This window comes from Pseudomonas sp. 1L-B-1-E-C1, assembly GCF_057291835.1.
The window spans coordinates 1-46,955 of sequence record NZ_JBXAWN010000020.1; the positions used below are offsets into that span (position 1 = coordinate 1).

Here is a 46,955-nt window from a genome sequence, read left to right on the forward strand (position 1 = left end):
AATTTTGATATTGAAGACTTTGAAAACTGTGAACCCGGCGTTCTTCCTCAAAACACTCCGTACTCAACACCACTCATTACGCTGACTTGGCCTCTACCAAACGATCAAATAGTGACGAGAATTGCTGCTGGTGCGCCGAATACACTCCTGGAGTTGAGATCGAATGGGGACGTGCTTAGACAGATTAAAGTTCAAGTGGAACTTAACAACCACAGACCTTGCTCAATGATTCAAATGCAACATTCGACTGGCAGGGGATATGTTGATTTTTACAACTCCCAAGGGGTCCATCTGGGCAATATAAAGATAATCAATGTGGTCTTTTACGGTACGGATATAAAACGATTTGTAATGAGCATAGATTTGGAGAGAACTATTCGGATTGACAATATAAAAATGGGTTACTAAAACCGTAAAAAGCGGCGCCCGCTGATGGGCATTGCGCAGTTGATCATGCACGGGGAACTGGCGGGAAGTCGGGTGCTAGATAATCTGGAGTTGCCGCTTGAGGTTGGCGCGAACAGGCGCTGAGTTATTCGGACTCTGCTGCCCCATCGCGAGCAGGCTCGCTCCCACAGGGGATCGGTTTTTTTCGGGTGGTTTTCGCGGGAGCGGATTGGTCCACCTTCCCTCAATCATCGCGGGCAGAAAGATCAAAAGATCGCAGCCTTCGGCAGCTCATGCGGTTCAAATCCGAACCTGGAGCTGCCGAAGGCTGCGATCTTTTGCTGTAAACGCTGGCTACTTCGCGACCAGAATCTGCTTGGGCAAAATTTCGCCAAACTTGAGTTGTTCGCCGCTGAGGTACTGCGTCCCCCGCAGTAATTGCTCTCCCTCCACCTCGACGAAACCCTCATTCATATACATGAATACAACCTTGCTTTCTGGCGCACGGATTTCGGGACCTGCCAGATGACCTTCCAACAGATTGAGTGCCCAATGGAACTGGATGACCGGCAACTCATCGAGTTGAATCAGGTGATCATCTTGCAGCGAGCGAAAGTCCTTGCACGCTGTGATGCGTAACGTGCGACCGCTACTTTCAAACGTCGGCTTGCCAAAGCGCACTTCCAGATCAGGACCGGTCGCCCATTGATCCATGTAATACCGTGGCGAGGTGAAAAGTCCGAACAAGGCCTGGTTGTCGCGAATGTTGCCTGCCGCATCAAACAGGTAGTTATATGAATAGTGATAAGCCAGACCGTCCAGCTCGGGCCTGATGGCATTGACCGGATTGTCGAGATAACCCGGACTGTAAACATTGGCCATTTGCACAAAGTGGGTGAAGTCCAGACCCAGATCGAAGCTCGCCGTGTAACGAATGCTCCGCTCCTTCGGGTTCTCATCCAGTCGACCTGAAACAAAGTCCAGTGTCATGCCTTCAAGGTTTCTGTAGATAAGTTCCGCCATGATCATGCTCTCTGCGCCAAGGGACTATTCCCATGTCCATGGCACCTCAGCGGGAGGGGGGCGTCTACTGTAAGAACTAACAGGTGGAACGGGTTTTCAGACCGACGGTAAACCTGGACGCGAAACACTCGCTTCCAGTAAACAAAAAACCCGCTGCCACGTTGAGTCGGGGCGGCGGTTTTTGTCGTTTTGACAGAAGGTTTTCTTGACCACGCCACGCGCGACCACTCGTCGGATACCACACCAAACCTGTCAGACCTGACAGGTGTGCAAACCCGTCAACACGGGTTCAATCACTCCATCACCTGACACGGAGTGCACGCCCATGATCGCCAGACATCCCGCGCCTCAGAGCACCCCGCCTCTCGATGAATCCGACTGCCACACCACGCCTGCACGCACTTCAAGAGGACTTGCCTGATGCCTTCTCCCACACTCTTCCGCTTCCCTCCGCTGAGGGAAGGCAATCAAACGATGGCGCTGCGCCCACTGCTGATTCCGATGATGCTCGAACCGGTGGAAGACGGCGATGGTGGTATCAACATCTCGGGGGCCACTAGCGATCCCGAGGGTTTGCTTTGCGTGATCAATCCTTACCTGGAACCCATGAGAGAGAATGACAAGCTCGAAATCTTCTGGAACAACGAGAAAGTGCTCGAGCGACTCGTAACGGCCGACGAAGTCAATCAGCGGGTGTTCTTCCATGTGCCCACGCCCACCGAGTCGGGCTGGGCCGAGAATTGCCATTATGTGCTGACCCGGGTGGGCGAGACCCGGCCCGAGCCACCGTCGACGTCCTTGCGGATATTGATCAAGCTTTACAAGCCGGGCGATCGTGACACGGAGCCGCATTTGCCCGACGGGCATTCCCAGCTGAACATCGTGCAATTGCCGCCCGAGCTGGTTGAACAGGGCGTCATCGACGCCGAATGGGCGAAAAAGGGGGTGCCGGTCACAATCCCTCACTACGTATATTGCACGCGAAACGACAAGATCCGCCTCCGGGTGGGTGAGTATTCGCTACCCGCGCACCGCATCACCCAGGACCAGGCCGACGACAAGCAACCGATCGAAATCCGGATCGAACAGGAAGACATTCTCCGCGCGGGCGACGGTCTGAAACTGGAAATCAAGTACTTCGTCAATGATGAATTGTGGAACTGGGCCGACCGCCACTCCAAACGCACCTACATCGACGTGGACGCCGTCGGCAGGCGCCTGGAACCTCCAATCTTCAAGGAGGCGGTCAATGGCGTAATCACGATCAGGGATTTGAACAAGCAGCCGGTCACGGTGCAGATCCATGTCACCCCCTCGGACTTCAGTCTGGGCGACAGCTTGAAAATGACCTTCATCGGCACGCCGCGGGGTGACGTTGAACCTATCGTCTGCAGCGAAACCCGCGAGATCGACAACATTCCCACCGTGCTGGAAATCAAGGTGCCCTATGACTTGATCAGGGCCATCGCTCAGGGCCGCGCCGACGCCTCTTATATTCTCTACAAAAAGGACGGCGACCCGCTGTCTTCCCAGCGGATCGTTGCGGATGTAAAGGGCGACGTCAACATGTTGCCCGAGCCAACCATTCGCGAACTGATCGGCGACACCCTTGAAGCGGACGAGCCTTACGCCACCGTCGATGTGCGCTACGCCATGAAAAACGGCGACCTGATCTGCCTGAGATGGTATGGCACCCAGGCCAATGGCGACGAGTATCCGCATGAGATTCCGCATATCGTCACCGACAACGAAGCCAGGGAAGGCCTGGTCACGTTCTACATCAACGATGAGCACATCAGTGTGCTTGATAACGGCACGCTCGACCTTTCCTACGTCGTCGCGAACGATGAACCGAGTCTTCTCGCCATCTCGGAATCCGAGCGCTTGCTGGCCAAAGTCGAGAAGACCCGGGCAACGCTGCCCAAACCTGTCGTCGAAGAGGCCGAACCGCCGGGGGATGTGCTCGATCCATCGAAAGTGTTCGACAGCGTTCACGTGCTGATCGGCGAGGCGAAAACCGTCAGCGGTGATGTGCTGACGTACTACTGGCGAAGCCCCAATCCCTTCGGCAGTACCAGCGACTGGGTGCCGATCACCACGGTGAGTGAAGGCAAGCCTGTGCGCTTCCGGGTGAATGCGCCATTCGTCACGGCCAACATCGGGCAATACGTCAAAGTGCGTTATTCGCTGTTGCGCGCCTCGACCGGACGACATGAGTATTCCGCCATACTCAATCTGCTGATTGGCGAGTTGGTGGGTGACTTGCCGCCGCCCGAAGTGATCCAGGCGCCTGACGGAACACTGGATCCGATGAGCGGACTGAAGGGAGTGGATGTGAAGGTCAGTTATCCGAGCATGAAGCCTGATCAGGACCTTATCCGGTTGAAGTGGCTTGGCTCACCGGGAGCCGGAACATCCGAGGATTCTGAGTTGCCTGGGCATTCCAGTGGTACGGTTGTATTCCACCTGCCCTCCACAGTGGTCGGAGCGAATATCGATCGACGAGTCAGCGTCGAGTATGAGGTCACGCGCTATACCATCACCACGCCCTCACAAACGCTGGATCTATACGTTTCGGGTTTTTCCGATCCGGAGAATCAGCTACCCCGTCCTGTGGTTCCTCAAGCGCCGAGCGGTGTTCTGGATCTGATGACTTTCAGCGGGGATGCCAGAGCCCTTGTTGAAAAATGGGTCCACATCGGCCCCAAACAAATCATCTGGCTGCAATTGGTTGGAGAAACCACTGCCGGAGATCGTTACGTCATCAAAATTATCCATGGCGAAGAAATAACCGCTACCCAATTGAGCAGTGGGCTCAATGAAACATTGCTCAGAAGCGAGTTGATCAAACTGGGACACGCCACCGCCGCGACCGTGATTTGCAAGGTCGCCTTCGATGGCCGCACAGATGAGAACAGCGCTTATGTCTTTCCACTGCTGCCATTGACCATCAGAACCCGCTATGACTACATCCAGCCAGCTATCAGCAAAGTGGCGGATTCGCGCAGGGAAATCGAAGAAGGCGGCACCACCCGCGACAACGAAGTGACCATCTCCGGCACCGCCACACGAGGTGAAACCGTTGAGCTGTTCGAGGGTGAAACGACCTCGCTCGGGACAGCGGCAGTCGACGCGGGCAGTATGTGGAATCGCAAGATCGGCATCCTGACCGAAAAAAACTACAGCATCACCGCCAAGGCTCATTATGACGCCGTGCCGGTGTCCAGCCCCCCAGAACCTTTACCGTCAAATTTGCAGAAACACCCGAAGTCCTCGTCATCACCGATTCGCGAGGCCCCGTCGCGCAGGGCGCCACCACCTATGACAACAGCGTCTTTGTAGAAGGCAGCGCGACCCCCAACCTGCAAGTGCGCCTGCTGGGCGCCGATGCACCGTTTATCACCCTGGATGTCGACGAGCGGGGCACATGGAGCCACCGCCTTAATAACCTGACGGTCAAGACCTATAGCCTCACCGCCGAAGCGCAATACGAGATTGATCCGCCGGTGGGCAGCCCCAGAACCTTCGTGGTGGCTCAAGCCGTGACACCGACGATTTCACGGGTGAGCGATATTCGCAGTGACGTCCCCATGGACGGCACCACTTATTACCGAACCGTTACCCTGACCGGCAAAGCCAGCCCCAATGAGAAAATAACCCTGCTCGAAGTCGACAAGCCGATCACCGCCGTGGACGTCAAGGCCAGTGGGAATTGGGACTATGTGTTAAACAATCTGACCTTGAAGACTTACAGCCTGATCGCCAGGGCCGAATACGGCAGTAATCCGGAGTCGGCCCCGCCCCGGGTGTTTAGCGTGGATGCCTTTATTTCTCCGACGATCACGGCCGCTGTCGACTCTATCGGCCCGGTTGAGCACGGCGGAACCACGTATGACACGACGGTCACATTGCGTGGTGAAGCCACTCCGAGAGAACAGATACAGCTTCACAACAAAGGCGTGCCCGTTGGCGCACCGATCGACGTCGCGCCCGACAAAAAGTGGTCGGCGCCGCTCACCAGTCTGCCGACCACCTCACACAGCATGACCGCCAAAGCCTTGTATGGTGCTGTTCCGGTGGACAGTGAACCAAGGAACTTTACCGTCGCCGCCCACATCGCCCCCACACTGACATCGGTCCATGACGGCATCAGTGAAGTTCAACAGGGTGGCGAGACCAAACGTACTTCGGTGACCCTGCGAGGCACCGTCACACCCAACCGGCAGGTCCAGATTTTCGATAACAACAACCCCGCACATACGGTGACCGCTGTCGGAAGCAACTGGAGTACGACATTGTCGGTAGCCATTGGCCAACATGCGGTCAAGGTCAGAGCCGTCAGTACCGGACAGGAAACCGGGGTTCGCAGTTTCAGGGTCATTTCGCCGATTCCGCCGTTGACGATAAATCAGGGATTGATGACCCTGCATGCCTGGCACTTCAGGCATGACGATACGCCGACCAATCCGCCGACGGGCGCCTATGGCGACAGATCGGCCGAAGGCGGCGTTCTTCCCTACCGCTATCAATCCAGTAACAGCAATATCGCGGAAGTCAATGCGACAACGGGCAGAGTCATTTCCAAGGGAAACAGCAATGGAGGCACCGTCACCATCACCGTAACCGACTCTGCAAACCAGAGTGCCGGTTACCTGGTATCGACGGCGAATGTGGAGAAATTGTTCGGAACAGGTCACTTCAATACTTACACTGAATGCGCCAAGGCGGCAGCCAGTCAGGGAGGAAGAATTCCTTCCCTGGCAGAGTGGCGTGCATTTATCAGTACCTATCAGGGCAAACGCACCATTGAAAGATGGTGCTGGGCATCAGACTCTGCCGGCTTTGCCAAGAGATGGGTGATTTACCCTGCAGATGGGAGTACAGCGACTCGCCTCGACACCCCTATCGGCGGCGGGACTGCCGATGGTTTTGGCATCAAACGCGCTTGAGCTGCAAGAGCAAAAAGCCGCTTGTTCCTTTACGGACAAGCAGCTTTTTTACCCAAGGCTCAAGCTTGCATCCTGGACCGAATAATCAACCACTACCAGCGATACCTCACCCCGATATTCGCCCCCAAAGGCTGCTCGATATGCTCGCCTTTCGAGTAATCAAAATCGGCATGCACCTGCCATTGCGCCGACATGGCCACCGCCACCCCCGCACCAAACTCGGCGCGAGAACCCGACAAGTCGTTGTTGAACACATTGTTGTTGACCTTCACTTCGTTGTTCGACGCAAATTCGTGAGAAATGGCCGCACGCACATAAGGCTGAGCCACGGCGCCATGGCCGAAACCGAAGTTGCGCCCGAACGTGGCGCCGGCCTTGCCGAGCAGCGAACGCATGCTATCGCCGTCGGCTTCCATGTCGTTATTGAGCGTGTAGCGTTTGCCCTGGATCTGCACCGCCGACAGTTGCGTGAAAGGCTCGACGAAATAACCGTCCGCCAATTTGATATGCCGACCGAACTCCGCCGAACCGCCCACGCCCCAGTTGTCGTAATCACCCTTGGTGCGGCTGCCGTCGCTCAGGTTGATCTTGGACTCGTTGCGAAAGCGGTTGAACTTGAGCATCCCGTCGAAGTAGTAACCGGTGTCGCTGTCGAGCCAGGTGACATAGGGGCCGACGTAGTAGCTTTTCACCGTGCCAGAGGTGCCTCGGTTCAAATCAAGATCCGACTCGCTGGTGCCCGCCAGCACGCCCACCAGCACCTGACTTTCACCCACTCGGGCGTCCGCGCCAAGGGACAGGCCCTTCTGCGTCTGCTGGTAACCCACGCCCGAACCGTCGGCCACGTTGTATTTGTTGCCGTACGTGCGGATCCAGCCACCGGCCTGACCGCCATTGAAACGCAGCTCACCCATGCGGCTGCGCAACGACGACGACTCGCCGTACCACACGGTCGGCGCAGTATTGAACAAGGCCAGCACCGAGCGCGCGCCGGGGCTGATGACCTCAGTGGTCGGGTCGAGAAACCACTCCTTGGCTCCCCCTTCGATTTCCCGGCTGGCCAGACCGTAGGACCAGGTACCGACGTCAACCCTCTGCTCGCCGGCGAGGGCAAAATTCGCCGCGTCGGTGGTGCCGGTACGTACCAGCGTCAACTGCTGCGGCGAGACTGCGTCCAGACCAGAGGCCGCGACAGCCAGGGCAAAGTCGCCCGAGGAAGCGCCGGCGACATTGAGAAAATCATGCTCGCCGCTGGCAAAGTCGCCCTTCATCGTAAATGTCCCGTTGCCGGAGAGCGTGCCGATATTGAGGGTGTAATACGTGACGGGAGTGTCTGTTGTGGCGCCGAAGGTGACGGTGCCACCGTTCATGCCCAGGGCGCCAATCGAATCGTTGCCGGTGAGTGTCCAGTTGGAATTACTGTTGATGTTCAAGCTGTCGACATTGTCGAGGCGACCCGTCAACTGAGAACGGTTTTGCAGCGTGACGTTGGCGGTAGAACTGCCATCGACCAGCACGTCACCCGTTATTTCGCCTTGGTCGAAAAGGAGATTGGCCGTGCTGTTATCCGCCACATGGACGTTTCCATTCAAGGAGCTGTTGGCCACGGTCAGGCTCGCGCTCGATGTCCCTTGAACATCCAATAACCTGCCGTTGCCAGCAACAAGGCTGGAACCGTCGAGAACGTTTATCGTGGCCTCAGTACCACGATCCACCAGAATCGCAGAACCACCAATACCTTGCACCGTGGAATTATCCAGCGAAAGGGTACGGCTTCCGACATTGAGGGCGTCATTGACCATCCGCACCCCTGTCGCCTGGCCGGTGATGGTCGTACGCGCGGAAGCACTCACCTCTCCACCAAGGATATTCACACCAATGCCATCGCTGGCCGCGCCCATGACTTGCGTATTGATCAATGACAGGGAGCTCAGGCCCGTGACCTGCGAACCGATCAGTTGTCCACTGATCTGGCTGTCGGACACCGTCACGGTGGATCCACCCGCGGCGACACTGGAGCGATTGACCACCAGCCCGATTTCATCACTGGTCACCGTCGTTCGATCGATGCTTGCCCGACTGCTGGTCACGGCTACGCCATCACCACCGTCGTTGCCAACGATGGTGCTGCCGTTGATGCTTAGCGACGAACCGGATCGCGCCGTGATCGATCGGGTATTGGCATAGGAGGCATTCAGTGCGCCTTTGTTGCGCACCACGTAGTCGGTAGGCGCGGTAGACGAATCGATATTCAGCGTGGTGTTATCAACGATAGTGGCCGAATGGGCAAAGTCTGCGAAAAAAAAAACGGCCGGCAGGCATAGCATTATTCCTGACCGTGCTGGAAAAGCGCGAGCGTGTGATACATCCAACATTTTCATGATTGATTCACCTCGAAATTATTACGGGCCCGAGCAGCGCAATAGCATTGACGGAAGCGGACAATAACCTGACCTCTCCACAACAAAATGTAGGAATAGTCTTCAATGCACATAGAAACTTCCTACCACTTGGTAATCCTTCAAAAAAAGGGAGGCATAAATGCCTCCCTAACATCAACGATCAGATATCACAGACTGACCCTTCGCCTCTCCTCATGTGTACCCTGACCAAGTGTCTCTGAGCTGGTTCCAGGCGTCCGTCAATCATTGCCGAATAAGTGATATCGCCCCAAGCGCTCTCCGTAGCCAATAGTTTCTGATAGGGAATTTTTACGATAAACCCGCTATCCGCTTCGTCTGGTGTCGGCGTGTAAGAGACTTTTTCTTCAGTGCCGGGTTTTTCTACCGTACCGGCCGAATCGGTATAACCCTGATATATGAATTCCAGGGTTTGATTGGCCAATTGCGGCTCGCCACCGGAAACCAGCACTTCTGCACATTTGGTCAGGATCGGGTCCGGGCGCAGTGAGCCACAGTTAAGCCAGTCAACGTAGTTCGGATCAAGATGCTGAAACTTGACTTCGGGAACCACAGCCGGCCGAATGAGCACGTCGACCTCCGTAGGCCGTGAGCGCACTTCGTTTTTGTTGATGTCAGGGTTGGTAATCTTGTAGCTGACCAGCAGCGGCATACCATTGCCACCCGCGTCTGCGACCTCCCAAAGCACATTGAAAACCAAGTTCCCGGTTTCCGTCCCGTCCAAAACCTTTACACCACCTTGCGCCTCCGTAACCTCAACGCCTTTCCATATCAGTGCCACAACATCCTTGTCTTTGACACCGACGAAAACCGGAACAGTTACAGTTACATCTTGGTCTTTGTCTACCTCCCTCAGAGTATTCTCAGCAGTAGTAGCCGCACCTTGCACAATCGCATACGCCAGAGTTGGATCCGGATTCTCGCCGCCGTCGCCGTCTCCGGGCCGGCGCAAGTCAACGTCCACCTCTTTTGAAGGTGGCGTTGTGCCAAGTGGAAAGTACAGGCTATGGCGTTTGATCCGATAACTTACGGCTACCTTTTTTCCACCGAGGTTGCCATTAAATACATCCCGATAAGGAATGTTCACGTAGAACGGAAACGCATTGATCTTCTGCGCCGGTTGTAGGACCCCGTCGAAAGTCACTTCCAACTCGTCGACATCCGCCAGATAGTTTTTATACTCATCCAGAATACCGACCCCCAAAGGGGCCTGGGCGTCAGCCAGATCTACCAGTTTGGGGGTGGCATCGTCATCGAACAAGGGGATACTGGGTGCTATAAGCCCTTCAGGCGGTTCGGTCAGCGAGACATTGAGTTCCGTGTAGTACAGTGTTGTGCTTCGGTTACCTTTACGGTCGCTGATGTAATAAAAAATGGATTTTAAACCTTCTTCGGTACCGACCATTGCGGCGGTCAATTCAAATGTAATCAGAGCTGCCGGGTCAGTTATGATCATTGTTCCGACTGGCGTCGCATTTGGCAAACTCGTTCCGAAGTAACACTCAACGAGGTCACCAAGCTTCTTGCTTCCATAGGTTGGAACGGTAACCAATACAAATCCGTTATCGTCGAGGTATTTTTTTGTAATACCGTCTCTTTCCACTTCAGCAGGCACAGTTGCCTTACCGGAAGCTAATGGTGGTGTTGTATCAATATTGATTCGGAGCGGCGTTACTTCCGATGTATTACCGCCAAAATCCAGTACATAACTCAACTCATGAGGTCCTGAGGAAGTTGTGTAATCTTCGGGCAAAATCAGATCGAACTCGGTTATGGCTGAATCAACAGGAGTGGTGAAAGAAACTCGAGTAGAACGTATGGGGGTCTCATCCCACCTAAGCTCAAGAAATCCTTGAACAGCGTTTGGATCATCGGCTTCGGCGAATCGCGAGATCTGAACTTTCAGAGGAAAACCTTGAAAGCTCGAGTGCAATTGGTTTGGAGCATCATCCGCTTCATCAGGCATTAGCGGATTATCCGGATGTAGTCGCGGGGGTAATGCTGCAGCTTTCGGCCTGCGAAAACGAACACCTGAGAAACGTTCGCGATTCTGCTCCGGTGTCAACGAGTATAAACTTGTCATCTTTTATCATCCTCTGAGCAACTTTTTGCCTGGCACAGGGCGAACAGCTTCCTTGCCAGAGTTTTTTTTACACAATGACTGCATGGGTGAACAACTTTCGAATAATGCGTTTAATCAACTTCGACCGAACAGCGTCAATACACTTGGAAGCTACTCCTCACACAGGTCGTTATCCGGACCGCAAACTTCGCAACTCGGCCACGTTCGATTGATAATGACAAATGCTGCTTTTGAGTTGCCGATGCCACCGTTGGCTTTTTTCAGGTGATAACTGCACAGCGCCGAGCCATTTTTTACCATGGGCGCAATCAGACAGTCGTAGTCACTGACATGCACATCAAAACCTTCACGAGCCTGCACGGCGGTCAGCGTTGTTTCGAATGTTTCGTCCGTTCCGTCAATCGGATCGGTTCCATTCAGACCGGCACATCCCTGCCAGGACAATTCGACGATATCGTCTTTATCAAAGGCATCATTACCGGCGATATGTACGTAGACCCCTTTCCATAATCTGGGCTTGCTGCAGCAATGGAGTACGCCATCCCGGTTGGCATGAGGAAATGTCGGCTCCGGCAAGTTCTCGATCACGATGATCGCAACATCAACGGCCGTCACTTGCGCCTGCTGCAGGTTTACGCCATTACTGGTGATATACCAGGTCGGCAGCGACGGATTCACTTTGTCCTGCTCGATGGCCTTCCAAGGAACATTGAAAATGATCGGCTTGCCGGCAGTGTCACCGGGTTGAACTTCATATTCGGCAATTGGCGTGCTGATCGTGCCCCAATAGAGGAATAGCTTTTCACTCGGCAGTGGATTGTCATACAGCACCAGGTGTGCCTCGGCCGGCTCACCGAAATCGACGGTTGACAGTTTGTTCAGTTGCTTCGATCGGGCACCGTAAACTTCCAGCCTGGCCAGCGTCGGATTCAATAGCGCCGGGGCGTTGGCATGATCCTGCCCCGCGATCGTCAGGTTCACCAGCACCCGCGTATCGGCCGATGGCAGAGTCGGCGTACCGCCGCGCGCAATGCGGTAGTTCACGCGAACATTCAGCGGCCCTGGTCCGTCTGCTGTCAGGATTGTCCAGGGCACGGGAGCCTCTTGCGGGAACTTGCCGGGATCGACGTCAAGCGGGGCTAGCTCGTGACCGTTCCACCTGATCAAGATCTTGTCGGAAGGATCCGGGTTGTCGTAGACATCTATTTCAACAGTGACAGCCCGTTGGTTGACTGCGCCTTCACGGGCATGTTGCCGGTCGATGAAGCCACGCGCTGACAATGGCACCTTCGGCGGTTTGAGTTTGCCCGGGGCCGGATCCAGATTGACGAAAGCCGGCAGCAACGTTGAGCGCGGCCCGCGATTTCCAGACCAGTCGCGGAGCCGGTAGTAAATGAAGCGCTGACCGGGACCGCTATCACGAATATCTGCCTCAGTCATGGTGATGATCAGGCGGTTCTGGTCGATGTCCTCCTGACTGAATTCCTGCTCAGCTATTTCGCTTTCCGAATCCGGAGGATTCGGGTCGTCCGTCCAGTAATAAATCGCCCGATCCCTGGCCCTGACGTCGACGTAGAACGGTACCTGAAACCGTACTTCGCCATGCGCGGAGAGGTAGTCGTCAGTAATATCACCAGCCACATCCAGCAAAATCAGAGGGTCAGGTTCCTGATTATCGTTCGGCGGCGATCTGTCGACTGTGACTCGCTTGATCTCTGAGCACAGTGGGTTGCCGCCATAGTCGACTATGTACGAGAGCGAATAGGTGCCGTGATCGAAGTTCAACTTCCCCCGGGGGACAACCAGCGTCTTCTCCCCGGGATCGTCGTAAGATTCACGGTAGACTTCGGTGAACGCGCCGCCCTGTGCTACCCAACTGATGATAACGATAAATGGAATGGGATCTTCGAAGGGAGCGGTCCAATCCGGGACGATGACCGTCAGGTCTTCGGCCAAAGCCGTACGCGGTAACAGCCCATCGGGACTTTCCTTGCCTTCTTCATCTTTGAGGATGGCAGGGACTTGAGGCACCTCAAGCGGGTCATCATCCGTGTATTCAGAGCATTGCATTGAACGAACTCCCTCGCCTCATCCCAAGCAGGACATGCACAAATCACCAAGTGTGATGGGTCGCTGCTTGAGTTGATTTAACGACGTTGAAGACCTGCTGCCTACTGTCAGAAATTACAGGTATTGCTACCGTTTGTCGGAAGGCGATTTGCATGGGGGGCTAGATAATATGGGGTCGGGGCAGCGCGGCGGGATTATGCGCTGTTCAAGCCGCCCCCTTCGCGAGCAGGCTCGCTCCCACAGTTTGACCGCTCTCCCCTGTGGGAGCGAGCCTGCTCGCGAAGGCTGACTTAAAGACAACACGTCTCTACAGACAGACAAAACCCGCAGTCCCGAATCAACCGGGGCGGCGGGTTTTGTGGTTTCAGCCTTCGATCAAACCGTATCCACCTTCAACGAATGATCATTGAGCATGCCGCTGATGATCGTCGCCGTGTCGTGGCCGCTGGCAATCATGCCGCCTGCGCCCGGTGTCACGCCGTAGTGGCTGGCGAGGTTGACGCCAGCGAGGTCGATGGTCTGGTTCGGCGTGGCGCCGGCCATGGCGCTGACGTCGATGCTGGTCATCACCGAGGCGCCGCTGCCGCTGACGGTGAAGTGCAGGTAGTCGTCCAGCGAGGCGGTGCTGGCGTTTTCGCCTTGCAGCAGTTGCGACAGGTCGAGCTTGTCGGTGCCGGGGGTGAAGTCGGTAATCAGGTCGTGGCCACTGTTGCCCTTGAGCCACTGGAAGGTGTCGGCCCCTGCCCCGCCCGTCAGCGTATTGTTGCCCATGCCACCGATCAGCAAGTCATCGCCAGCGCCACCGTTGAGGAAGTCGTTGCCGAGGCCGCCGTTGATCACGTTGTTGTTGCCGTCGCCGATGAGGCTGTCGTTGAAGTTCGAGCCGAGCAGGTTGTCGATGCCGGTCAGCGTGTCGGTGCCAGCGCCGAGGGTGTTTTGCGCAGCGGGCAGGCCTAGGTTGACGGTGACCGCGGCCGTGGCGTGGGCGTAGCTGGCGGTGTCGCTGCCGGTGCCGCCGTCGAGCAGGTCATTGCCGGCGCCGCTGTAGAGCAAATCGTTGCCGGCGCCGCCGTGCATTTCGTTGTTGCCGGATCCGCCGCTGAGGACGTCGTTGCCATCGCCGGCATTGATCACGTTGTTGCCGCTGCCCGCCACCAAGACATCGTCGCCAGCCGTGCCGGTCAGGGTGTGGCCGTCCTGATAGCTGATGCTGACGTTGGCCGTGTCGCTGCCGCCGTGGTTGTCGTTGGCGGTGTAAGTGCCGTGATAGTCCGGCGTAATGTCATGGGCGCCGGCGTAGTTGAGGGTCATGGTCAGTTGGTAGCTTTCCGCGACATTCGGGTTGCCGGCGCCTGTAGGATTGGCAATGTTGGTGACGTGGATCTGATAGATACCGTCGGCCGACGCGGTCAGGCTTTGCCCGTCCGCCAGCGCGATCCAGGCGCCGCCGTTGAGCGAGTACTCCATGCCGACATGACCGGCCGCCAGATTGTGATCCAGATTGAGGGTTTCGCCCTGACGCAGGTGGACGGTGATGCGGTCCTCGTCGTTGGCATTGCTGTTGCTCACCATGCCGAGATAACCGCTGACCACCAGCACGGCGGTCATGGTCGCGGCATTGGCGCTGAAGGCGCTGCGCACGTTGGCCAGGTTCTGGTTGGCTGAGTTATTGGTCTGCCCGGTGAAACCGAGCAGGCCGCTGCCGGTGAAGTCCGCCGCTTTCGACACCCACCCGGTGTTGAAACTGGTTGGCGTGACGCTGAGGCTGTCGCCGTTCGGATCGGTGTCATTGGCCAGCAACAGCTCGCCCGGCACCACGATATTGCCCGACAGCACGTTGGTGATGACGTGATCGTCCATCGCCACCGGCGGCGTGTTGGGAATCACTTTCACCGTCAGCGTGGAACTGGCCAGATCGCCGTCGTTGTCGCTGACGGTGAAGCCGATGTTTTCGGTGATCACCACGGCGGTGGTTTTCTGCGAGGTGTAGCTGTATTCGCCGCTGTCGAGGTTGATTACCAGCGTGCCGCTGTTATTGGTAGCGATGCTGACGGTGTTGTTCGCCGTGTTGAAGGTGCCGTGGTTGGCGCCGCCGCTTGCGCTCAGCGAACCCTGGCCATTGAGAGCTTTTGGATCGTAGGTGTAGGTGGTGCCGTCGACCACGATGGACTTGATGAAACCGCCATCGGCGCCGAATGAACCGCCCTCGCCCAGCAGCGAACCGGTGACCGGTGCGCCCTGCACGGTGCCGGACAATACCGAGTTGAGCTGGTTGAGATCGGTGACCACTACCGCGTTGGTATTGGTGTGGTTGATACCGTCATAGGCCAGCGGATCGAGGCTGGCGTTGCTCACGCCACTGCCCAGGCCGATCGCATAGTTCTTGATGTTGTTGGCATCGAGGAAGTTTTTCAGCGCGGCTTCGTCAGCCGTGCCGATATCGCCCTCGTTGGGCTTGCCGTCAGAGAAGAAGTAGCCGACGTTCTGCGCCCCGGTGAGTTTGCCCGAAGTGTTGAACGCGTTCTGCATCACCGCCACGGCGGCATCGTAGTTGGTGCCGCCGCCGGCATTCAGACCCGCAAGAAGCGTCTTGGCTGTGGCGACATCGACCCACACGGTGGTGCGGTCGGCAGCATTGCTGCTGAACGTCACCAGCTGCACTTTCACATCGCCCAGATCATCGTACTTGTCGAGCAAGGCACCAATGGCCTGCTTGGCCAGATCCAGGCGCGACAGGCCCGGAACACCGGAGGCATCGGCCATGCTGCCGGAGATGTCGAGGACGATGAGCACGTTGGAATCGATCTCCACCGCCGTCACCGAACGATCCGAGGCAACGGCTTTCGGCACGTCGTCGACGATGTTCACCACGAGGGTGCTGGTGGTGCTGTTGCCCAGCGCATCGGTGGCTTTGTAGGTGAACGTTTCGCTGAGGGTGTTCGGCCCGTCGTTGGCGTTCGGCGCGGTTTTCGGTGCCGAGGTCAGCGTGTAGGTGTAGCTGCCGTCGGCGTTGAGCAGCAGTTGTCCGTAGCTGCCGGTGGCGTTGCCGACCAAGGTGTAAGTGATGGCGCCGCTGCCGCCGCTGACCGAACCGACCAGCGTGCCTGAGGCGGTTTCACCAGTACTGTTCGGATCGCTACCGACCACGCTGCCCGCCGCCAGATCCAGGCCATCCTTGCTCAGGTCGAGGGCTTTTTCGTAGACAGTGACGTCGGTGTCGCTGACGGCGGTCAGGCAGCTGTTGTGCACATCGATGGTGATGGTCGTGGTGCTTTCGTCGCCATCGGAATCGCGCACGGTGTAGGTGAACACATCCACCGCGCCCGGGCCGTTCACCACATTGGGATTGCTGTGATAGACCGCGTTGCCGTTGGCATCCAGAGTCAGGTAGCCGTAGGTGCCGTTGATCTGCGAATTCAAACCGCCGATGGCTGAAGTGGAGGTATCAGCCCCGGCACGTACGCCAACCACTGCGCCTGTGGCCGCCGGGCCGTCAGCACCGCCGATGTCGTTGTCGAGCACGTTGCCGCTGACGGTGCCGCCCTCCGCCACCGAAGCGGCATCTGCATGCGCTGTCGGGAGGTCATCGACAATATTGACGTTGATCTGACCGCTGGACGTGCTGCCATCGGTGTCAGTGGCGACCACGTCGAAGTTCTCGCTGAGGCTGTTGGCACCATTGGCGTTCGGATGGGCTTCGTTGTCGTTCAGGGTGTAGCTGTAACTGACCACGCCGGTGGCCGGGTCGTAACCAGTGATGGTGAAGGTGCTGCCCAGCGGCGAGATCACCGATTGCGGCAAACCGGCAGCGACGCCATTGCTGATCACCGCAATACCGCCAACCGTCAGGGTTTGCAGGCCATCGAGGGCGGTCACGGTGAAGCTGCCGCTCTGGGTCAGCGCCGAGGCATTGGGGTTGCTGCCGTCGCTGAGGTTTTTCTCGTAGACGCTGAGTTCGCCGCCCTTCACGGTGAGGCCGTCGAGACACACCGGATCGTCATTGTTGTGGATGTTCAGCACCAGGTTGGCGGTGCTGGTGTCGCCGTCCGAATCAGTAATCGTGTAGGCGAAGGTTTCGGTGCCATTGCCGCCGCCGTGAAGGTTTTTGAAGTCGGCGTCATTGGCGTCCAGCGTGTAGGTGTAAGTGCCGTTGGCATTGAGCACCAGCGTGCCGTAAGTGCCAGTGAAGGTACCGGCGGTGACCGGCCCACTGGCAACGCGGTCGGCGCCTTGCACATCGTTGTCGAGAACGTTGCCCGTCAGGGTCAACTGGTCTTCCGTCGCGTGGGTCGCGTTACTGTCATTCAGCGCTTTGGGGACGTCATCGACGATGCTCACAACGATTGTGCTGGTGACGACATTGCCCAGCGAATCGGTGGCCTGATAGGTGAAAGTTTCGGTCAGGCTGTTGGCGCCGTCGTCGGCATGCGGCATGGTCGTCGCGGGTGAAGTCAGGGTGTAGGTGTAAGTGCCATTGGTATTGAGAATGATCTGTCCGTAGTTGCCGGTGGCGCTGCCGACCAGCGCGTAGCTGATCGCGCCGACCGCGCCGGTGACCGAACCGACCAGCGTGCCGGAGGCGGTTTCAGCAGTGCTGTTCGGATCGCTGCCGACCGCGCTGCCGGCCGCCAGATCCTGGCCGTCCTTGTTCAGGTCGAGGGCTTTTTCGTAGACGGTGACGTCAGTGTCGCTGACCGCTTTCAGGCAGCTGTTGTAGACGTCGATGGTGATCGTCGTGGTGCTTTCATCACCGTCGGAGTCGCGCACGGTGTAGGTGAACACATCGACTGCGCCCGGACCGTTCACCACATTGGGGTTGCTGTGATAGACCGCGTTGCCGTTGGCATCCAGGGTCAGGTAACCGTAGGTGCCGTTGATCTGCGAATTGAGCCCGCCGATGGCCGACGTCGAGGTGTCGGCACCGGCGCGCACGCCGACCACTGCCCCGGTAACCGCCGGGCCATCCGCGCCGCCGATATCGTTGTTGAGTACGTTGCCGCTGACGGTGCCGCCCTCCACCACCGAAGCCGCGTCCGCATGCGCGGTCGGCAAATCATCGACGATGTTGACGTTGATCTGGCCGCTGGCGGTGCTGCCATCGGTGTCGGTCGCGACGACGTCGAAGTTTTCGGTGAGGCTATTGGCGCCGTTGGCGGTTGGATGGGCTTCGTTGTCGGCCAGACTGTAGCTGTAACTGACCACGCCGGTCGCCGGATCATAACCGGTGATGGTCAAGGTGCTGCCCAGCGGCGTGATCACCGATTGCGGGAAACCTGCGGCCACGCCATTAGTGATCACGGCGATGCCGCCGACCGTGAGGGTCTGCAGACCATCGAGGGCACTGACGGTGAAGGTGCCGTTCTGGGTCAGCGCGGGCGTGTTGGGGCTGGTGCCGTCGCCGAGATTTTTCTCGTAGACAGTGAGCTCGCCACCGTTGACGTCGAGGCCATTGAGCAGCACCGGGTCGTCGTTGTTATGGATGTTCAATACGAGATTGGCAGTGCTGGTATCGCCGTCGGCATCGGTGATGGTGTAGGCGAAAGTTTCCGTGCCGTTGCCGCCGCCGTGCAGGTTTTTGAAGTCGGCGTCGTTGGTGTTCAGGGTGTAGGTGTAGGTGCCGTCGGCGTTCAGAACCAAAGTGCCGTAAGTACCGGTGAAGGTGCCTGGCGTGACTGGTCCTGTGGTTACGCGATCAGCGCCTTGTATGTCGTTGGTCAGAACATTGCCGGTCAACGTCAGCTGGCTTTCTGACGCGGTTCCGTTGCTGTCATCGTTGGCTTTCGGCAGGTCGTCGACGATGTTGACGTCGAGGGTGCCGGTGGCCGTCGTGCCGTTGTCATCAACGACCGTGACCGCAAACTGCTCAGGCAGATTGTTGGCGCCGTTGGCATTCGGATGGGCTTCGTTGTCCGCCAGTGTGTAGCTGTAGCTGACCACGCCGGTTGCAGCGTTGAAACCGGTGATGGTCAGCGTGCTGCCCAGTGGCGTAGTGATCGATTGCGGAAAGCCTGCGGCCACGCCATTGGTGACCACGGCGATACCGCCGACGGTCAGCGTGGTGACACCATCTAGCGCGGTGATGGTGAACGTTCCGCTTTGTGTCAGCGCACCAGCCTCCGGGGCGCTGCCGTCGCTGAGGTTTTTCTCGTAAACCGTCAGCTCGCCGCCAGCGACGTTCAAGCCGTCGATGGTGACTGGATCGTCGTTATTGTGAATCTGCAGGACAAGGTTGGCAGTGCTGGTATCGCCGTCAGCATCGGTGATCGTGTAGGCGAAGGTCTCGGTGCCGTTGCCACCGCCGTGCAGATTTTTGAAATCGGCATCGCTGATATTGAGCGTATAGGTGTAGGTGCCGTCGGCGCTGAGAACCAAAGTGCCGAAAGTACCGGTGAATGTTCCGGGGGTGACCGGGCCGGTCGGTACGCGGTCGGCGCCTTGCACGTCGTTGGTCAGAACATTGCCGGTCAGGGTCAGCTGGGTTTCTGAAGCGGTGCCGTTGCTGTCGTCGATGGCTTTTGGCAGGTCATCGACGATGTTTACATCCAGCGTGCCGGTGGCCGTCGTGCCATTGTCATCAACCGCGGTCACCGCGAACTGCTCAGGCAGAGTATTCGCGCCATTGGCGTTCGGATGCGTTTCGCTGTCGGCCAGGGTGTAGCTGTAACTGACTACACCGGTTTCAGCGTTGAAACCAGTAATCGTCAGCGTGCTGCCCAGTGGCGTGGTGATCGACTGCGGAAAGCCTGCGGCCACGCCGTTGGTGACTACGGCGATGCCGCCGACGGTGAGCGTGGTGACGCCGTCCAGCGCGGTGATAGTGAAGGTGCCGTTTTGGGTGAGCGCACCAGCATTCGGCGCGCTGCCGTCGCTGAGGTTTTTCTCGTAAACCGTCAGCTCGCCGCCAGCCACGTTCAGGCCATCGATGGTCACAGGATCGTCGTTGTTGTGAATTTGCAGAACAAGATTGGCGCTGCTGGTATCGCCGTCGGCATCGGTGATGGTGTAGGCGAAGGTTTCCGTGCCGTTGCCGCCGCCGTGCAGGTTTTTGAAGTCGGCGTCGTTGGTATTCAGGGTATAGGTGTAGGTGCCATCGGCGTTGAGTACCAACGTGCCGTAGGTACCGGTGAAAGTGCCGGGCGTAACCGGGCCGGTGGGCACACGATCAGCGCCTTGGATATCGTTGGTAAGGACGTTGCCGGTCAGGGTCAGCAAGGTTTCCGAGGCAACGCCGTTGGCATCATCAAACGCTTTGGGCACATCGTCAGTGATGTTCACGTCCAGCGTGCCGGTGGCGCTGTCGCCATTGCTGTCGGTGGCGATCACGGTGAACTGTTCGCTGAGGTTGTTCACGCCATCGCCGGCCGCGTGGGTCTCGTTGCCGGTGAGGGTGTAGCTGTAGCTGACCGTGCCGGTCGCCGGGTTGTAGCCGGTGATGGTCAGGGTGTTGCCGAGTTGTGTGGTGATCGATTGCGGAAAGCCGATCGGCACGCCGCCAACGATCACGTTGATGCCGCCGATGCTCAGGCTGTTCAGACCGTCCGGCGCCGAAACGCTGAAGCTGCCGCTTTGCGTCAGCGCGCCTGGATTGGCCGCCGAACCGGTCGGCAGATTGGCTTCATTGAGGTTCAGCTCGCCGCCCGCCGCGTCGAGACCGTTGAGGATGACCGGGTTGTTGACCGGTGGCGGTGGCACCACGATTGGCGCTGGGGTGTCGTCGCCAGTGTCGTTGTCCGCGTCGCGGCGATAATCGGGAAATTCGGGGATGCCATTGAAACCGGCAGTTGGGAAACCGATCACTGGATCGACCCGGCCGCCGACTTCGGTCAGCAGAACGAAGCTGTGCCCGCCGCCCAGTTCACCGGGATTGCCGGTGGGCGCGTTGGGGCCGGCAGCGGTGGCTTCGGCGTTTTTGCTCGGGTCTTCACCGGCGGCGATGGCTTTCTGGATCTGCTCGACATCGGTGAGTTGCGCCTGGCTCGGGGTCTGCGCTTCGTCGACGATCACCGGCACCGCCTGATCGGCCAGCAGTTGCCCGGTCATGGTGATGCTACTGCCACGGCCGAGGGTCAACTCCTCGCCGTTTTGCAGTTTCACCGCCACCGCGCCTTCCGCGCCGGTGATCAGTTGATCGCCGGCGTACAAACGATCGCCTTCGAACAGCGGACGTTTGATGCCATCGCTCGCCTGAGCGAACACCTGACCAATGACTTTTGTGACCGTACCGATGAGCGTTGCCATGTGAAATCCTCCGCTGCCGACCACCGTCGGCACTGGTTCGCGAAGCAGCCCATGGCTCAATCGGGTTGCCGGGGGCGACGCTCGCACCCTCGACAGTTCGTTTCGCAGGCCTCTTCTGAAGAGAATTGTCAGCGCCATCAAGCACTTGCCAACCCTGTCCAATTCATCGACCCACTAGCGCTACGTAACAGCGTTGAATCACTCGAGTGACAAAAAACTGTCGCTCATTCGCCGCTACGCGTCCCTCCCCTTCAGCAATACTTCGCCGTGTCTCGCAAAGTGAATGGAACTTTCCTCAAGCCTTTTCGAGCTCCCTAAAGCGCATAAAACAAAGGCTTTCGAGCTGAACAATGTGCTGCTTTTTACAAACCGCATAAGTTTTTTTTGGCATAAGCCTTATGAAAATTTTTTCTTAGCTACGCTCTAGGATGTTCTTAGCTCTGTTGTTACAAGAGTGAAACGCTTACACCCTAAATTTACGTCAAATATTTGGCGACGGTAACACAACATTGAGATCCAGGGAGATGCACCCATGCGCGTTTTAACCCCCCTCTGCAGCGCGGTTTTGCTGGCCATGGCTTGCACTTCCCAAGCCCAGGCGATGAACCTCACCGAGGCGATCCAAAGCACCATCGCCACGCACCCGGAACTGGCCTCGCGCGTGGACGCTCGCCTGTCGGCAGATGAACAGGTGAAAGTGGCCAAGGGCGGGTTTTATCCGTCGGTCGATTTGAATGCTGCCTACGGTCGCGGCTACAGCGACAACACCAACACCCGCGCCTTCGGTAATCACAACACCGAAATCCTCAATTACACCCAATCGGAGCTGCGCTTGCGGCAGATGATCTTCGACGGCTTCAACACCGCCAACGAGGTCGAGCGCACCAAGGGCGTGTCCAACTCGCGGGCCTATTACGCGCAAGGCACCGCACAGGATCTGGCCCTGCGCACCATCGAGGTCTACCTCGAAGTGCTCAAGCGTCGCGAGCTGGTGACGCTGGCCAAGAACAATCTGCAGGCGCACTTGCGGGTCAACGATCAGATCGGCCTGCGCACCGAGCGCGGCATCGGCAGTACCGCCGACTCCGATCAATCGGTTGCCCGCCGTGCACTGGCGCAGAACAACCTCGACACCGCCGAAGTCGATCTGGCCGATGCCGAATCGAATTTCTACAGCGTGGTCGGACGCATGCCCGACGAGCTGGAAACCCCGGCCTCGACTCGCGGTGAGATGCCGCCGGACCTGCGTGAAGCGCAGCAGAGCATGGTCGACAACAACCCGTATCTGAAATCGGCCCAGGCTGACGTGCAGTCCGCCGAGAGCCAGTACGAAGTGGCCAAGTCGCCGTTCTACCCGCGCTTCGACGCGGAAGCGGCAGTGGGTGCGAACAACAACGTGCAGGGCGACGAAGGCCACGACAACGAATGGCGTGTCGGCGTGGTGATGAACTACAACCTGTTCCGTGGCGGCAGCGACAAGGCACGCTTGGCCGCCAACGCACACGACATCAATCAGGCGATGGACATCCGCAACAACGCCCTGCGTCAGCTCAACGAGAATATTCGTCTGGCCTGGAACGCCATGGAAAACGCGAGGAAACAAACGCCGACCGCTCGCGAATACGCTGAAACTTCCAGACGCGTCCGCGTCGCTTATCAGGACCAGTTCGGCCTCGGCCAACGTACCCTGCTCGACCTGCTCGACAGCGAAAACGAGCTGTACAACGCCAACCGTCGCTACACCGAAATCCGTTACACCGAGGAATACTCGATGTACCGCGTGCTGGCGAACATGGGCCAGTTGCTGAGCAAACAACGCGTGGTGCTGCCGGCTGATGCGATTGCCACGACTGAAGTGAAAAACCAGGCGCGCCTGCCCGAGTTGAAATAGATCCGTGTAGGAGCTGCCGAAGGCTGCGATCTTTTGATCCTGATCGTTCTCACGCTCCGCGTGGGAACGATCAGGATCGCAGCCTTCGGCAGCTCCTACAGGGACTGTGTTCACCTCGCATCACCGTTCAACAGAGGCAATCACTATGACCAGCATGGAACCCGGCGCCACCGGGGTCGATCCGCGCTTGAGCTTCGATGATCCGTTACTCGACGGTCTGCTGATCCTCTGCAAGCTGCACGGCGCCACGGTCAGTCGTGCCAGCCTGAGTGCCGGATTGCCATTGAACAAACAGCGCCTGAGCCTGGATCTGCTGCCCCGTGCAGCGGCGCGGGCCGGGTTACAGGCGCGACTGTTACGCCGTGACTTGAAAGACATCTCACCGCTGAACCTGCCGATCCTGCTGCTGCTCAACGACGGGCGCACCGCCGTGCTGCGGCGTTTTGCCGAGGACGGCAAAGCCCTGCTGCTGCCCAGCGAAGCCGATGGCGGCGAGCAATGGGTCAGTCGCGAAGAACTCAACGAGCACTACAGCGGCCAGGCCTTGTTCGCCCGCCCGCGCCACGAACTCGAAGACCTGCGCTCACCGCTGGTGCCCCGGGTGCATGCGTGGTTTCGCGACACCCTGAAACTGTCGAAATGGCTGTACAGCGATGCAATCCTCGCCAGTTTCCTGATCAACCTGCTCGGTCTGATGGTGCCGTTGTTCGTCATGCAGACCTACGACCGCGTGGTACCGAATCAGGCGACCTCGACCTTGTGGGTGCTGTCGATCGGCCTGCTGATCGGCACCGGTTTCGAATTGGTGCTGCGCGTGGTCCGTGCGCACTTGCTCGACACCGCCGGCAAAAAGACTGACGTGATCCTTTCGGCGACATTGTTCGAGCGCATCACCGGCATGTCGATGAAAGCGCGGCCAGCGACCATCGGCGGCTTCGCCCAGAGCATTCACGACTTTCAGGGCCTGCGTGAATTCCTCACCGCCGTGACCCTGACCAGCCTGATCGACTTGCCCTTCGTGGTGTTGATGCTGGTGGTGATCGGTCTGCTCGGTGGCTGGCTGGTGGTGATTCCGCTGCTGGCGTTTCCGATCACCATCATTTTCGCCATGGCGATTCAGGTGCGCCTGCGCGACACCGTGCAGAAAAGCCTGAGCCTCGGCGCCGAGCGTCAGGCGCTGCTGATCGAAACCCTCGGCGGCCTGGAAACCCTCAAGGCCTGCGGCGCGGAAAGCGAGCGCCAGCACAAATGGGAAAGCACCCACGGCGCCCTCACCCGCCTCGACAGCCATGCGCGCAACCTGTCGGCATTGGCCACCAACGGCACCCTGTTCATTCAGCAGTTTTCCGGAATGGCAACGATTGTCGCCGGGGTCTACAGCATCATCGCCGGCAACCTCAGTGTCGGCGCACTGGTCGCCACTTATATGCTCGGCAGCCGCGTGCTCGCCCCGCTCGGCCAGATCGCCGGGCTGATCACCCGCTACCAGCAAGCGCAACTGACCATGAAAAGCACCGACGCGCTAATGGCCCTGCCGCAGGAACGCGACGGCAAACAACGGCCCCTGGAGCGCACGCAGTTGCAGGGTGCGCTGGATGTCAGCGGCGTGACCTTTCATTACAACGGTCAGAATGCGCCAGCGCTGAGCGAGGTCAGCTTCAGCCTGAAGCCCGGCGAGCGGGTCGGCATCATCGGCCGCAGCGGCTCGGGCAAAAGTACTTTGGCGCGTCTGGTCATGGGTTTCTACGAAGCGGAGGAAGGCCAACTGCTGCTCGACGGCCTCGACCTCCGCCAACTGGACGTGGCTGACCTGCGCCAGCAGATCGGTTACGTCGCCCACGACCTGCCGCTGCTGGCCGGCAGCCTGCGCGACAACCTGACCCTGGGAGCGCGCTACATCAGCGACTCGCGCATGCTCGAAGTCGCCGAATTGACCGGCGTCACCGAACTGGCCCGGCAACATCCGCAAGGCTTCGACCGGCCGGTGGGCGAGCGCGGACAACTGCTTTCCGGCGGTCAGCGTCAGGCGGTATTACTGGCGCGGGCGCTGTTGCTCGATCCGCCGATCATGCTGCTCGACGAACCCACCAGCGCCATGGACAACAGCAGCGAAGATGCGCTGCGGCAGAAACTGCATGGCTGGGTGCAAGGCAAAACCCTGTTGCTGGTCACTCACCGCACCGCGATGTTGAGCCTGGTGGACCGGTTGCTGGTGCTGGACAACGGCCGGGTCGTCGCTGACGGCCCGAAAGAAGCGGTCATCGACGCACTGCGCAAGGGCCGTGTCGGCTCGGCGGCGGTCTAGGAGTTACGCCATGCCTGCTTCCTCCGATAGCAACAAGCGCGGCTATTTCGACAGTTTCGGCAAAAGCGCCGAAGCGGAATTCATGCCGGAAACCGCCGGCGCCGCGTTGCAGGATTCGCCGCGCAAATCGCGAATTACCGTGTGGCTGGCGGCAGCACTGCTGATCGCCGCGCTGGTCTGGGCCAAATTCGCCGTGCTCGAAGAAGTGACCATGGGTGAAGGCAAAGCGATTCCGTCGAGCAAGGTTCAGGTGATCCAGAACCTTGAGGGCGGCATCGTCACCGAGATTTTCGTTCGCGAAGGTCAGATGGTCGGCAAGGGCGACACCCTGCTGCGTCTGGATGACACGCGCTTTCGCTCGAACAAGGGCGAAAGCGAAGCCGACCGTTACGCCCTGACGGCGCAGGTCGAACGGCTATCAGCGGAGGCCGAAGGGCGACCTTTCAAGCTCTCCGCCGAAGTGATCGCCAAGGCACCGCAAGTCGCCGAGGACGAACGCTCGCTGTACGAACAGCGTCAGCGCCGCTTGGCCAGCGAACAGCGCACCCTCAGCGAACAGCTGCGGCAGAAAACCCAGGAGCTGGCCGAATTTCGCTCCAAGCAAGGCCAGTTCAGCTCCAGCCTTGCGCTGCTGCAACAAGAGATGAACATGTCCGAACCGCTGGTGAAAACCGGCGCCGTGTCACCGGTGGAAATCCTCCGGCTGCGGCGCAGCGCGGTGGAGATCCGTGGTTCGCTGAACGCCACCACGCTGGCGATTCCCCGCGCCGAATCGGCCATCGCCGAGATCCGCAGCAAGATCGACGAATCGGAACAGACCTTCCGCTCCGAAGCCGCCAAGGAGCTCAACGAGAAACGCACCGACCTGTCGAAAATCACCGCCTCGAGCATCGCCATCGACGACCGCGTCAGTCGCACTACGGTGACCTCACCGGTACGCGGGGTGATCAAGCAGATGAAGGTCAACACCATTGGCGGCGTGGTTCAGCCGGGCAGCGACATGGTCGAAATCGTGCCGCTGGAAGACAACCTGCTGATCGAAGCCAAGGTCCGCCCGCAAGACGTCGCGTTCCTGCATCCGGGCCAGAAAGCCATGGTCAAGTTCAGCGCCTACGACTACACGATTTACGGCGGGCTGAGCGCCAAACTCGAGCTGATCGGCGCCGATACGATTACCGATGACAAGGGCAACAGCTTTTATCTGATTCAGGTGCGCACTGATAAGAACCACCTGGGCGGCGACGTGAAACCGCTGCTGATCATCCCGGGAATGGTAGCGACGGTGGACATTATTACCGGCGAGAAAAGCGTCTTGGATTACCTGCTCAAACCGGTGCTGAAAGCGCGGACTGAGGCGATGCGTGAGCGCTAGTGATCTTTGAATTGCGGTGATTGATCTGGCGCTTTCGCGAGCAGGCTCGCTCCCACAATTGGAATGCATTCCCCTTTGTGAGCGAGCCTGCTCGCGAAGAAGCCCGCACAGACAATGATCATCTGTCGCCATGGTTACGCTGGAAGACCTCCTCACCCATCGCCGCAATCTGCCCTTCGATCAGCGCTTCAAACGGCTTCAGTAAAGGCGCAAACGTCGTCGGCGCTTCAAGGGTTTCCAGCGCCTGCGCGATCGCCTCGACAGTCGACAGCGCCCCCGGTCCCGGAGCCTTGCGCAAGCGATAGCGCGACGCACCGCCCTCGGCCAAGGTCACTCGTGGCAACGCCGCCAGCAGCGGATTGAGGTGCAGCATTTTGCGCGCTTTGCGCCAGGTGCCGTCCGGGACGACCAGCAACATTGGCTGATCATTTGGCGCGTAAGCCTGCAACGGCTGCGCATCGTCAGCCGGAAACAGCAAGCGCGCCTGATAACCCGGCCGGTTCAACAGTGCCGGCAAATCGTCGAACACCTCACCGACAATCAGCTCGGCATTGCTCAACCCCAACGCCGCCAGTCGCGCAGTATTGAGCGCGTGATTGACCTCGCTTGGATGCTGCAGCAGCAATACCCGGGTGCGGCTGTCGAGGTGCGGAATCAATGGGCACAGGCAGTGGGTTTGTGGGCGCAGGCAGCGCGGGCATTGGGGTCGGGACATGATGGGTTACGCCTGATTCAATTGCGCTTTGAGCAAATCGCGGAAGGTCTGGATCAGCGGCTCGCGACTGCGACCGCGGCGCATGATCATCGAAAACGGTGCCTGATAACCGAAGGTCGCCGGCAGCAGGACACGCAAATCGCCCTTGTCGGCCCAGGCCTGCGCGTAGTGTTCCGGCAGATATCCGATGTACGCGCCGGAGAGCACCAGAATCAGCTGCGCTTCCATGCTTTCCACGGTCGCGGCACTGTGTTTGAAACCGTGCCGAGCCAGTTCCGCCTGACTCCAGTAGCCACGCCCGACCATCCGTTGCTGGGTGATCACCTGCTCGGGGATGCGCCGCTCGTTGAACAACGGATGGCGACTGCTGCAATACAGCCAGTGCTGCTCGCGGTACAGCGGCATGTAGACCAGACCGCTCATGCGCGTGGAGAACGCGCCGATGGCCAAGTCGAGGCGATTGTCCTGCACGCCGAGCTGCAATTCGTAAGGGCTCATCACCGACAAATGCAAATGCACCGCCGGGTGTTCCTGACTGTAGGCGCCGATGGCTTCGGCGAATGGCAAAGCCTTGTCGCTGACCGTGGAATCGATCACCCCGAGGTTGAGCGTGCCGCGCAGTTCGCCCTTGAGCGCGGCGGCGTATTGCTCGAAGCCTTCAAGCTCGGCCAGCAGGCGCAGGGTTTCCTGATGGAACAGCTCGCCCTTGCTGGTCAGGCTGAAGCCACCGCGCCCGCGATGGCACAGCACCAGACCGAGCGCGGCTTCGAGCTGGCTCATGTAAGTGCTGATTGCCGAGGTCGACAGGTTGAGTTCCTGCTGCGCATTGGCAAAGCCCTGATGGCGCACGACGCTGACGAAGATGCGCAGGAGTTTCAGGTCGGGTAAAGCGTTGGCCATTTCTGCTCCGGGTTTTGCAGCTGTGTCTCTGTGGGAAAAGCCCCTCACCCCAGCCCTCTCCCCGAGGGAGAGGGAGCCTACCGAGTTGTTATGAGGATCTACGCCGACCTGCAATATCGAGTCGAACTCAGGATTCAGAAGCCATGAAGATCGGCCCCCTCTCCCTCTGGGAGAGGGCTGGGGTGAGGGCAACAATCCCCAGCCGAACACACCATTCGAACCCGCCAAAGTCTAATCCTACCTCGCCCATTAGTTTAGAAAAATCTGAACTAAGTTTTTGCCCGTAGCGATTCTTCCGCGTCACTACATTTCGCATCATCGGCCCCACAGCGGCGTCCGAACCTGTGCTCAACGGCGCGCCGGCATAAATAAAACAAAGACGATGAGGCCCTACCCGTGGACAAGATTCTTCACCAACCACTGGGCGGCAATGAAATGCCGCGCTTCGGCGGCATCGCCACCATGCTCCGACTTCCCCATGTACCGACCGCTGCCGGCCTGGATGCTGCCTTCGTTGGCGTGCCGCTGGACATCGGCACTTCGCTGCGCCCCGGCACACGCTTCGGGCCGCGCGACATCCGCACCGAATCGGTGATGATCCGCCCGTACAACATGGCCACCGGCGCCGCACCGTTCGACTCGCTGTCGGTGGCCGACATCGGTGACGTGGCGATCAACACCTTCAACCTTCTCGACGCCGTGCGCATCATCGAAGAAGCCTACGACAACATTCTCGAGCACAACGTCATCCCGATGACACTGGGTGGCGACCACACCATCACCCTGCCGATCCTGCGCGCGATCCATAAAAAGCACGGCAAGGTTGGCCTGGTGCACATCGATGCGCACGCTGACGTCAACGATCACATGTTCGGCGAGAAGATCGCCCACGGCACCACGTTCCGTCGTGCCGTCGAAGAAGGTCTGCTCGATTGCGACCGCGTGGTGCAGATCGGCTTGCGCGCCCAGGGTTACACCGCCGACGACTTCAACTGGAGCCGCGATCAGGGTTTCCGCGTGGTGCAGGCCGAAGAGTGCTGGCACAAGTCGCTGGCACCGCTGATGGCCGAAGTGCGCGAGAAAGTCGGTGGCGGTCCGGTGTATCTGAGTTTCGACATCGACGGCATCGACCCGGCCTGGGCGCCCGGCACCGGCACCCCGGAAATCGGCGGCCTGACGACCATTCAGGCGATTGAAATCGTCCGTGGCTGCCAGGGCCTCGACCTGATCGGTTGCGATCTGGTAGAAGTTTCGCCCGCTTACGACACCACCGGCAACACCTCGCTGCTGGCCGCCAACCTGCTGTACGAAATGCTCTGCGTACTGCCTGGCGTGGTTCATCGCTGAGGGGCGGGTCATGCACGCACGTGATCAGGTTTTGCAAGCGGCCGCCGATCTGGTGTCCGCCTTCGCCCGTAACGATCGCGAAGCTTATTTCGGCGCGTTCAGCGCCGATGCAAGTTTCGTTTTCTACACCCTCGAGCAGCCATTGCTGTCGCGCGATGCCTATCAGGCCTTGTGGGATAGCTGGCGTGCCGAGGACGGTTTCGAGGTGCTGTCGTGCACCTCGAGCAACGCCTTTGTCAGCCTGCAGGGTGACGTGGCGATTTTCATCCATGACGTGGCCACCGAGCTGCGCATGCAAGGGGAGCAACACTTCAGCCAGGAGCGCGAGACGATTGTTTTCCGCAAACAAGCGTCGAGCCTAGAACAACAAGGCCTATGGCTGGCCTGTCACGAACATTTGTCCGCAATGCCGGAAGGGCTGCCACCCCCTTAGCCAATGGTGACGCTCACGCACGATGAGCGCGCCTGATGATCGGAGCAGATCATGAATAACAACAACAACGAAAAAAGCCTTAGCAGCATTGAAACAAACGGGGTCGAACAGATCCCGGATCATGAGCGCGACGCCCGACCCAGCGACTTGTTTCGCTTGATCTTCGGCGGCGCCAATACCTTCGCCACCGCGGTGCTCGGCAGTTTCCCGGTGCTGTTCGGCCTGTCGTTTCAGGCCGGTGTCTGGGCGATTGTCCTGGGTGTGCTGGTCGGTGCGCTGATCCTCGCGCCGATGGGCCTGTTCGGCCCGCTCAACGGCACCAACAACGCCGTGTCTTCCGGTGCGCACTTCGGCGTGCACGGGCGGATCGTCGGCTCGTTCCTGTCGTTGCTGACGGCGATCGCGTTCTTTTCGCTGTCAGTGTGGAGCTCGGGTGATGCGCTGGTCGGCGGCGCCAAACGCCTCGTCGACCTGCCGGAAACCGACCTGACTCTCGGCCTGGCCTATGGCCTCTTCGCGCTGCTGGTGCTGACCGTGTGCATCTACGGTTTTCGCTTCATGCTGTGGGTCAACCGCATTGCGGTGTGGGCCGCGAGCCTGTTGTTCCTGCTCGGCATCTTCGCCTTCGCCCCTGCTTTCGACAGCCAGTACGCCGGCAGCGTGGCGCTGGGTCAGGGCGGATTCTGGGCGGCATTCATCGGCGCGGCGCTGGTGGCGATGAGCAATCCGATTTCCTTCGGTGCGTTCCTTGGCGACTGGTCGCGCTACATCCCGCGTGCAACGCCGAAGGGTCGGATCATGCTGGCGGTGATCGCCGCGCAACTGGCAACGTTGATTCCATTCCTGTTCGGCCTCGCCACCGCGACTATCGTGGCGATCAAAGCGCCGGACTACATCGCTGCGAACAACTACGTCGGCGGCTTGCTGGCGGTATCGCCGAGCTGGTTCTTCCTGCCGGTGTGCCTGATTGCGGTGATTGGCGGCATGTCCACCGGCACTACTTCGCTGTATGGCACCGGCCTGGACATGTCCAGCGTGTTCCCACGCGTGCTCTCCCGAGTCAAGGCGACCTTGTTGATCGGCGTGCTGTCGATCGCCTTCATCTTCATCGGCCGGTTTGCGGCGAACCTGGTGCAGAGCGTGTCGACCTTCGCCGTGCTGATCATCACCTGCACCACGCCGTGGATGGTGATCATGATCATCGGCCTGCTGGTGCGGCGCGGCTTCTATTGCCCGGATGATCTGCAGGTGTTCACCCGCGGCGAACAAGGCGGACGCTACTGGTTCAACCACGGCTGGAACTGGCGCGGTCTGGGCGCATGGATCCCCAGCGCATTGGTCGGCCTGTGCTTCGTCAACCTGCCGGGGCAGTTCGTCGGCCCGCTGGGCGAACTGGCGGGCGGCATCGACATCAGCTTGCCGGTTACATTGGGCCTGGCGTCGGTGGTGTATCTGACGCTGCTCAAGCTGTTTCCGGAACCGCGCGAAGTGTTTGGGCCGAAGGATGTCCGCAGTCAAGGCGTGAACGCCACGACTAAACCGACGTTACGCCAAGCCGCCTGACCAAACACAAAACCCTGTGGGAGCGAGCTTGCTCGCGAAAGCGATCTGTCAATCACATCAGGTTTGAATGTGCTGACGCCTTCGCGAGCAAGCTCGCTCCCACAGGGAGATTCGAATTCAGCCTCACCATAAAAAAGACAATCGGAGACACGCCATCATGGCTTTGGATTTATTCGTCGTCCTCATCTACGCCGCCGGCATGCTCTTGCTCGGCTACTTCGGCATGCGCAAGGCCAAGACCAACGAAGACTTTCTCGTCGCCGGCCGCAACCTCGGCCCGAGCCTGTACATGGGCACCATGGCCGCCACCGTGCTGGGCGGTGCGTCCACCGTCGGCACCGTGCGGCTGGGCTACGTGCATGGGATTTCCGGTTTCTGGCTGTGTGCGGCGCTGGGTTGCGGCATCGTTGCCCTGAACCTGTTCCTCGCCAAGCCGCTGCTGAAACTGAAGATCTACACCGTCACCCAGGTCCTGGAAAAACGCTATAACCCGATGGCCCGCTCGGCGAGCGCGGCGATCATGCTGGCTTATGCGCTGATGATCGGCGTGACCTCCATCCTCGCGATCGGCACCGTGCTGCAAGTGCTGTTCGGCCTGCCGTTCTGGATTTCGGTACTGCTCGGCGGTGGCGTGGTGGTGATCTATTCGGCGATCGGCGGCATGTGGTCGCTGACCCTGACCGACATCGTCCAGTTCATCATCAAGACTGTCGGCCTGATGTTCATCCTGTTGCCGATCTGCCTGTACCGCGTCGGCGGCTGGGATGAGCTGGTGCTGAAACTGCCGGCCACTGCGTTCAACTTCACCACGATCGGCTGGGATACGATCATCACCTACTTCATGATTTACTTCTTCGGCATCCTCATCGGCCAGGACATCTGGCAACGGGTGTTCACCGTCAAGACCGCAAAAGTCGCGCAATACGCCGGCAGCATCGCTGGCATCTACTGCATCGTTTACGGCTTGGCTTGCGCACTGATCGGCATGGCTGCGCACGTGCTGATTCCGGATCTGGACAACGTCAACAACGCCTTCGCGGCCATCGTCAAACTGTCACTTCCGGACGGCATCCGTGGTCTGGTGATCGCGGCTGCACTGGCGGCGATGATGTCCACCGCCAGCGCCGGTCTGCTCGCTGCAGCCACTACGCTGACCGAGGATTTGCTGCCGAAACTGCGTGGCGGCAAGCAGTCGAGCCTGGGCGTGAACCGCCTGTTCACGTTGCTGACTGGCGTAGTGGTTCTGGGGATCGCGCTGGTGGTCAATGACGTGATCAGCGCCCTCACCCTCGCCTACAACCTGTTGGTCGGTGGCATGCTGATTCCGCTGATCGGGGCGATTTTCTGGAAACGTGCGACCACCGCGGGCGCGATCGCGAGCATGGGCCTGGGATTCGCTACGGCGCTGCTGTTCATGTTCAAGGATGGTCTGGATGCCAACACGCCGATCTACTACAGCCTGGCCGTTGGCCTGGTGAGTTTTGTCGTGGTCAGCCTGTTGTCCCGTCGCCCGGCGACCGTGGCAACTGCGGTGTGAATCTGCTGTAACGACTTGATGTTTTCTTCAGCGGGTGTGGCGTCGGTGGCCACACCCGTTTTTTTCGCCTGGCGGAAAGCAAAAGATCGCAGCCTTCGGCAGCTTCTACAATCTGTAGAAACCGCCGACGGCTGCGATCTTGAAATCTCTGATCGGAGGGGTTAACGCCGACGTGGCTGGCGCCGACGCTGTTCGTCGTCCGTGCGAATCGGTACCGGTTGCAGAGGCGGTTCGATCAAACCGAGGGCAACTCCCAAATCGTGCAGCCAGTTCTGGATTTTCTCTTTCATCGTCATGCCCCCTTCAGGGTGGTGCTGAGCTGCCGGAATTCTGAGGCCGCTTCGCACTGATAATAGTCCGAAGTCCTACGCAATGCTCGACCAAATCCGCAATGATCTGTTACTGAATTGAACAGGATCTGCTGCGATTGGTTCACGCTGTTTTGCGCTCATGCGCCAAAGCCGCGGGATAGACCGCTTGTTGCACATCAATCCAGGCATTGAGGTTGGCCCCGGCCATGCCCTTGCGCCACATGAGCCACGTTGTCGCACCCGCGAACGGCTCGGCCAACGGATGCACGGCGACGCTTTCGCGACCCGGCAGGCTGGCGAGCATCGACTCGGCCATCAACGCCACACCGCTGCCGGCAATCACACAGGCGAGCATGCCCTGATACGACTCGATTTCCATCGGCCGGCCCATCGCCGCATGGTAGTGAGAAAACCACGCCTCCAGGCGCATGCGGTAGGAGCAGCCCTGACGGAAAGTGAACACCGCACGCCCCTCGACATCCCGCGCGCTGCGTACCGGTGGGTGATCGATTTCAGTGATCAGCACCAGCCGCTCCTCGCACAGCGGCACGCCATCGAGCCCGGCCAGTTCCAGCGGCCCGTCGACCAATGCTGCGTCGAGGCGGCCGGTGAGCAATCCTTCGAGCAATTCGCCGGTCGGCGCCGATTGCACCTGCAAATTCACCATCGGGTACTGCTTGTGATAACGCGCCAGCAACGCCGGCAGATGGATCGCCGCCGTGCTGTACATGGTGCCCAGCACGAAATCCCCGGCCGGTTGCCCGCCCATCACCGCCGCACTGGCCTGATCGCGCAGAGCGAAAAGTTTGCCGGTGTAGTCGAGCAGCACCTTGCCCGCCGGCGACAACTGCAAGCGCTGCCGTTCGCGGACGAACAGTTCGACACCCAGCTGCTCCTCAAGCTGTTTCAGCCGGGTCGACAGATTCGAGGGCACGCGATGCAGGCGCTCGGCGGCGCGGGTGATCGAGCCTTCCTCGGCGACCGCCTGAAAAATCCGCAGTTGGCTGAATTCCACCTGTTTTCTCCTGAACAGAACAAGTTACTCACTATTATTCAATTTTAAAGAAAGTCAATCGGTCCTAGCCTGACGGTCATTGTTCCTCTGACGGAAGCCCGACCATGTCGCCGTTGATACGTTTATCTGCATGCTTCGTGGCCCTGATGCTGGCCATGGGCATCGGCCGTTTCGCCCTGACGCCCCAGATGCCGCACCTGCTCAGCGAAGGGCAGATCGACCTCACCGCCGCCGGTCTGATCGCAGCCGCCAACTATCTCGGCTATCTGCTCGGGGCGCTCGATGCGATGTTCGCGCAGCGGCCGCAACAGGTGCAGCGACGGCTGCATGGCGGGTTGTGGCTGTGCGTGCTGCTGACACTGGCGTCGTTCTGGGCCAACGGTTTCTGGTCGCACCTGCTGTTGCGCTTTGGCACCGGCGTGGCAAGTGCCTGGGTATTGGTGATGATCACCTCGCTCAGTCAACCGCTGGCGGCGGTAGCGGGTCGTCCGCGCTGGGGCGCTCTGGTTTTCGCCGGGCCGGGCCTGGGAATTTTTCTGACAGGGTTGCTGGCCCTGATCTCACATCAATTGCAGCAGACATCGGCGACGCTGTGGCTGATTTACGCAGCCGCCGCGTTGCTGATGATGCTTGGCGTCTGGCGGTTGTTACCGCATCCCGCGGCGGTAGCGGAGAAGGCGATCACCCCTGCGACGTCAGCGAACCGAGGGATTGGCCGGTTGGCGCTGGTGTATGCGCTCTACGGCATCGGCTACATCATTCCGGCGACGTTTCTGGCGCAAATGGCCAACGCGCAGTTTCATGGCCAGTGGCAGGCGGATCTGTTCTGGCCATGCTTCGGCCTCGGCGCGGCGATCGGTGTGTGGATGGTGAGCCTGCGCCGGCACGCTCCCGAAACCACGCGGCACTGGTTGATGGCGACGTTGTGGCTGCAAGCGGCCGGTGTGTTCGCCTGTCTGCTGGGCAGCGGCCTCGGTCTGGCATTGGGCGTGATCCTCTGCGGCACGCCGTTTCTGGCCTGCATGCAACTGGTCATGCAGCGCTCGCGAGAACTGGCACCCCACGCTACCCAGCGCAACGCCGGGATGCTCACGGCGTGCTTCGCCGTCGGCCAGCTGAGCGGCCCGCTGCTGGCGGCGCTGAGCAGCCATTTCAGCGGCGGTTTGCAGCCGGCGCTGCTGATCGCCGGTGCCGGCCTGTTGCTGGCCGGCGCGCTGGCGATGCAGGCCAAGGCTACTGGCCCAGCGCCTTGCGCAAACGCCGACGCAGCCACTGCTCGGCGCTGACGAAAGTGATGCCGAGCAGCACCAGTACGGCGCCGATGACGAAGTTCAGGCTCAACTGTTCGCCGAGCAGCAGCACGCCGAAGGTCACGCCGAACAACGGCGTCATGAACGAGAACACCGCCAGGTTGGCCGCCAGATAACGACGCAGCAGCCAGAACCACACCAGATAACTGAAGAACGACACCACCAGGCCCTGGAACAGCACGCTGGCCACCGCCACGGTGGTCAGGCTGACGTGGGTGATCTGGCCGCTGAACAGCGCGATCAACAGCAGGCCGATGAAACCGACCATCAGTTGATAAAACAGGGTCAGCGTCACCGGTGCTTCCGACAATCGCGAGGCGCGCACCACTACAGTGGTCGCGCCCCAACAAGCGCCCGCGAGCACGCCGAAGGCATCGCCCAGGAGCATGCGGCGGTCGAGGTTGTCCCACGACACACCGCCGGCGAAGGCAATCGCGATGCCGATGAAGGCCAGCAGAATCCCCAGCCATTGCAATGGGCGCAGGCGTTCGCTGGCGAGGAGGAAATGCACACCGAGTGCGGTGAAGATCGGCGCGGTATAGAGGAACACCGACATGTGCGCGGCAGTAGTCAGTTGCAGGCCCTCGGCGATGAACAGGAACTCCAGACCAAACAGCGCACCGGCCAGCAAGCCGCCGCGCCAAGTGCTGCCGACCTGATCCCAACCGCCTTTCCAGCAGATCAGCAAACCGACCAGCAACGCGGAAATCCCCGAGCGCCCCGCCGCTTGCATCACCGGCGCGATGTCCGTTGCCGCCCATTTGATCAGGACTTGCTGCACACCCCAGATCAGGCACAGGCCGATCATCACTTGCAGGGCAAAACCGTCGGCATTGCGCCGCTCGGCACTCATCGCGACTCCTCGAACACACACAACATGGCAGGCCATCCATTGGTCAGAAAACAGTGTCGGGGATTATCAATCAGATGCGCGGAAAAAGCCGTCTGGAAAAGACCTTTAATTTGCCTGGAGCGGCAAAGGTGAATGGCTGACGGCTGCGCCGTCGTTCGCGGGCAAGCCCGCTCTCACAGAGGGTTCGGTGAACATGTGGGAGCGAGCCTGCTCGCGAAGAGGTCAGCACTAGCGATAAAGCTTTTGGATCAGTCAGGCGAATCGCTTCGCCACCAGATAACCCACAGTACAGGCAACAGCCGTCGCCACTGTCCCCCACGCCCAATCCAGCAAACTCACCTGCACCGACCAGTCGCGCAATGTCGCCCAATTGGTCAGGTCATAGGTGCCGTATGCCACCAGCCCCAACAGCGCTCCCAGCTTCGCCGCGCGCTGCCAGCTCAGCGCCGGCAACACGACAAACACCACGCAGCCAATGACGTACAGGCCATAAAAAACCGCTGCGGGGAACAGCAGCGGTTTTTCCAGCATCAGCGAACCGAGCAGTTCGCGATAGGTCGGCGCCATCAGCAGCCCGAGCCAGATGCCGTCGAGCAGCAGAAACGTCAGTAGCGTTGAGACGTATGCGATCAGCGCCTTTTTCATTGGCTCATCCCTTTAGAGGTGGGAGCCGCCGATTTTCGCGATCAAGATCAAAAGATCGCAGCCTTCGGCAGCTCCTACCATGGGCCTGCGGTGAGTCAGGTTAGTTCAATGCGATCGGCGTGGATGACGATCTTGCCTTCCTTGTACAACGAGCCGATGGCTTTCTTGAAGTTGCCCTTGCTGACGCCGAACAGGCTGCTGATCAATGCCGGATCACTCTTGTCGCTGACCGCCAGGGTGCCGTTGTTTTCGCGCAACTTGCCGAGGATCTTCGAACTCAGGCTGCTCGCCGCTTCCTGGCCAACCGGTTGCAGGCTCAGGCTGATCTTGCCGTCGGCGCGCACTTCCTTGATGAAGCCTTTCTCGCGCATGCCCGAACGCATGAACTTGAAGATCTCGTTCTTGTGGATCAAGCCCCAGTGCTTGTTGTTGATGATCGCCTTGAAGCCCATGTCGGTGGCTTCGGCTACCAGCAGATCAACTTCCTGGCCCGGGCTGTAAGTGGCCGGGGTCTTGTCGAGATAACGATCGAGGCGCGCAGTGGCGGTGATGCGCCGCGTGTGTTTGTCGAGGTAGACATGCACCACGCAGTATTCGCCAGCGGTCATCTGGCGCTTTTCTTCCGAGTACGGCAGCAGCAGATCCTTCGGCAGGCCCCAGTCGAGGAACACGCCGATGCTGTTGACTTCAACCACTTTCAGGCTGGCAAACTCGCCGACCTGAACTTTCGGTTTTTCCGTGGTGGCGAGAAGTTTGTCTTCGCTGTCCAGATAGATGAATACGTTGAGCCAGTCTTCATCTTCGCTGGGAATATCTTTGGGGATATAACGGTTGGGCAAAAGAATTTCGCCATCGGCACCGCCGTCCAGATATAAACCGAAGTTAGTGTGTTTAACCACTTGCAAACTGTTGTAACGCCCGACTAAAGCCATTTCCGAAACCCTCAATACGTGGGCGGCATTCTACCCGTTTTTGCCGCAAACGTCGGGCGGCAGATCCTCGCAGCGGGAAATCTGCTTCAACGTGGTGATTTTGCTTGATCACTGCCCCGGGAGGTGCCGCTCGTCAGTTCGGCCAGGCGGCTCATGGCTGCGCCAAAAGGTCTCGGCCTGATCAGATGTTCTTATTTAAAACAGGCGGTTAGCGACATATTAATAGTATCGATCGGGCAATAATGCAGCGCTGCGGTTGGTTATTTCCGGGGATATTTACCAAGCTATTGTCAAGTTATTCCTGTACGATGCCTGGCCGAGTTACTTTTCTACAGGTTAATGGCCGCCATGCGTGTAAAAGCATCCACCAGCAAAGCAAAGCCAGCTCCAGCCGTTGAAACCAGCGAATCGATCAACGATCAGATCGCAGCGTTCCTCAAGTCCGGCGGCGAGATCCAGCAAATTGCCAAAGGCGTCAGTGGCCAGACGTTCGGCCCGTCCAAGCAGATCAGCCTGGGCAAGAAGTAATACCGGTTTTACCCCGTCCAGAGGCGCTTTGAGCTTCGAAGCGCCTGGACTGGCACCGCACCACCCCCCTTCGCTTTAAACAAATATCCCCGAAAATCGACGAACGGCCATCAATGCCGAGCATTCGCCGGTATCCTTGCACGCGTCTAGATCAAGCGTTTCAGCAGGCATTCGCCCTGCGCTCGCGGTTCATGGAGTGACGCATGCGCCCATTTCCCTGTTTATTGTTCGTCAGCCTGCTCTCAGGCGCGACCGCGCACGCGCAGGTTTTTCAGGGTCAACTGGGCGACTTCGATCTCAAGCTCGGCACCACGCCCAGCCGCAGCATGGCCCAGGGACTGGTCAAACCGGCGGCGGTCGGCTCGTTCCACGGCGGCCTCGATCTGAGCCACGACAGCGGCGTGTATTTCGGCCAGTACGCGCCGAGCATGGGCATCACGCCGGGCAAAAACCTCGAGATCGATTCCTACGTCGGCTTCAAGCAACCTTTCGATCAGGTGCTCGGCTATGAAGTCGGGATGATTCACTACAGCTATCCCCGCGTTGACACGCTCGACAGCCAGGAGCTGTTTGGTGGCCTGACTCTTCTCGGCAGCCGTTTCGGTATCGCGCTTAGCAACGACCCGGATAAACAGAACAACACCTTGTTTGCCGATCTCAGTGGCAATCAGCCGTTCGGCATTGGTGTGAGCATGAAGTACACCACCCATCAACTGAACACGCCGGTGGCGGTGGACGGTGGATATATCAGCAGTTTCACCGATTGGTCGGTGAAACTGTCGCGGCCATTCATGGGTGTCGATCTCGATCTGATCTACAGCAATTCCAGCTTGAGCGGCAGCGATTGCTCGGCCTATTCCGGGCACAACAGCGAGTGCGACGGCCTTGTCACCCTCAAGGCCGTACGCACGTTCTATTGATCGGCTGAACTGCCGCGCGCATCCTGCATCACATAAGAATCAGATTTCCGACGCCAGGCTCTCGCAAGGATTTGCCCATGTCTCGCTGGTTCAAACAGATTGCCGCCCTGCTGATCTTCACCCTCGCCCTCGGCGCCTGCAGCCGCGTGGGCCTGGCCTACCGTAACCTCGACGTGATCATTCCGTGGTCGCTGAGCGACTACGTGGACATGAACGGCGAGCAGAAAGACTGGTTCAACGACCGGCTCAAAGAACACCTGAGCTGGCACTGCACCACGCAGTTGCCGGGCTACCTCGATTGGCTGGACCGTTTGCAGGCCATGGTCGAAAGCAACCAGGTCACCGACGCCGCTCTGCAGGAGCGCACCGCCGAAGCCAAACAGGCGATTGCCGAAACCGCCCGCGAGATCACCCCGTCGGCGATCGAGCTGCTGGAGGGCCTGGACGATAAACAGGTGGCGGAAATGAATGACGCGTTCGCCAAGGATTTGCGCAAACGACAGCAGGAATACGTTAAACCGCCGCTGGCCCAGCAGATCAAAGAGCGCGGCGAGCGCATGGAAAAACGCCTGAATGATTGGCTGGGCCCGCTCAGCGACACGCAGAAACAACGCGTCGTAGCCTGGACCAACGCCTTGGGTGATCAGAACACCCAATGGATCGCCAACCGTGCGCATTGGCAGCAACAGTTCAGCGCCGCCGTTGCACAACGCAAAAGTCCGGAATTCCCACAACGCATCGAGACGCTTCTGGTCAACCGCGAACGCTTATGGACAGCGGATTACCGCAAGGCCTATGCCAATACTGAAGCGCAGGCGCGCTCGCTGTTTGTGGACTTGATGGCAGAGAGCACGCCGCAACAGCGTGAGCGCTTGCTGAAAAAGATCGAAGGTGTGCGCAAAGACTTCAATGACCTGAAGTGCCTGAAGGCTGCGCAGAAATCGTGAATACTCCAATGGCCCATTGTGGGAGCGAGCCTGCTCGCGAAGACGGAGTGCCAGCCAGCTCAAATGTCACTGGCAGATCGTATTCGCGAGCAGGCTCGCTCCCACAGGGCTAGATCGGTGACTCAGGCGATTTGAGCTTTTGAAGCGACTTCATCAAACGTCACCTCATCCAGCGCATCCTCCTGCTCATCCAGCACCTGACGCGGGTGGTCATTGCCGGGAATGCTGCTGTCGATCAGGCTGAGCAGGCTGGAACCGCGCGGCGTCAGAATGAAATTGTTGCCGGTACTGCCTTCATGATCCGGACGCGGCTCGATGAATCCACGGTCAAGCAGCAGACTTTCATAGTCACAGGCCAGGGTTTTCAAGTGATCAAGATTCTCGATCGGCTCGCCAGCGCTGGCTTTCTCGGCCGCATGGTCCTCGGCATAAGCGCGGGGAGCGAAGCTGTGGCCCGCGCTGTTCTGCACTTCGTGCAGCAAACGTTCAATCAAATCCCAGTTATAAGTCGTCATCCTGATCCAACCTCCGGTGCGAATGATTTGTGCCGCTTTCAAGGTTGTGACCCAAGCGCTGCGCAGCCGTTCAGCCGCATATCTTCGCGCCGACCGACCGGCGGTGTGTCGATTCCGCTGCGGATTGAACGACTAGTCTGAAACAGCCGGTTCAATCCGCAGGAGACATCGTCATGAACGTTGCAAATCATCCAGTGGTATCACGCGAAGAATGGATCGCCGCCCGTCAACAGCATCTGGCTCACGAAAAAGCCTTTACCCGCGAACGCGACCGCCTCAGCGCCGAGCGCCGCACCCTGCCGTGGGTAAAAATCGACAAGGACTACCATTTCCAGGGGCCGAACGGCGAGCTCAAGCTCAACGACCTGTTTGGCAACCACAGTCAGTTGATCATCTACCACTTCATGTTCGGCAAAGGCTGGGAGGAAGGCTGCCAGGGCTGCTCGTTCCTCAGCGACCACATCGACGGCGCCAACCAGCACCTGGCCCACCACGATATTTCGGTCGTCGCAGTTTCCCATGCGCCGTTCGACGAATTTCAGGCATTCAAACAGCGCATGGGCTGGAAATTCGACTGGGTCTCGTCAGCGGGCTGCGACTTCAACTATGACTTCGGCGTCTGCGCCCGGGCTGAAGACGTCGCCGAGGGAAAAGCTACTTACAACTACGAAAAAACCGACAGCGCCGAGGAAGAAATGCCCGGGTTGAGCGTGTTTTATCGCAACGACAAAGGCGAGATTTTCCACACTTATTCAACATACGCGCGCGGCCTGGACATGCTGGTTGGCGCCTACCACTATCTGGATCTCACGCCCAAGGGCAGGAATGAAGACGAGATCATGGAATGGGTTCGGCATCATGATCGCTATGACGGTGCGCCGAAGTCGGGTTGCTGTCAGGGTGAGCAGCGGTCTTGAGCTCACTGTGGAGAAAACACACGAGGACCTGTGGGAGCGAGCCTGCTCGCGAAAAACGATTACACGGCAAGGCGGTGCTAACGTGTCGCCTGTTTCGCGAGCAGGCTCGCTCCCACGGAGAACAATGTCTGGTTGTGAATTTGGCACGCACGTCGAAATGTTGTTCAACGCTGTACCGTTTGTGCCGTATTAAGCCAACAGGGCTCTGCGGATGTGCGTCCGCTATAATACGAGGATCTGACATGGATAGGCGCCAATGCAAAAGCTCAGTTTAGAAACCAAAAAAATCTGGTTTGCCAAGCATCGCAAAGCCAACTTCGCAGCGAGTTTGCGCCTTGAAGGTTTCGTTCCGTCTGCTTGTGAAGGCGAGATCAAGCTGCCGACGCGAGAGGCCGCGTTGAAAGCTATCCTGCAATTAGCTGAAACGTAGCTGTGGACTTTGATCCGCTCTCGTGCTGCGAAGCTTACTGAACTTTCATCACGCTTCAGCCCTCAACCGGTTAACCCGCCTTAACCGGAACTGAGGCCTGCCCATGAAAACCCTGATAAAGCTGTCCCTCGTCGCCAGCCTCGCCTGCGCCCTGCCCGTCTGGGCCTGTACGCCAGAAGAGGCGACGATCAAACGCGAGCAACTGGCCAAGGAAGTCTCGAAGCTCACCGAGCAGAATCCGGCCAAGGCCAAGGAGATCAACGCCGAGTTGCAGAAAATGGATCTGGGCACGGCCAGCGCCGATCTGCCGGACAAGTGCCAGTTGATCGATCAGCGTTTGAAAGAACTGGGGTCGGCGGAGAAAAAAGCCGACAGTTGAGGCGAAAAAAAAACCGGACGATGTCCGGTTTTTTTATGTGCGCTGCTAAAGCTTACTCAGCCGCTGGCTCTGCCGGCTTGCGGCGCTTGAGCGGGGCCATGCCGTCGCTGCTGACCAGGGAATCCGGCTTCGGCCGGTTCACGCTCTTGCGCTTGGTCGGCGTCTTGGCGGCGGTTTTCTTTTTGTCGCCCTTGGCGTCGGTCTTTTTCTTCTTCACGCCGACGGCTTTGCCCGAAGCCTTGACCTTTTTCGGTCCACCGTAGGTGCCTTTGACTTCCTTGATCGTGCGGCGCTCGAAGCTCTGCTTCAGGTAGCGCTCGATGCTCGACATCAGGTTCCAGTCGCCGTGGCAGATCAGCGAGATCGCCAGACCATCGTTGCCGGCGCGGCCGGTACGACCGATGCGGTGTACGTATTCGTCGCCGCTGCGTGGCATGTCGAAGTTGATCACCAGATCCAGACCGTCGACGTCCAGACCACGGGCGGCAACGTCGGTCGCGACGAGGATCTTCACACCGCCCTGCTTCAGACGATCGATCGCCAGTTTGCGATCCTTCTGGTCTTTCTCGCCGTGCAGCACGAACGCCTTGTATTCCTGGGCCACGAGGCGGCCGTAGATGCGGTCGGCCATGGCGCGGGTGTTGGTGAAGACGATGGCCTTCTGGTAGGTCTCGTTGGCCAGCAGCCAGTTCACAATCTGCTCTTTGTGCTGATTGTGGTCGGCGGTGATGATTTGCTGACGAGTCGTCGAGTTCAGCTGGCTGACCGCGTTGAGCTGCAAGTGCTCAGGGTTGTTCAGGACCTTGGCGATCATCTCGCGCAGACCGGAACCGCCGGTGGTGGCGGAGAACAGCATGGTCTGCTGACGGTTCGGGCATTCATCGACCAGACGCTGCACGTCTTCGGCGAAACCCATGTCGAGCATGCGGTCGGCTTCGTCGAGCACCAGCACTTCGACTTCTTTGAGGTCGAGGTTGCCGGCGTTGAGCTGCTCGATCATCCGCCCCGGGGTGCCGATGAGGATGTCCGGCACTTTGCGCAGCATTGCGGCCTGCACCTTGAAGTCTTCACCGCCAGTGATCAGGCCGGACTTGATGAAGGTGAACTGCGCAAAACGCTCGACTTCCTTCAAGGTCTGCTGGGCCAGTTCACGGGTTGGCAGCAGAATCAGCGTCTTGATGCTGACGCGGATCTTCGCCGGGCCGATCAGGCGATTGAGGATCGGCAGGACGAAAGCAGCGGTTTTGCCGCTACCGGTTTGCGCCGTCACCCGCAGATCACGCCCCTGGAGCGCCAGCGGAATGGCCGCGGCTTGCACTGGCGTTGGCTCGACAAATTTCAGCTCGGCCACGGCTTTGAGCAGGCGTTCGTGCAGGGCGAATTGGGAAAACACGGGTGCTACCTCGAAGATATGCAAAAAAACAGCTGCATAGGTTACCGGTTTCGAGCGCTCAGGCCGAGTTTCTTTGTGCAAACGGCGACAATCAGTGGTTTTTTTGTTGCCCGATTTGTCACTCGCTGCAATACACAGCGTCTTAAATGCTCTAATCGGCCCTCGCGTCTTACAGAAGAAACGTTTCGCTCATGGATATCAAACAGCTCTGGCTCAAAGCCCAGGACCTCTGGGGCACACTCGAAGAGCACCCGCTGCTGCAATCGGGACTGGCGCTGCTGGTGCTGCTGGTCATCGCGCTGGTACTCGGACGCGTGGCGCGTTACCTGATCCTGCACACCAGCCGCATGCTCGGCCGCCAACCGGCGCTGCACTGGATCAACGATTTGCGCCACAACAAGGTGTTTCAACGGCTGGCGCAGATGACGCCGTCACTGGTGATCCAGTTCGGCCTGCACCTGGTGCCGGAACTGAGCAAGACCGCGATGAATTTTCTCGGTAACGTCGCGCTGGCCTTCACCATCCTCTTCCTGCTGCTCTCGGTCAGCGCCCTGCTCAATGCCTTGCTCGACATCTACGCGCGCACCGAGCATGCGCGCACGCGCTCGATCAAAGGCTACGTGCAGCTGGCGAAGATGGTCTTGTACGTGTTCGGCGCAATCATCATCGTCGCCACCCTGATCGACCGTTCGCCGCTGTTGCTGCTGTCCGGTCTGGGTGCGATGTCGGCAGTGATCCTGTTGGTCTACAAGGACACCCTGCTGTCGTTCGTCGCCAGCGTGCAACTGACCAGCAACGATATGCTGCGGGTCGGCGACTGGATCGAAATGCCGCAAGTCGGCGCCGATGGCGACGTGGTCGACATCACGTTGCACACGGTCAAAGTGCAGAACTTCGACAAGACCATCGTCTCGATCCCGACCTGGCGGCTGATGTCCGAGTCGTTCAAGAACTGGCGCGGCATGCAGCAGTCCGGCGGTCGGCGGATCAAGCGCAGCCTGTTCATCGACGCCAGCGGCGTGCGCTTCATCCGCGACGACGAAGAAGAAAAGCTTTCGCAAGTGCACCTGCTGACCGACTACATGGGCCGCAAGAAAGCCGAGCTCAAGGCCTGGAACGAAGCGCAGGGCAATGTCGCAGCCATGTCGGCCAACCGCCGGCGGATGACCAATATCGGCACCTTTCGCGCCTACGCGCTGGCATATCTGAAAAGCCATCCGGAGATTCAGCCGAACATGACCTGCATGGTCAGGCAGATGCAGACCACGGCGCAGGGCATTCCTCTGGAAATCTACTGCTTCACCCGCACCACGGTGTGGGCCGATTACGAGCGGATTCAGGGGGATATTTTCGATTATCTGCTGGCGGTGCTGCCGGAGTTTGGCTTGAGTCTTTATCAGCAGCCGAGTGGCGGGGATTTGCGCGCGGGGTTGCTGCCGGCGGTGTTGGGCTCGGCGAGTATTCCGGAGCCGGAAAAACACCTGATGTAACTTACGAATCACAGGTAGGAGCTGCCGAAGGCTGCGATCTTTTGACTTTCAAGATCAAAAGATCGCAGCCTTCGGCAGCTCCTACACGGGTTATGCAGTGCGTTTAATGCCCAACCGGCTAATCCACACCGCCATCAAAATCACACTGCCGCCGAGGAACAATCTCCCCAGTTCCTCATGCTGATTCCAGATCAGCAAATTCAACAACAAACCCACCGGCACATGCAGGTTGTTCATCACCGCCAGCGTGCCGCCGTTGACCATGCACGCGCCCTTGTTCCACCAGTACAGGCCCAGCGCTGTCGACACCAGCCCAAGAAACAGCAACACCGCCCATTGCAGAGGCGCTTCCGGGAGAAAGTTCGACTTGCCGAACAGCAGAAACGCCGGCAGCACCACAATCAATGCGCCGAGGTAGAAATAACCGAAACGGCGGTAATGCGGCAGATCACTCGGATGCTTCGCCACCAGATGCTTGTACAGGACCTGCCCGGCGGCGTAGGTGAAGTTGGCCAATTGCAGCAGCAGGAAGCCCATGAAGAAGTCCGGACTGATGCTGTCGAAACGAATCACTGCCGCACCGCCGACCGCCACCAGCGCGGCAACCAGCGCCCACGGGTTGAAGCGACGGTTCAGCGCGTCTTCGATCAGCGTCACGTGCAGCGGCGTAAGAATGGTGAACAGCAACACCTCCGGCACCGTCAGCACGCGGAAGCTCAGGTACAGGCAGACGTAAGTCACGCCAAACTGCAACGCGCCGATCAGCAACATGCCCCGCATGAACGCCGGCTCCACCGAACGCCAGCGCGTCAACGGAATAAACACCAGCCCGGCCAACACCACACGCACCAGCACCGCAAAGTAACTGTCGACATGCCCGGCCAGGTATTCGCCGATCAGACTGAAGGAAAACGCCTGGATCAGCGTGACAAAAAGTAGATAGCCCATGCTCGCCTCGAAAATCGAATGGCGGCGACGATAGCGGTTTTTCGGATGGGCTCCAACAGCAAACGGCGCCGGAATCAAAAGCCCCTCACCCTGACCCTCTCCCTGTATGTACCGGACACATGGTGGACAGGTGTTCGGAGACATGGTGGACACTTTCTAATAGGCACATTGCTCATCATCAAGGAGATG

The 46,955-nt window shown here is 59.0% G+C and carries 33 protein-coding genes; 18 read left to right on the forward strand and 15 right to left on the reverse strand.

Annotated features, from left to right (window positions below; genetic code table 11):
• Window positions 1-408: hypothetical protein (locus AC0Z4S_RS25725; protein ID WP_485625025.1), on the forward strand; the 408-nt coding region annotated here is incomplete at its 5' end.
• Between the two features lie 333 nt (window positions 409-741).
• On the opposite strand, the gene AC0Z4S_RS25730 is transcribed toward AC0Z4S_RS25725, so the two are convergent.
• Window positions 742-1,410 (reverse strand): hypothetical protein, encoded by a 669-nt coding sequence (locus AC0Z4S_RS25730; RefSeq protein ID WP_485625026.1) that lies wholly within the window; start codon window positions 1,408-1,410, stop codon window positions 742-744.
• A 420-nt stretch (window positions 1,411-1,830) separates the two neighbouring features.
• Between AC0Z4S_RS25730 and AC0Z4S_RS25735 the strand changes: the two genes are divergently transcribed.
• Together AC0Z4S_RS25735 and AC0Z4S_RS25740 are read left to right on the forward strand one after the other, a co-directional pair.
• Complete coding sequence (locus AC0Z4S_RS25735) at window positions 1,831-4,752, forward strand: hypothetical protein (protein ID WP_485625027.1); 2,922 nt, start codon at window positions 1,831-1,833, stop codon at window positions 4,750-4,752.
• Window positions 4,753-4,778: 26 nt separating this feature from the next.
• Window positions 4,779-6,359 carry an Ig-like domain-containing protein gene (locus AC0Z4S_RS25740; protein WP_485625028.1) on the forward strand — a complete coding sequence of 527 codons (1,581 nt, stop codon included), beginning with the start codon at window positions 4,779-4,781 and terminating at the stop codon, window positions 6,357-6,359.
• 92 nt (window positions 6,360-6,451) lie between these two features.
• Here the strand turns inward: AC0Z4S_RS25740 and AC0Z4S_RS25745 are convergent, their stop codons facing one another.
• The 4 genes from AC0Z4S_RS25745 to AC0Z4S_RS25760 form a co-directional block, all read right to left on the reverse strand.
• On the reverse strand, window positions 6,452-8,740 hold the full coding sequence (locus tag AC0Z4S_RS25745; RefSeq protein WP_485625029.1) for an autotransporter outer membrane beta-barrel domain-containing protein: 2,289 nt from the start codon (window positions 8,738-8,740) through the stop codon (window positions 6,452-6,454).
• 181 nt (window positions 8,741-8,921) lie between these two features.
• Window positions 8,922-10,862 carry a hypothetical protein gene (locus AC0Z4S_RS25750; protein WP_485625030.1) on the reverse strand — a complete coding sequence of 647 codons (1,941 nt, stop codon included), beginning with the start codon at window positions 10,860-10,862 and terminating at the stop codon, window positions 8,922-8,924.
• 150 nt (window positions 10,863-11,012) lie between these two features.
• Window positions 11,013-12,932 (reverse strand): hypothetical protein, encoded by a 1,920-nt coding sequence (locus AC0Z4S_RS25755; protein WP_485625031.1) that lies wholly within the window; start codon window positions 12,930-12,932, stop codon window positions 11,013-11,015.
• A gap of 375 nt (window positions 12,933-13,307) precedes the next feature.
• Window positions 13,308-21,170 (reverse strand): retention module-containing protein, encoded by a 7,863-nt coding sequence (locus AC0Z4S_RS25760; protein WP_485625032.1) that lies wholly within the window; start codon window positions 21,168-21,170, stop codon window positions 13,308-13,310.
• 532 nt (window positions 21,171-21,702) lie between these two features.
• Here AC0Z4S_RS25760 and AC0Z4S_RS25765 point away from each other — a divergent pair.
• The 3 genes from AC0Z4S_RS25765 (at window position 21,703) to AC0Z4S_RS25775 (ending at window position 26,738) form a co-directional block, all read left to right on the forward strand.
• Window positions 21,703-23,061 carry a TolC family outer membrane protein gene (locus tag AC0Z4S_RS25765; RefSeq protein WP_253500273.1) on the forward strand — a complete coding sequence of 453 codons (1,359 nt, stop codon included), beginning with the start codon at window positions 21,703-21,705 and terminating at the stop codon, window positions 23,059-23,061.
• A gap of 145 nt (window positions 23,062-23,206) precedes the next feature.
• Complete coding sequence (locus AC0Z4S_RS25770; RefSeq protein WP_485625033.1) at window positions 23,207-25,366, forward strand: type I secretion system permease/ATPase; 2,160 nt, start codon at window positions 23,207-23,209, stop codon at window positions 25,364-25,366.
• Window positions 25,367-25,376: 10 nt separating this feature from the next.
• Complete coding sequence (locus AC0Z4S_RS25775) at window positions 25,377-26,738, forward strand: HlyD family type I secretion periplasmic adaptor subunit (RefSeq protein ID WP_039761043.1); 1,362 nt, start codon at window positions 25,377-25,379, stop codon at window positions 26,736-26,738.
• Window positions 26,739-26,856: 118 nt separating this feature from the next.
• Here the strand turns inward: AC0Z4S_RS25775 and AC0Z4S_RS25780 are convergent, their stop codons facing one another.
• Window positions 26,857-27,453, reverse strand: coding sequence for a tRNA-uridine aminocarboxypropyltransferase (locus AC0Z4S_RS25780; protein ID WP_485625034.1), 597 nt, complete (start codon window positions 27,451-27,453; stop codon window positions 26,857-26,859).
• A gap of 6 nt (window positions 27,454-27,459) precedes the next feature.
• Window positions 27,460-28,353 (reverse strand): LysR family transcriptional regulator, encoded by an 894-nt coding sequence (locus AC0Z4S_RS25785; RefSeq protein ID WP_007956593.1) that lies wholly within the window; start codon window positions 28,351-28,353, stop codon window positions 27,460-27,462.
• Between the two features lie 396 nt (window positions 28,354-28,749).
• Here AC0Z4S_RS25785 and speB point away from each other — a divergent pair, with 396 nt between their 5' ends.
• From speB to AC0Z4S_RS25805, 4 genes are all read left to right on the forward strand, one after another.
• Window positions 28,750-29,700, forward strand: a complete 951-nt coding sequence (gene speB, locus AC0Z4S_RS25790; RefSeq protein WP_003222717.1) for an agmatinase — start codon at window positions 28,750-28,752, stop codon at window positions 29,698-29,700.
• Window positions 29,701-29,710: 10 nt separating this feature from the next.
• Window positions 29,711-30,133, forward strand: coding sequence for a YybH family protein (locus AC0Z4S_RS25795; protein WP_485625035.1), 423 nt, complete (start codon window positions 29,711-29,713; stop codon window positions 30,131-30,133).
• A 51-nt stretch (window positions 30,134-30,184) separates the two neighbouring features.
• Window positions 30,185-31,696 (forward strand): purine-cytosine permease family protein, encoded by a 1,512-nt coding sequence (locus tag AC0Z4S_RS25800; protein ID WP_485625036.1) that lies wholly within the window; start codon window positions 30,185-30,187, stop codon window positions 31,694-31,696.
• Window positions 31,697-31,853: 157 nt separating this feature from the next.
• Window positions 31,854-33,233 carry a sodium:solute symporter family protein gene (locus AC0Z4S_RS25805; protein ID WP_253500262.1) on the forward strand — a complete coding sequence of 460 codons (1,380 nt, stop codon included), beginning with the start codon at window positions 31,854-31,856 and terminating at the stop codon, window positions 33,231-33,233.
• A gap of 161 nt (window positions 33,234-33,394) precedes the next feature.
• On the opposite strand, the gene AC0Z4S_RS25810 is transcribed toward AC0Z4S_RS25805, so the two are convergent.
• Together AC0Z4S_RS25810 and ptrR are read right to left on the reverse strand one after the other, a co-directional pair.
• The gene (locus AC0Z4S_RS25810) at window positions 33,395-33,523 is read right to left on the reverse strand and encodes a PA1414 family protein (protein WP_003184145.1); all 129 of its coding nucleotides are present in this window, start codon (window positions 33,521-33,523) and stop codon (window positions 33,395-33,397) included.
• Between the two features lie 142 nt (window positions 33,524-33,665).
• Window positions 33,666-34,559, reverse strand: a complete 894-nt coding sequence (gene ptrR / locus AC0Z4S_RS25815; RefSeq protein ID WP_485625037.1) for a putrescine utilization regulator PtrR — start codon at window positions 34,557-34,559, stop codon at window positions 33,666-33,668.
• A 104-nt stretch (window positions 34,560-34,663) separates the two neighbouring features.
• On the opposite strand from ptrR, the gene AC0Z4S_RS25820 reads away from it, so the two are divergent.
• A complete protein-coding gene (locus tag AC0Z4S_RS25820) occupies window positions 34,664-35,845 on the forward strand; it encodes an MFS transporter (protein WP_485625038.1) in 1,182 nt (393 codons plus the stop codon).
• On the opposite strand, the gene AC0Z4S_RS25825 is transcribed toward AC0Z4S_RS25820, so the two are convergent.
• The 3 genes from AC0Z4S_RS25825 to AC0Z4S_RS25835 form a co-directional block, all read right to left on the reverse strand.
• On the reverse strand, window positions 35,793-36,722 hold the full coding sequence (locus tag AC0Z4S_RS25825) for a DMT family transporter (RefSeq protein WP_016771155.1): 930 nt from the start codon (window positions 36,720-36,722) through the stop codon (window positions 35,793-35,795). The genes AC0Z4S_RS25820 and AC0Z4S_RS25825 overlap by 53 nt on opposite strands.
• A 252-nt stretch (window positions 36,723-36,974) precedes the next feature.
• The gene (locus AC0Z4S_RS25830; protein ID WP_485625039.1) at window positions 36,975-37,367 is read right to left on the reverse strand and encodes a DUF2177 family protein; all 393 of its coding nucleotides are present in this window, start codon (window positions 37,365-37,367) and stop codon (window positions 36,975-36,977) included.
• A 95-nt stretch (window positions 37,368-37,462) separates the two neighbouring features.
• Window positions 37,463-38,299, reverse strand: a complete 837-nt coding sequence (locus AC0Z4S_RS25835) for a CvfB family protein (RefSeq protein WP_329516059.1) — start codon at window positions 38,297-38,299, stop codon at window positions 37,463-37,465.
• A 339-nt stretch (window positions 38,300-38,638) separates the two neighbouring features.
• On the opposite strand from AC0Z4S_RS25835, the gene AC0Z4S_RS25840 reads away from it, so the two are divergent.
• From AC0Z4S_RS25840 to AC0Z4S_RS25850, 3 genes are all read left to right on the forward strand, one after another.
• The gene (locus AC0Z4S_RS25840) at window positions 38,639-38,827 is read left to right on the forward strand and encodes a hypothetical protein (protein WP_016985943.1); all 189 of its coding nucleotides are present in this window, start codon (window positions 38,639-38,641) and stop codon (window positions 38,825-38,827) included.
• A 203-nt stretch (window positions 38,828-39,030) separates the two neighbouring features.
• Window positions 39,031-39,747: a TorF family putative porin gene (locus AC0Z4S_RS25845; protein ID WP_485625040.1), complete on the forward strand. Its 717-nt coding sequence runs from the start codon at window positions 39,031-39,033 to the stop codon at window positions 39,745-39,747.
• 77 nt (window positions 39,748-39,824) lie between these two features.
• Window positions 39,825-40,694 carry a DUF6279 family lipoprotein gene (locus AC0Z4S_RS25850; protein ID WP_485625041.1) on the forward strand — a complete coding sequence of 290 codons (870 nt, stop codon included), beginning with the start codon at window positions 39,825-39,827 and terminating at the stop codon, window positions 40,692-40,694.
• Window positions 40,695-40,816: 122 nt separating this feature from the next.
• Here AC0Z4S_RS25850 and AC0Z4S_RS25855 read toward each other — a convergent pair whose 3' ends face one another.
• A complete protein-coding gene (locus AC0Z4S_RS25855; RefSeq protein WP_485625042.1) occupies window positions 40,817-41,209 on the reverse strand; it encodes a transcriptional regulator in 393 nt (130 codons plus the stop codon).
• A 173-nt stretch (window positions 41,210-41,382) separates the two neighbouring features.
• Between AC0Z4S_RS25855 and AC0Z4S_RS25860 the strand changes: the two genes are divergently transcribed.
• The 3 genes from AC0Z4S_RS25860 to AC0Z4S_RS25870 all read left to right on the forward strand — a co-directional run bounded on the left by AC0Z4S_RS25860 (window position 41,383) and on the right by AC0Z4S_RS25870 (window position 42,935).
• A complete protein-coding gene (locus AC0Z4S_RS25860; protein WP_485625043.1) occupies window positions 41,383-42,126 on the forward strand; it encodes a DUF899 domain-containing protein in 744 nt (247 codons plus the stop codon).
• A gap of 256 nt (window positions 42,127-42,382) precedes the next feature.
• The gene (locus tag AC0Z4S_RS25865; RefSeq protein WP_110645024.1) at window positions 42,383-42,556 is read left to right on the forward strand and encodes a YhfG family protein; all 174 of its coding nucleotides are present in this window, start codon (window positions 42,383-42,385) and stop codon (window positions 42,554-42,556) included.
• Between the two features lie 103 nt (window positions 42,557-42,659).
• Complete coding sequence (locus tag AC0Z4S_RS25870) at window positions 42,660-42,935, forward strand: hypothetical protein (RefSeq protein ID WP_485625044.1); 276 nt, start codon at window positions 42,660-42,662, stop codon at window positions 42,933-42,935.
• 52 nt (window positions 42,936-42,987) lie between these two features.
• Here AC0Z4S_RS25870 and AC0Z4S_RS25875 read toward each other — a convergent pair whose 3' ends face one another.
• Window positions 42,988-44,328, reverse strand: a complete 1,341-nt coding sequence (locus AC0Z4S_RS25875) for a DEAD/DEAH box helicase (protein ID WP_039761006.1) — start codon at window positions 44,326-44,328, stop codon at window positions 42,988-42,990.
• A gap of 191 nt (window positions 44,329-44,519) precedes the next feature.
• Here AC0Z4S_RS25875 and AC0Z4S_RS25880 point away from each other — a divergent pair, with 191 nt between their 5' ends.
• Window positions 44,520-45,818: a mechanosensitive ion channel family protein gene (locus AC0Z4S_RS25880; protein ID WP_485625045.1), complete on the forward strand. Its 1,299-nt coding sequence runs from the start codon at window positions 44,520-44,522 to the stop codon at window positions 45,816-45,818.
• A gap of 90 nt (window positions 45,819-45,908) precedes the next feature.
• Here the strand turns inward: AC0Z4S_RS25880 and AC0Z4S_RS25885 are convergent, their stop codons facing one another.
• A complete protein-coding gene (locus tag AC0Z4S_RS25885; RefSeq protein WP_485625046.1) occupies window positions 45,909-46,766 on the reverse strand; it encodes a carboxylate/amino acid/amine transporter in 858 nt (285 codons plus the stop codon).
• Window positions 46,767-46,955 lie beyond the last annotated feature (189 nt).

Excerpts from the sequence above, each read along its gene's own strand:
- AC0Z4S_RS25730 (WP_485625026.1), bottom strand. The coding sequence starts at position 1,410 with ATGGCGGAACTTATCTACAGAAACCTTGAAGGCATGACACTGGACTTT.
- AC0Z4S_RS25735 (WP_485625027.1), top strand. The coding sequence starts at position 1,831 with ATGCCTTCTCCCACACTCTTCCGCTTCCCTCCGCTGAGGGAAGGCAAT.
- AC0Z4S_RS25745 (WP_485625029.1), bottom strand. The coding sequence starts at position 8,740 with ATGAAAATGTTGGATGTATCACACGCTCGCGCTTTTCCAGCACGGTCA.
- AC0Z4S_RS25750 (WP_485625030.1), bottom strand. The coding sequence starts at position 10,862 with ATGACAAGTTTATACTCGTTGACACCGGAGCAGAATCGCGAACGTTTC.
- AC0Z4S_RS25755 (WP_485625031.1), bottom strand. The coding sequence starts at position 12,932 with ATGCAATGCTCTGAATACACGGATGATGACCCGCTTGAGGTGCCTCAA.
- AC0Z4S_RS25760 (WP_485625032.1), bottom strand. The coding sequence starts at position 21,170 with ATGGCAACGCTCATCGGTACGGTCACAAAAGTCATTGGTCAGGTGTTC.
- AC0Z4S_RS25765 (WP_253500273.1), top strand. The coding sequence starts at position 21,703 with ATGCGCGTTTTAACCCCCCTCTGCAGCGCGGTTTTGCTGGCCATGGCT.
- AC0Z4S_RS25770 (WP_485625033.1), top strand. The coding sequence starts at position 23,207 with ATGACCAGCATGGAACCCGGCGCCACCGGGGTCGATCCGCGCTTGAGC.
- AC0Z4S_RS25775 (WP_039761043.1), top strand. The coding sequence starts at position 25,377 with ATGCCTGCTTCCTCCGATAGCAACAAGCGCGGCTATTTCGACAGTTTC.
- AC0Z4S_RS25780 (WP_485625034.1), bottom strand. The coding sequence starts at position 27,453 with ATGTCCCGACCCCAATGCCCGCGCTGCCTGCGCCCACAAACCCACTGC.
- AC0Z4S_RS25785 (WP_007956593.1), bottom strand. The coding sequence starts at position 28,353 with ATGGCCAACGCTTTACCCGACCTGAAACTCCTGCGCATCTTCGTCAGC.
- AC0Z4S_RS25795 (WP_485625035.1), top strand. The coding sequence starts at position 29,711 with ATGCACGCACGTGATCAGGTTTTGCAAGCGGCCGCCGATCTGGTGTCC.
- AC0Z4S_RS25800 (WP_485625036.1), top strand. The coding sequence starts at position 30,185 with ATGAATAACAACAACAACGAAAAAAGCCTTAGCAGCATTGAAACAAAC.
- AC0Z4S_RS25805 (WP_253500262.1), top strand. The coding sequence starts at position 31,854 with ATGGCTTTGGATTTATTCGTCGTCCTCATCTACGCCGCCGGCATGCTC.
- AC0Z4S_RS25810 (WP_003184145.1), bottom strand. The coding sequence starts at position 33,523 with ATGAAAGAGAAAATCCAGAACTGGCTGCACGATTTGGGAGTTGCCCTC.
- AC0Z4S_RS25820 (WP_485625038.1), top strand. The coding sequence starts at position 34,664 with ATGTCGCCGTTGATACGTTTATCTGCATGCTTCGTGGCCCTGATGCTG.
- AC0Z4S_RS25825 (WP_016771155.1), bottom strand. The coding sequence starts at position 36,722 with ATGAGTGCCGAGCGGCGCAATGCCGACGGTTTTGCCCTGCAAGTGATG.
- AC0Z4S_RS25830 (WP_485625039.1), bottom strand. The coding sequence starts at position 37,367 with ATGAAAAAGGCGCTGATCGCATACGTCTCAACGCTACTGACGTTTCTG.
- AC0Z4S_RS25835 (WP_329516059.1), bottom strand. The coding sequence starts at position 38,299 with ATGGCTTTAGTCGGGCGTTACAACAGTTTGCAAGTGGTTAAACACACT.
- AC0Z4S_RS25840 (WP_016985943.1), top strand. The coding sequence starts at position 38,639 with ATGGCCGCCATGCGTGTAAAAGCATCCACCAGCAAAGCAAAGCCAGCT.
- AC0Z4S_RS25845 (WP_485625040.1), top strand. The coding sequence starts at position 39,031 with ATGCGCCCATTTCCCTGTTTATTGTTCGTCAGCCTGCTCTCAGGCGCG.
- AC0Z4S_RS25850 (WP_485625041.1), top strand. The coding sequence starts at position 39,825 with ATGTCTCGCTGGTTCAAACAGATTGCCGCCCTGCTGATCTTCACCCTC.
- AC0Z4S_RS25855 (WP_485625042.1), bottom strand. The coding sequence starts at position 41,209 with ATGACGACTTATAACTGGGATTTGATTGAACGTTTGCTGCACGAAGTG.
- AC0Z4S_RS25860 (WP_485625043.1), top strand. The coding sequence starts at position 41,383 with ATGAACGTTGCAAATCATCCAGTGGTATCACGCGAAGAATGGATCGCC.
- AC0Z4S_RS25865 (WP_110645024.1), top strand. The coding sequence starts at position 42,383 with ATGCAAAAGCTCAGTTTAGAAACCAAAAAAATCTGGTTTGCCAAGCAT.
- AC0Z4S_RS25870 (WP_485625044.1), top strand. The coding sequence starts at position 42,660 with ATGAAAACCCTGATAAAGCTGTCCCTCGTCGCCAGCCTCGCCTGCGCC.
- AC0Z4S_RS25880 (WP_485625045.1), top strand. The coding sequence starts at position 44,520 with ATGGATATCAAACAGCTCTGGCTCAAAGCCCAGGACCTCTGGGGCACA.
- AC0Z4S_RS25885 (WP_485625046.1), bottom strand. The coding sequence starts at position 46,766 with ATGGGCTATCTACTTTTTGTCACGCTGATCCAGGCGTTTTCCTTCAGT.